Source organism: Pseudoalteromonas sp. AWH4_217 (assembly GCF_056161105.1).
On the sequence record NZ_JBSWYM010000002.1, the window covers coordinates 346,029 to 393,907 of the forward strand.

The following is a 47,879-nucleotide window of genomic DNA, read 5'->3' on the forward strand; positions in this document are numbered from 1 at the left end:
CTCGAAAATGAGGAAATAGATAACGCTGCTACTGTGATTAGTCTACAATGGTTGGCGTTACACAAACCCGAGATGTTGGCGCAGTGGCAATCTCAGTCCATCTAAAATGAGGTCGTTTGATCAGCGGTTATGCAAAAAGAGTACATCCAGTCATTACCCAAATACATTACCTTGTGCGAGCGCAATTATCTGCGGGCGCTGAAACTGCTGCCCGAAGAGAGCGTGGGAAGCAGTCGTGAAGTACACCTGGGCGCAGCCAGTTACCAGATCCGCGTTGACGGCATTGCCCGTTACACCACAGATATTGCGGTGGTGCAGAAGCAACAGATCAGCGCCCACCTGGATGATTTTGCTTTATCTGTGCGCTTATATCACGATGCCAAAGTGGCAGAGGTGATCCATCACGATTTCCATCAGCGCATTAAACCGTCCTATCGCTATCCTAATCCGGACATGCATCATAAAGACGAAAAATATCAGCTCAATGCGTTTTTAGCGGACTGGTTAATGGCTTGTCTGGAAAGCGGCAGGGTACCACTCAACTGGGATGTCAATAATGGCCTGGTTTGAGCAGTCGTATCAGTTCGGCGGTGCAGAGTTACGTCTTGCACATATCACAGACAGCCACCTGTTCGGGACTCGTGAGGGATGCTATTTTGAGGTTAACACGGCGGCGCATTTTAGCAGGGTGCTGGATGCCCTGGCTGGCGAGCAGCTCGATGGCGTGGTATTTGGTGGTGACCTGACTCAGGATCACAGTAGCGCCTCTTATGCTTTATTTGCTGAGTTACTGGCGCAATCGAAGCTCGATTGCCCACTCTTTTGGGTGCCCGGCAACCATGATGATCTTGCTTTGCTGGCACAAGTCAGTGAAGGACAGATCAGTGCCGCTAAGTACTTGCAGTGCGAGCAGGGTGATATTGTGTTACTTAACAGCAAGGGACCGACACCCGCAGGCTGGTGCGATAAATCGCATCTGGCAGAGCTGGAGGCCGTTCTGTGCGACGCATCACGGCCCGTACTGGCATTTTGTCACCATCATCCGCTCCCGATTGATGGCTATCTGGATAAACATATACTGGAAAATGGCCCACAGTTGCTCAATACACTGGTAAACAGTAAGCGTGTTGAGGCACTTATTCATGGTCATGTACATAATGCTTATACACAGCAGTACCGAGGCTTACCTGTCTATGCCACGCCTGCTACGTCTATTCAATTCACCAAGCATACGGCGCAGTGGCAACAGCAAAATCTCGGGCCTGCTTTTCGACTGATCCACTGGACAGCACAAGGTCTGCATACTGAGGTCAAATGGCTCGCAAATTAATCTATATTCATGGCTTCAACAGCTCGGAACAATCCTTTAAGGCACAACAATTAGGCCAGTGGCTTGCTCAGCAGCCGGTAGACTGCACGTATCTCACACCTCGCTTACATTACGACCCGGCGATAGCAATGCTCCAGCTGGAGCAATTGATAGACAAAGACACAGCGTTGATTGGCAGTTCACTGGGTGGCTTTTATGCGACTTATTTGTCGCAACGCCATGGTGTACGCGCTGTGGTCGTCAATCCGGCGGTCAGGCCATTTGAACTATTGCATGACTATCTTGGACCTCAGTATAATCCCTACCAGCAACAGCATTACACGTTGACGCATCAGCATGTTGAAACTCTGCGTCAGCTCTACGTTGAGTCACTGCACTCACCAGAAAATATTTTATTGCTACAACAAAGCGGCGATGAAGTGTTACCCTATCAACAGGCTGTAAATTACTTCAGCGCCAGCCCCAGTCATATTGAGTTTGGCGGGGACCATAGTTTTATTGGTTTTGAGCGGTACTTTGACACCCTTGTCAGGTTTCTCGAAATCACCAACACGAACAAAGAAAGTCAGATCCAATTATGAGTCAGCAGAATTATAATGCCGAAGCCATTGAGGTGTTGAATGGTCTGGAGCCGGTGAAACGCCGGCCTGGCATGTATACCGACACCACACGACCCAATCACCTGGGTCAGGAAGTAATAGACAACAGTGTCGATGAGGCCCTGGCTGGCCATGCCAGCAAGATCGATGTGATCCTGCATGAAGACAATTCGCTCCAGGTGATTGACGACGGGCGCGGCATGCCTGTTGATATTCATCCCGAAGAGGGGATCCCCGGCGTAGAGCTGATCCTGACCAAACTGCACGCTGGTGGTAAATTCTCAAATAAAAACTATCAATTTTCCGGCGGTCTGCACGGGGTGGGGATCTCTGTGGTCAACGCCTTATCAACCCGGGTTGAAATCACGGTTAAGCGGGATGCCCAGGTTTATCAGATGGCATTCGAACATGGCGACAAAGTCGAAGACTTAGAAGTGACTGGCACAGTTGGTAAACGCAATACCGGTACTTCAGTGCAATTCTGGCCAGATCCCAGTTATTTTGATTCCGCCAACTTCTCGCTCAGCAAGCTCAACTATCTGCTCAAAGCAAAAGCCGTGCTGTGCCCGGGTCTGCGTATTCGCTTTATCAACAAGCAAACCAAAGAAACGCAGGAATGGTGTTATGAATCAGGTCTGGAAGATTACTTAAAAGACAGTGCGAAAGGCTATGAAACACTGCCGCAAAGCCCGTTTGTGGGTAGTTTCAGTGGCTCTACAGAAGGCGTTGACTGGGCATTGCACTGGCTGCCTGAGGGTGGCGAGTCGATCACCGAAAGCTATGTAAACCTCATCCCTACCGCGCAGGGGGGTACACATGTCAATGGCCTGCGTCAGGGTCTGCTGGAAGCCATGCGTGAATTTTGTGAATTCCGTAACCTGTTGCCACGTGGCGTGAAGCTGACCCCCGATGATGTATGGGACAAGTGTAGTTATGTGTTGTCGGTCAAAATGCAGGATCCGCAATTTGCCGGTCAGACCAAAGAAAAACTGTCATCGCGTTCTTGCGCCACCTTTGTTTCTGGGATTGTCAAAGATGCTTTCAGCCTGTGGCTGAATGAGCACACCGACACCGCCGAAGCATTGGCTGAGCTGTGTATCAGCAATGCCCAGAAACGTATGCGAGCGGCCAAGAAAGTGGTGCGTAAAAAGGTCACCAGTGGCCCGGCATTACCCGGTAAGCTAACCGATTGCTCAGGTTCAGAAACCGAACGTTCCGAGCTGTTCCTGGTGGAAGGTGATTCCGCGGGGGGCTCTGCCAAACAGGCGCGTGACCGCGAGTTTCAGGCTATCATGCCGTTGCGTGGTAAGATTCTGAATACCTGGGAAGTGGATTCCGGGCAGATTTTGGCCTCGCAGGAAGTCCACGATATCTCTGTGGCGCTGGGGATCGATCCGGACTCTGAAGACTTGTCAGCGCTGCGCTACGGTAAAGTGTGTATTCTGGCCGATGCTGACTCCGACGGACTGCACATTGCTACTTTGTTGTGCGCTTTGTTCGTTAAACACTTTCCTGAGTTGGTGCGTCGTGGTCATGTGTATGTGGCAATGCCTCCTTTGTTCCGAATTGACGTGGGTAAAGAAGTGTTTTACGCGCTGGATGAAGATGAAAAGCGCGGCATATTAGACCGCATTGAAGCTGAGAAAAAGCGCGGCAAAGTAAACGTACAGCGCTTTAAAGGATTGGGTGAAATGAACCCGATGCAGCTGCGTGAAACCACCATGGATCCCAATACCCGCCGTCTGGTGCAACTGACCCTGGATGAACCAGAGGAAACGCTGGAAGTGATGGATATGCTATTGGCTAAGAAGCGTGCCGGCGACAGAAAGACCTGGCTGGAACAACATGGTGATAAGGCAGAAGTGTAAGCTGGCTGCCATGGTGCTACGCCGATGAAGCGTGCCACTAAGTATTAAATTCGGATGATTACGCCAACGCGATAACTCGTGTGCGGTACAACAAACAATAAGGTGTATCATGACAGATCCGCAAACCCTGTCGTTACAGGGGATTGAACAACTGGCGATGGGCCGCTTCACAGAAGACGCCTATCTCAATTACTCCATGTATGTGATCATGGACCGGGCCCTGCCACACATTGGCGACGGCCTCAAGCCAGTACAACGGCGTATTGTGTATGCCATGAGCGAGCTGGGCCTGTCGGCCGCAGCCAAATATAAAAAGTCTGCCCGTACTGTGGGTGACGTGCTGGGTAAATACCACCCGCACGGCGACAGTGCCTGTTACGAAGCCATGGTGCTGATGGCGCAGCCATTCTCCTATCGCTATCCGTTGATCGATGGTCAGGGTAACTGGGGGGCAGCTGACGACCCTAAGTCATTTGCAGCAATGCGTTATACCGAAGCGCGTTTGTCTAAGTTTTCAGAAGTGTTGCTAAAAGAGTTGGGCCAGGGCACGGTTGACTGGATCCCGAACTTTGACGGCACCATGAATGAGCCAATGGTACTGCCTGCACGACTGCCACATATTCTGCTTAATGGTGTGACCGGTATTGCCGTAGGTATGGCCACAGACATTCCACCGCATAACGTGCGCGAGCTGGCTGAAGCCTGCTGTACTTTGCTGGACAAGCCGAAAACCACACTTGAAGAAGTGCTGGAGATGGTGCAGGCGCCGGACTATCCAACTGAAGCCGAGATCATCACACCGAAAGCAGAGATCCAGAAGATTTACACCACCGGACGCGGCTCGATTAAAATGCGTGCGGTGTATGAAGAAGATCAGGGCGAGGTGGTGATCACTGCGCTGCCTCATCAGGTATCCGGTGCCAAGGTACTGGAGCAAATAGCGGCGCAGATGACGGCTAAAAAGCTGCCTATGGTCGCTGATTTACGCGATGAATCGGATCATGAAAATCCAACCCGCATCGTGGTGGTACCACGCTCCAATCGGGTGAAAGTTGAGCCACTGATGGCGCACTTGTTTGCCACCACAGATCTGGAAAAGAACTACCGGGTTAACCTCAACATGATTGGCCTGGACGGTCGTCCTCAGGTTAAAGATTTACGTTCTATTCTGGCCGAGTGGCTGATTTTCCGCCGCGAAACTGTGCGTCGTCGTTTGCAGTATCGCCTCGATAAGGTGCTGGCGCGTTTGCATATTCTCGAAGGTTTAATGATTGCCTTTTTGAATATCGACGAAGTCATTGAAATCATCCGCACCGAAGACAAGCCCAAAGAAGAGCTGATGAGCCGCTTTGGACTGTCGGACAAACAAGCCGAAGCTATCTTAGACTTAAAACTGCGCCACCTGGCGAAGCTTGAAGAAATGAAGATCCGTGGCGAGCAGGATGAACTGAGCGCTGAGCGTGACAAGCTGGAGCAAACGCTGGGCTCAGAGCGAAGAATGTCGACGCTGCTGAAAAAAGAAATTCGCGAAGCCGCCGAATTACACGGTGATGAGCGTCGCTCACCTGTAGTAGAGCGCCTTGAGGCCAAAGCCCTGAGCGAGAAAGACCTGATTCCATCGGAATCGGTTACTGTGGTGCTGTCTGAAAAGGGCTGGGCCCGGGTTGCCAAAGGCCATGACATTGACGCCGAAGGACTCAATTACCGCGCCGGAGACAGCTACAAGGCATCGGCCAAAGGCCGCAGTAATCAGCCTGCGGTGTTCCTCGACAGCTCTGGCCGGGCATTTGCCACCGATGCGCACAGTTTGCCATCGGCACGTAGTCAGGGCGAACCTATGACCGGACGCTTCAACTTGGCCGCGGGCACCAACTTTGAGCATGTGGTCATGGGCGAAGAGCAGTCGCTTTACCTGATGGCCACCGATGGCGGTTACGGCTTTATTGCTGAGTTTAACGACCTGGTCAGTAAAAATAAAAATGGTAAGGCACTCGTCAGCATCCCGAAAGGGGCTGAACTGATGGCACCCATAACAGTGGGAGATGTGGCGACCGACCGGTGTATGGCCATTTCTAACGAAGGCCGGATGCTGATCTTCCCCCTGCGCGATCTGCCAAAACTGGCCAAAGGCAAGGGTAACAAGATCATCTCTATCCCGAGTGCCAAAGTCCAGGCCCGGGAGGAGTTTGTAAAAGTGCTCGCCGCAATCCCCGATGGCTGCGCCGTGACCTTACATGCCGGTAAGCGCAAACTCACACTTAAACCCGGCGACCTGGAACACTATTATGGTGAACGCGGTCGTCGTGGTAACAAGCTGCCCAGAGGCCTGCAACGGGTCGATGGTTTTGAGATTGAGCACAATGGCAATGACGTCGCTGAAGCAGACGACAGCGAACAGCCTTTAGATTAAATTATTTATGAGCAAAGCATATACTCAACATATGGGGATATGCTTTGCTTTGAGTATGTCACCTTGTACTTAACCTGGTACCTCAAGCAACCCGATGAACTACTAAAAAATAATACCATTGTTGCTGAAACCCCCTTCATAGTAATTTCTATAATCTTATGCTTTGTTAACTGTGTTGGCGTAAAAAATAGCCAAGCTCAACCTTTACATTAGATTACAAATCGGATTGATTTTCATACCGAAATAAAATATGCTCCTGCACTTTTTCGCCCTGCTAGAAAATGGAGAGATAAGTGGTCAGGCTTTATACAATTTTGTTGATTGTGTTTTCAGTAAATGTACATGCAGCATTTGAGCAGGCTTACGCACCTGTGGGGGTGGGTAAAAATATCATCTTTATTCCAATCGAACTGAAGCCCGATCTTCCAACTCAGATGTGGTCCTCAAGCACAGATGGTGGATATAAGCTGACATGGTCGAAATCTCAACAGGCCACTTATTACGAAATTATTTATCAATATAAAGACGCGAATGGGCTGATTCAGAGTGAAACACTCAAAGTTACAGGGCTTTTCCACACACTCCACCCCAAAGGTAATTTACATGGAGCAATACAAGTTAGGGCATGTCATAAGTATGGCTGCTCAGCTATGAGCTATATGCGAGCCCAAACCGACAGTCGTCTCATTCTGCAAGCGGTGACCAGTCAGCAATTAAATACCACAACGGCAAAAATTTCATGGAATGCCATCGGGGCAACCAGCATTACAGTGCAAGAAAAAGAGAATAACCGCGTGATCAGAACAACTTATGGGCTTTCACCTGGCTCTGGTTCTGTTCCTGTTTCCATTCGGGAGGGTCAGCATAAGCTGATTACGGTATCAGCGCTTGGGTTTGATGGAACAAGTGTGTCTCGTTCAGTTAATTTAGCGGGTCAATTTGAAGATATTTCTCGTGAAAAAGGAACTAGACACACGCAATACCTTCAACCTTTTTATGAGAAAAACTACTCTATAGTAGAGCGCAGCGTACTAATTACAGGAAACACACTTTATTTTGCTACTCGGGATTTTAAGCTCTATCGATTTGATAAGCAGGATAAAGCCTCTTATCGAAAGGATCCAACCTGGGAGCTTAAAACAGACGGGTTGATAGCTAATAAACCCGTTCTGAATAACGATACACTCTATTACAGCGCCAGCTACACGCCTCGTTTATATGTTAATGGTGTCAAGCAAACACAGGAGTATTCCGGTCAGGCTTGCGCGGTCAATGTTGCGTCTGAACACACTCCTGTAGCTGAATGCAATCATTTGACCACTAATGTGGTTGCAAGCCCTGTTTTAGTTAAACAGCCAGAGCGCACATTCATGAATGCTTACGGTTTGTTCAGCAGCGCCCCAGCAGACAATGTCCAAAGTGGTTTATATGTCTTTGGTAAAGATGGTCAGGTAAAAGTACTCGATCCAGTTGATATCCACCGCGAAATTGATACCCGTACTATCCCTGTGGAAGGACTGAAGCATGGTATTCTGGCCACCCCAGAAGTTTTTCTGGCTCAGGAAGAAAGCGAATCAAATCAGTTCGTTATTAAAAGTGCTAATAAAATTCAAGGTGTTGCTGTTCCCAACAGCAATGAAGCTCCTAGCCAGATTATGCAGTCGGCCAGAGCCTTTATGCAGAGCCTGAGCTTAGATACCGAGCCGCAACCTACTCAAGAGAAAAAACCTATGTCTGTGCTATGGGAAAAGGAGCTTTAATATGAATAGGTTGATTAATAAACACACACTTTTTCTGATTATCATCAGCTTTTTTTCAAGTCATGCTTGGGCCGCAGCAAGTTGCAATAATGATCAAGCTACTGCTTATGTCAATGAATCCAAGTCAATTAGGTTACTGTCAGTCTTTCCTGAGCATGGCTACCCACACTTTGTTGTTTCCGTCTACTTAAATGATGTCCAGCTAAACCCGAGTTATGACGACAAAAAGGCTGGTATAGTCAATCATACTTTTAAATCTTCTGGGAATTATAATCTTAAAACTATTTTTAAAATTAGTTATCCAAGAGGGGCAAGTGAACCGATTCATTGCAGCAAAACAGTAAAAGTAATCGAGAGGCCAACTCCCAGTATTTTGACTAGCAATATTTTACCTCAAGAATCAGATGTAAAAAGTGGAACTGCTTTATCTGTAGACTTTATAGCTAGCAATGCTAACAAAGTGGTGCTGCAAAAAAAGACTGGAAGTGGCGTTTGGGTGGACTTATCCACCTGCAACAAGTCCGAATGTACAGCAACAGGGAAAGCGGAGGGATACACCACCCATTCTATTAAAGGAACGCCCTACTATAATAACCTAGCGGGCGTGCCGAGAACTGTTACTTGGTCCAGCGTAGGCGTAAACACATCTCCAAGTGTTTCTTTGTCTGTCAGCAATAACTTGGTTAATCGTAATGAGCCGACTCAGGTGACTATTACTGCATCAGACCAGGATGATAACCCTGCATTTCATATATCGGATGTTCAATTACAAGGAGTCAACGGCACTTGGGTATCTTATAAAGCACAGTGTTTGCCCAACGAGGGAAATAGCAAGTCAAAATCCGTAAGTTGTTCTTTTACAACTGGTAATTTAAGTAGCAATACGACCTTTAAAGCTCGGGTTAAAGACTCCGGCGGGTGGGTTGAGTCCGACCAGCATGACGTTTCTATCAATATTCCACCAAGTGTAACATCACTGATAGTGAAATCAGGTACAACGGAATCCATTTACTTCCGGGCGGGCAGTGAGATAAGTATTACGACATCTGCACAAGATGCCAATGGCAATTTGGATAATTTGCAAATATGCGTAGCAAAGGGAGTGACGGTTGACACCCAAGTCGCTTGTGGAAGTAGCGCACAATGGGCCAACTGTAATGCAGACAGCTGTACGGCCAAGCAAACATTGAGTGAGCCTGGTCCTTATATCATCTACAGTCGTGTCACAGATACAATGGGGCAGTCCAACGCCAGCTCGCCCCATGTAGTTTATGTGCTGTCCGATTTTGGTATTTATATAGAGCCTGACAGTGTTGCGCAAGAATACATTGTTGATGATCCAAACAATCCGCCAACCATCACCTGGCATGTGGTGGCCAACCAGGTTTATGCTACCGGTAATAAAGTCGCTGGTTTCAGAATTTTGCCGTACGGCAATACATCCCATGCGATTACACCCTCAGTACCCGAACTGGAAAATGGTCCACAAGAAGTGTCTGAAGCGTGTCATACCGGTCAGTGTAGATTTACATTGAAGTGGCAACCTACGTCAGCCTCTTATGGCAGTCCTATTGGCTTTTCATTGCTGGCCATTGATAGTAAAAATGGTACTGTCCAGGCAAGGGATGTGGTGCAAACTATTATTGCAACCCGATTACCGCACAAGCCGCCTGTACCGAATGTTACAGTAAAACTGAATGAGCAAACCAATCAGTACCAGGCCCAAATAGCCGGCCTGGGCAATGCCAGTAAAACAAGTATATTGGTACGGGTAGGTGATGCAGAAGCAACTTACTCCCATAATACAAACACGCTTTGGAATGTACCCGGTACTTCATATACAGACAATGGGAAAGCGCTTACTGTCTGTGTCACCGGTATAGCGGAAGGTGAGAACGGCAACTCATTCGGTGAGCCAGGATGCTCTAGCGTCCTTTATATCGATCACAATGATACGCCTGAATGGCCTGCTTTTGATATGGCCTTAAGCCAGTTTGGCGGGCCTTATACGTTAAATTGGTATCCAAGTACAGATGGTGGTTTAACCAGTTATTACCAATTGTATCGTTGGGCAGGGCATATTGCCGATGAGCCTGCACAACCTGAGCTTGTGCAGACCGGCATTAAAGGCACATCTGTTAGCATTAGCAACATTTTCAAGGGGACTTACACTTATCGCTTATCTGCCTGTAATCTGTTTGATGAATGTACAGATTCCTCCCCTTTTGTGGTTGAACATATAGCACCAATTGTTGCCAGCGCGAGCGTTAATGAGGTTGAACAAAGGCTTGTATTGGGGGGAGCAGGGTTTTCTCTTGATAAAGGCCGCTTGTTTACTCAAATTGAGAATACTTCAGAAACATACGAAATATCAGACAAAGACATCAGCGTCTCCGCTCAGGGGGGAGTGTTAACAGCAAAGCTTTCTGAACGTTTGGTTTCAGGGTACAAAAATAAAGGCTTGATTATCGAGTATCGTAATCAGGTTGAGTGTCCGTCTAACGATGAAAATGACAATTATGTTGGTAAGGTTTTGTGTGTTGACCACCGACTGACTTACAAAGCGCGGGTTGACGACCAGTCGCCAGATACCATCATAGATATGACTGAAAATAACTTCACAGTTAGTGACAGTGGGTATGTCTATGTTGGGGGAACTCAACCAGCAAGCGATCAAGGCAGCGCGCCTTTTTATCAAGTGAAGGGTGCCTCGGAAGATATAACCGGTTTGTATATTTACAAGCAAGGGTCAAATAATACCGGATGGGTATTTTCCACCGATGATACCAATGCTCAAACGGATGACCATGTCGTTGGAAAACCTTTGGTGCTCACAAAAAGTGGAATCGACCATGTTTATTTCGGAGCGCAAAACCACAAGGTTTACAAGTTTACACATAACCCAAAAACACTTGCAGATAATCGTTTTAATTATATCTGGCAGCAGGTTACGGGCGGGGCAAATACGGCCGGATTACAAACTGATGAGATAGGAAATATCTACGTTGGCTCGATGGATCAGCGTTTGTACTCATTATTGCCGGATACGGGCCAGGTTAACTGGCATTATTCATTTGCACCTTCCGGTGGAATTGTTGCTTTATCAGGTGTTGGTCAAGATGGGTTAGCCCTTGTTACTACCCAGGATGGCGAAATGAACTGGATTAATCGCCGCCTAATAGATAAAAATGCCGTAAGCTGGAGTCGCTTGGACGACTATCTGGAAATGGAAAATCCAGGTTGGGCCCCTCCACAGCATTATCTTGAAGCCAATATCATAGGGCACCTGCTGGCTGCTATTCATGACAGATTGCCTAGCCGAAGAGAGATAGCTGCTCTGTCATATGCACACATGCATGGACATTCCCTGGAAGAAGTTATCAATGCTATTTTGAATGCGAGAATTGAGGCGCAAAGTCATGAACCTGATGCACAAGCACTATATGGTGCAGACAATTATGCTTTTGCTAGGGTATTGATTAGCAGGCTGCTAAATCAGGATGTTGAACTCTCTACCGTAGTGCATGAGAAAACGGTCGAGCAATGGGCTGCATTGCTTGACAATGGCACACTGCGCAGAGCCGAACTTGTGTTGTTGCTACAGCAGCCAACTTATTTTAGCTACAGTGATAGTGTGCAGGAATTATTAAACCTGTATTTTGGGTATTGTTTTGGTAGTGCGTGTAACTACAACACCGATACAGATGGTGACGGTATTCCTAACCTTGTCGAGATTGCCAATAATACGAATGTAAATGACCCAAGAGATGGTTTTGAGGCTCCGACTATGCGCCGAGAGGAAATAGAAGGGCTGGAAGCGGGTACTTTGCTATTTTCTCTCCAGAGTCGAGATGAGATTGGTTACTATAAAGTATTTTATCGGGTAAATAATGGACCTTTCAGAACATTAGATGTACCTGTATCGGGGGGAGATTCATACCACTCTACGAGTTGGCAAAAAACCGTGAGTAATGGAGATTACGACTTTTACGCCAAAGCGTGTAAAAAGCAGCAGCTGCCGTTTGAAACTTATGAAGTGTGCAGCAACTCCGGCTCGGATATGATAACGGTCAATGTATCTGAGTATGAAGGTGAAGCAGTACCAAATATAGAGTTAGATACGATACCTGAGCTGGCAGATATTAGCCTTGTAGATTTAAGATCGAATGCTGAGCTAACCCCGACAGTCGGGAGCTTCCGAGTTAGTGAAGCTGGCAGTGCTACTTACTCGTTCCCTGTTGAACTACCACAAGGTATTGCTGGTGTTACACCTTCCGTATCCTTGTCTTATAACTCTCAGGCGGGAGATTCCAGTGTAGCTTTGGGCTGGTCGCTTAATGCAGGCTCATCTATTACACGTTGTCGTCCTACTATGGCTATTGATGGCTATTCTGCGCCGGTCCAGTTTGATGATACGGATAAATACTGCCTTGATGGTCAACGTTTGATTGAAGTGGATAGTATTGACTGGCCACTTAGTGTGACGGGAACTGTGCAAGCTACATATGTACTTGAAAAAGACGCTCAACTTCTAATTGAAAAGCGGATGGTCGATGGTCAGCCATATTTTATTGTATATGGCAAAGACGGCTCCAAAAAGTACTATGGAGGCAGTAGTAAAAACGAAGTCAGAGTGGGCCGGGATAATCAAAGTATGGCAACACTGACCTGGTTATTACACAGTGAATACGACAGCACGCACTCTGAAAAAAGTGTTGTGAAATATACCTACAACGATAGCGATATGAATGGTATTGCACTGGGAGATGGCGAAAAAGTTCTGACTAAAATCAGCTACAGCAATTACAGTGTTGAGTTTGATTATACCGCTCGGGAAGTGCGTGGTCGTTCCTATATGAACTACGGCAGTTTGTCACAACGAGCACGTCTGGACAAAATATCGGTCAATACTACAGGCTCAACGTTTGTAGAATTAAGCCACTACGATATTGCGGGGAACAGCACTCAGCCAAACAGCAGTGGACCACGCCGTCTGGATGCAATCCAACAATGCCGTGGAGATGTATGTAAGCAACCAATCACATTTGACTATAACGATCTTGCAAGCCCGCATTCGTTCGATAATCGCAAGGAACTTTTTGCTGTGGATCATAGTGGTGGTTACAGTGGAAACAAATTGGCCGGTTTTACCTTCCTTGATACTCAGGGTAATGGATATTTGGAGCTTGCGACGCTGGAGCGTAAATTTGACTCCGACCAAGAGTATCAACTCTGTATTTGGAAAGGGCAAACAGTCGATAATGAGTTGAAGCTAGGGTGTACTGACATTAAACGCAGTGACAATGCTGAACAAGTCTCCATGGTTGCTGTGGATGTTGAGGGGGATGGCAGCCAGTCGTTATGGATTAATATCAAGTCTGACTATGAGGAAAATTATCGCAGCTATTACTGGCAAAAGGTTGACTTTGATGGTGATACCTTCATAACCGAGTATCCAGATATCAAAAATCTGAGTGGCAAGTTTATACGTGAAATCAAAGTGGCAGACTTTGATGGTGACGGATATTCAGATATTGCGTACAAAAAGAACAGAGATGATCACAATCTCTATGTGAGTGTGTGGGATCGTCGAACTAAGCTATTCATTGATGAAGTTGCGATTACCACAGGGAATGATAAAGAAGCGAAGGTGACTGAAAAAGGCAGTGACTGGCAGGTGGCTGATATTAACTTTGACGGCTTAGCAGATATAGTTGCGTTAAAGTGTGCGAACGATAGTTGTGAAGATGGCAAGCCTAATAGACTGTACGCGCACTTAAATAATGGCGCAGGTAAATCGTTTACACAAAGCATCATTGCTCCCTGGAACCATTATTTTAAGCAGTTTATGCTTACGGATATTAACAGTGATGGTTTCCTTGATATTTTGCTGCAAAGAGCGGACGGTGAGGGAAGTTTTTTCTGGAATGCTTATCTCTCTATAGCTGCGATTAATGACAGTGGGTCATATACCAAATACAGAGCGGTTGCGTTCAGCTTAGACGGTGAGACAGACACCTCTTTGAGTACAGCATCAGCCGAGTTAAATGAGAACGTGAGTCCGTTTGTGATTGACTCTGATCGCAATGGCATTAATGAGCTTTATTTCAAAGAAGCAGGTCAGGCGAACTATCTCTGGCGCAAGTTTGATTGGGATCCCGAAGCGGAAGTTATAAAACGTTCATCAGTACGCTTTGAAACCTGGGGATTTGACGCTGAGCAAGGCAGTGTCGTTTTCCCAGCAGACTTCGATAACAATGGCGCCGTAGACCTCATTCAGAAGTTGCGTAATACACTTTACGTACACTATGACTATCAACAACCAACTCAGGCAGGCTTGTTGAGAACAATTACTCAGGGGTACGGTAGTAAAACTCAGATCCATTATACTCCCATGAACACTGAAGGGAGTGCTGCGGTTTACAGCAGAACACTGTCTACTTTGCCAGACGAAATGCAAGATATCCTTGAGGATACAAAAGCATTTGCTGATCCAGAGCATAAAGTCATGGATCTGATGAGCAGTATGCCATTGGTATCATCTGTAGAAACAGACAGTCCCATTACTGGCTCGTACGAGAGTGAAGTACTTACTGTAAATTACCACTATTATGACGCCAAAGTACAATTTGGTGGTCGTGGCATGCTGGGATTTGGTGCGATTACTACGACGACCGAGAAAGACCAAATCAAATTTAAAACTACTACGCGTTATCATCAGGCATTTCCATATACAGGTATGCCCAAGGTAACTGAGAAGCGTTTGGGGCCAAAGCTTATTTCACTGTCGGTTAATCAGTATGATTACTTGCAAGATAAGCATGCACGTAGTTACCAGGTATTTGTTCACAAGAGTCGCGAGTGTTCAACACGATTTGACAGTGTGAACATAAACAACCGCTCTCATGCCAGTGCGTATAATCCATCTGGTTACTCTTGTACAAAAACTGTCTCTGATGAGGACGTCTGGGGCAATGTATTCACTAATACTGTTACACAATATGACGTACTTCCAGTTAATGTAAACGCATTTACTTACTACGGTTGGCTCAGTGCCAACACCAAGCTTGCAGCCACAATTACCAGCAATTGCTACGGGCAGGCATGTGACTCCTCGTACAGTGATGCATCTGATTACATTAAACTGGGCCGGTTGACCCAAGTGACCGTTGAGCACTTAGGTTCTGACTCAGATCCTCTTTATATCGAAGACAAAGTAACCAAAAAATCTGAATTTGCCTACTACCAGTCAGGCCCTGAAAAGTTCCTGCTCAAAGAAGAAAAGCTGAACGTTGGTGCAGGCAGTGATCATGAGCTGACGAAATACTACACGTATGATGAGGTTGGTAATATCAAGACCATTACGTCATCAAATAGCGGAAATGAATGTGCAAGCGATGACGCCTTATGTCGGGTCATCACTTACCATTACGATGCAAATATGCACTTCGTTGAGTCAACCAGCAATGACTATTTCACGCCAAGTACAGTGGTAAGCCGTAATGCCTTCGGTCAGCCAACGAAAGTAATCAGTGTTGATGAGGTTATCAGTACTACACTATACGATATATTCGGAACCAAAGTAGGCACTCATTCATCAACGGGGGCCCAAAGTTATTCGTATTTAACTTCGTGCGATAGTGTAGAAGTGCACTGCGCTGTGCAACAAAATACAGTGGTTAATGGTGTATTGGTTGAAAAGCAATATATGGATATCAGTGGCCGGATCTATGCTGTACATAAACGAGGTAAGAAAGACGATCACTGGTTCGTTTCAGAAACTGGCTTTGATCAGCACGGCAGAGTGATTTATCAGAAAGCTCCAGGCCAAAAAGCAGTTGTAACTGAATACGACGTGTTTGATCGGGTTATTTCTGTCAACGATCCAAACTCTGGCACCTCTACTTCACATACTCAGGTTGGCCAGGAAAGTACAGTCACAGTTTCTTTAGATGGTGACTTCAGTTTGGTGGATGTCGATAAAGACAAGGGATTACCCGGTGGAGCGGCACATAGCCAGACAACAGTTAAAGATTTGCTGGGTCGTAACTACAAGGTCATAGATAATGCCGGGAATGAGCTAACCTATGATTATGATGTGTTGGGTAATAATACAACCGTACATTCTTCTGCTGACAATAAGGTTGTGGTAACCAATGGTTATGATGCTCAAGGGAGATTGGAATACAGAGAAACACTGGACAATGGAAAGTGGAGTTACAAGTACAACGCTTTTGGCGAAGTATATGAACAGACTGATGCGCGTGATGTAACTACATACACTGAGTATGACAAATTGGGTCGAAAGATCTCACAGTATCAGGCCTTTGCCAGCAATACGCTGGATGATGAAGAGGTAAAGCTTGAAGGGAGAAGTACCTGGAGTTACTCTGCCGAAGTCGAAGAAGGTAGTAAACCTTCTGAAGTGACACATCAGCTACACTATGTAACTCAGGGAGGGTGGAAGAAAAATTATTACTATGATAAGCAAGGCAGGCTGGCCAGTACACTGACCGATTTGGACAATAATATGTGTTCGGCTAAGGTGGCATTCAATAAAACGACGGCTGATCTGCGCTACACCGATGCCGAGCTGGCAGATGCGGTGCAAAGCTTATGTGTGATCCAGCAAAAGTTTTACGATTCTTATGGCCGAGATACCTATCAGTTTGATGATTATCGCCGTAGTCATAGTAACCATGACTATTCAGAAGCCCGCGGTATTAAGAAGATCTACAACGAATACGGTGTTGTTGTCGCCCTGCAAGAAGCCAGAGATACAGTAAACGGTATAAAGTACTATGAGGTAGACACAGGAGCCGTTAACGAGCGAGGTTTGGTTACCCGCTACCGTAAAGGGTTAGCTGAGATGTCACTGGCATATGATAGTCAGGGTATGATCACAGCAATCGACGCGCGTTATAATCAGGGCCACAGTGAAACCCCCTACCTGCAAGGCGACCGCTATCGTTTTGATAGCTTGGGTAACCTGACCTACCGTAGCGCACTGGGGCTAAGTCAGTCGCAAAAGTTTGGTTATGATAACTTGAACCGTATCACATCCATTAATGGGGTGGAGAAGTACCAATACTGCAATAACGGTAACCTCAAGTTAAAAGATGGCTGGGATCTCGTTTATGGCGACGGGGAGTGTAATGGGCACCGCCTGACGGAGCGAGTTCGGGAAACCACAAGCAGTGGTCCTGGTGGGGATTTTAAACCGTTTTCTGCCGATATGTTAATGACGACATCGACAGCGAATCCGGACTTCTCTCAGCATGAGAAAGAAACCTTTGGATACGATGCGAATGGTAACGAAATATGGATGAAGCAAAGTGGTACCATATACCGTTCTCAAGTTTACAGTGGCCGAAATAAAGTTGTTGAGTTAAAAGGCAATGGAAACAAGCAGGTCACTTTCGCGTATGACGCTAATAATCGTCGTTATATGCGTCAGGACGAAAAACAGACTGTTTACTATGTTGGTGCACTTGAACTGACAACGCGCACGGTCAATTCAGAAAAAGAGCAGTTTATTCGTCGTTACATTGGTAATGAAGCCGTTCAAATTTACTACTCAGGCTCTGGACGTAGCAAATTACAGTGGTTGTTTACCGACCATCAGGGATCTGTGACCGCAGTGACCGACAGCAACTATAAGTTATTGGCACGTTATAGCTACGACGTGTTTGGCAAGCGCATAGAGCATAGCGTCACGGGCACACATCAGGCAGAATTTAAAAACCTGACCTTGTTTAGTACTATTGCTCCCAACATGCGGGCCTATACCGGGCATGAGCCTATCGCATTAGGCCAGGATGACCGTGTTATTCATATGAATGGTCGAGTGTACGACTCAGCTACCGGGCGCTTTATGCAGGCCGATCCCGTGGTGCAGGCGCCGGGCAATCTGCAGAACTACAATGCATATTCTTATGTGCTGAATAATCCGCTGTCATATACCGACCCAAGTGGTTACTTCTTTAAGAAATTACTCAAAGGGGTGATGAAAGCAACGGGCACGTGGCAGTTGTTAAGGGCAATTGCTGACAATCAGTTTATGAGTATGTTTGTGCAAATAGGGTTGGCTTTGATCCCGGGTTGTCAAAGTGGCGTTTGCCATGCAGTATTCAATGCCGCAACAACATTTGCCGTTACCGGAAGCCTCAATGCAGGCCTAAAAGCTGGTGCGATTTCTTACGCGCAATCCACTGCACTGCAAAAAATTGGTGGCAGCAAGACCTGGGGTAAGGCCGGTTCAATAGAAAATATTGCTGCGAATGCACTGGTTGGTGGTGTTGCTTCTGAGCTACAGGGTGGAAAGTTTGGCCATGGATTTTTATCTGCGGGGGTTGCCTCAGCGTTTAAGCCTATGCTGAACGACATTGGTGGCGCACAAAGTGCAAACTCGGCGATAAAAACCGGCAATGTAGCCATGCTTGCTAAGTTCCAGATGCATCGTATTGTTGGAGCAGCAGTGATCGGCGGGACAACATCAGTGATATCTGGCGGTAAATTTGCTAATGGTGCCATCAGCGGTGCGTTTAATCAGGCGTTTAATGGTGAGGTTTCGCTGCAGCATGTTGCGATGGATAGTGCCCAAGCGCAAGTGGATTACATCAGGGAATTGTGGGAAAAAGGCGGTGAAAATAACAAGTTTGAGGCTAAGTTACGCTATGCAACAATGCATGAATTAGTATATGGGGAAGGGAAGCAATATAGTACCAATAAGCTCCAAGGGGTGATGGGTCATATGAATGAAAATCATGCCAATACAAGGCTATTGGAGTTATCCCAAGGTATCAGTAGGCTAAGTATTGACAAGTTAAGCTCCGATGTACATGGGTTTGCTAATATGTATAGCGGTGGTAAACCCTCAACTATTTTAAAAGGAGCTGGTGGTGGTGTTGGCTTTTTTGTTTCTAACTACTTAGCTTTAAATTCTTTAGTAGATCACAATTCAGGTGCTAATGCATTTATGAGTCAATATAATAAGGGTATGCATGATAATTTCACACAATTATTTAATGATGGTAAATTATAATGAAATTTAATTTTTTTCTTGCTTTTTTGCTGCTTTTCACTTGCTGTTTGAATGCATTTGAATCCTCGGTATGTGAAGATGCTTATGTTGATTTAGAATATAATTCAAAAGGGTATAGGGGAGATTTTTTTGCTGGTAAATGTAAATTGGGAGGGGATTATATATATGGGTATGAGTCATTTATATTGAGCTCCCTTTTTTCTCCTGTTTATTTGGAAAGTTTGTATGTTGATACTCTTCTTTTTAAAACGAGAGGAGATAGCTATAAGTTGGTAAATGAAACACTGCAGAGAAAGTATGAAATAAGTGAGAGTGTAGGTTTTAAATATGACCTCTTGGTAAGTTCCATATATGAGCAGGCGAGTGACTCTTTTATAGAAAAAAGCAAAGGCTACCTTTATGAAGGGTGCCTTTTAGTAGAGTCACTCTCTGACGGTGTTGAGTATAGTTTTAATTACTATATGGTTGATTTTATAATCGAATCAAAACCTAAATTCATACCTCGTGATAAAAATTTGGAGTTTAAAGGCCTTGTTAATCACTACAGGATAACAAATTTTAAAAGTAAAAAGACGATAAATAGGGAGGTTTTAGGTGCAGTTTGTAATCAAGATGAAAGTGGCTGGAAAGAACATTTATCAAAATTTGTTGTTAATAAGTGAAAATAAGAGTGTATTAGTAAGTATAGTATTGTAATGACAAACATGGACGCGCCAGTGATGTCAAGCCGAGTAGTCCTGCGGGGTAGCGAGTGTTCGTTATCCCGTTCGTTATTTTACCCGTGTTGCCATGCCTGATGTTTGGTCCAGTCCGCTATGAATGTGTTGCTCTGACATATATCCGGGCTTGACTGGTTATCCTGCGTCCCTAATGAGTTCCGAGTTTGCACACCCTATAATTGATTCACCCATACAGGTTCAATGGCCCTTGTCTGTGCTGAGCTCATCTGACAACCTAAGCCTTGATTCTGAAATGGACACTGCTACACCGGCGTTTGTACGTCACCTAATGAACCATGACTACGAAGGTATGATTGGTCGCTAAAAAGCACAAAATATGTTTAGCGAGATGTGTCAAATTTTAGAAGCTAGATGGGTAGCTTTAAACAGACTGCATAATAGTTAAGGGCTGGCAGAGCGGCCTGCTTTTAGTCAGAGGCCGCCTGTATGCCATGGCGTGAGTTTTAGTTAACCAATGACCGATAACTCTCAATCGCACTGGCTTTTTCTTCACGAATCAGGGCGAGCAGATCCAGTCCGTCCTCCTGCCAGCGAGCAGGGATCGCCATGTCATCAATGCAGAACTGACCTGAATCTTCGTTCACAATGCACAGTTCGTCGTGTATCGCAAAGACCCCATGGTCAAACGGCTTGCCAGGAGCAGCTTGTTTGACATAGAACCTTTCTCTTTGATTCTTAGCTGCTTTTTTCAGTGCTCTGTGATGACAATAGGGGTTATTACCGCGCTTGCCAAAAAACACGTGAGCGGTCCAGTGACAACCCGCTCGACATACAGAGGCAAATTCACAACTGCTGCATTCGCCCCACAGGTGGCGGGTGGCATCTTCGGGTGTGGTGATGTCGTTGATGCGCAGCTCCGGGCTGTTCTGATAGATATCCTGTAGCTTTCGGTCGCGAATATTACCGCCGGTATATTCCGCGCTGGGTAATGATGGGCAGCCCTTGATGCTGCCATCGGCTTCAATGCCTATTGCATTTTGACCTGCGCTACAGCCGCGGGTGAAGGCCCACTTTGCTTCTGATGCGATGGGCTCTTTCAGCAATCGCTCATACGGCCCAAAATAGCCAATGTTATTGCCCATGTGTACTCGTATCCCCTCGCTGTTACCCCGTTTGGACAGGTAGGCGAGCAACGGGAACACATCCAGAAGTTCATAAGGCTGTAGTAAGATATGCGAGTTTTCGACGGCATTACCCATAGGGACCGTGAGCGCCAATTGCCACGCGGAAATACCTGCTTTGAGTAACTCTTCGTACAGGGAAGGGAGTTCGGCAATGGACTCACGATTTACCTGTGAGTTACAGCCGACCGGGATCCCTGCTTCACGCAGGTGGGCAATGGTTTCAAAACACTTCTGCCAGGCGCCTTGTTTGCCTCTGAGTAAGTCATGACTGCGTTCCATCCCGTCAATTGATAAAGAGACCGCCGCAATCCCTGCTTCCTTCATCCGTTTAGCCGTACCGAGAGAAATCCCGTAGCCACCCGTTGTCATGGTTGCCTTCATGCCTTTTTTGGTGATCTCTGCCGCAATTTGTAGCCAGTCGGGGCGCATAAAAGCCTCGCCCCCGATTAGGGTGACTTCTTTAATACCCAGATCTGCCATCTGCGCGACTAAATCCAGTGCTTCACTGGTGGATAATTCATCAACTCTTGCATCGCCCGCTCTCGAACCACAGTGGTTGCAGGCAAGATTGCATTTCAATGTAATTTCCCAGACTGCATAAGTTTGTCTGTATGCAGCATTTATTCGAATATCAGATCTGTTTGTTAAATCAGTCATACTGGCCCCTAATCGTTTGATATTGTGCGTATTACTAAGCAGGCTATTAGTCAGCCAGGCTACATCCGTAGATTTGTACACCCGGACCAACTGCATCTGCACACAACATGTCATGTGCCATGCCTTTGCTCATATAGCTGTTGCTCAGCTTTGAGCCACCTTCAATCTTTGCTAGTAGCTCTTCTGCTTCGATGACTGCCTTTACGTTTTGTTTAGTTGTTTTCATGGTATTTCCTTGTAATGAGTTATTTATCAATCATATGGTCTGTTGACCTGTCAGTAGCGATAACAGAGCTACTGGTGCACCGAATTAGATATGCAAGCCTGTTCTAATCGGTACGCCATCAATCATGCGAGTTCTCCTGAAGGCTGTCAAAACCAGTGGATAATAAAAATAAATTTTAAAAACAGATATTTAGGTCGTTGTGTTATAAGTGGGATTGAACTCAATAAGGTTTGATAAGTGGATATTGTGGAGGAGCGGAGCTGAAGGTGTGGCTGGTTAACCGCATTGATGGTCAGGCAAGTGATGTGATTGTACTCAAAGAAAATAGAGTAAATATTTTATTGTGCAGGGCGTCATAGCTGGCGGTGATCAAACAAGGAACTATTATGAAACATCTACCGCATATATTAGGACTTGCTGCTCTGGCAGCCACATCATCAGTGAACGCCGCGGCGTTGCCTGACCCCCAGGCGTTGTTGCAACAATATCTTTCAGGCGATTATAACGATGGAGATGCGCCTTTAAAGGCTGCAATGGGCTATTTTCAGCACCATGACCAGGAGTTGAGAGAAGTACTTTTAAATCAATCTCCGGAGTTGGTCGATATACTGGAGAGCGCGAGCTATTGTTATGCCGCAATTGCGACAAAACCCGGCCCAGATTTATTACCTGAGCTTTTTCACTACCAAGATGGACGCTGCCTTCTGGTTCAGGATGAAGTGACGGAGCAGGGGCACTACTACAGTGACAGCCAATGTCGAATCGATATCGACTATAAAACTGAAACGGATATAGATTTTTGTGTGCGTGAATTTGACCACAAAGCGGAAAAATATGGCAGTACCGCTGATTTAAACTCTACCAGTGATGCCTGGATGCCTGGCTACAGTGCCACACTACCTGTTACAACTCGTCCTCAGTCTTTTAGTGAGATCCCACTGCTGCAACGCAGCACCTATAAAAGAGTGCACAATGAACAAGGCATGTGTCATCTTGAAATGCGTGTTTATAAAAACATGGATCAACATAGCGCAACTCCCGTCATGCTCATCCACGGTGGAGGGTGGTTAGCAAGGCTGAAAACGGCACGCTTAATGGAGGCGCAAATTGCCCAGCTGACCGAGGCTGGCTTCGTTGTGTATATGCCTTTTTATCGTCTGGCTCAGGAGCAAGAGGCTGGGCCTGCGTGTAATAATGTGTCGATTGAGGATAGCAAAAACGACATAAGAGATGCTTATTTGTGGGTATTGTTTAACAATTACAAATACACACACAGCTTCAAATCTATTCGTTTATTGGGGCAATCTGCCGGCGGGCATATGGCGGTATGGCTGTCGCAGCAGTTTCCATTTTTAATCAACAAAATTGCGCCTATGTTCCCGGTAGCAGATTTTGCTCATCAGCTGAAGGAATTACAAGATGGCAGCTATCCACACAGCTATATCAAAAATATGCTTGCAATTTTGTCCGGCAAATCGGATTGGCAAGAGCTCAGCGGCAATGAGCCACTGATCGTGAATAACAGCCTGTTGGAATACATAGAGCAATATCCTGGCATCGCCCCTGATATGTTTATCAGTCACGGGATGGCGGATATCATCGTCTCTCCCAGTCAATCGCTGAGGCTTTGTAACGCACTTTCAGGTGATATTTCCGATGGACCCGCTCAGGTTAACACGCTTAATTTTAATCAGCAGTATGCGCAAATCCAGTGTCGCAGCGGCAGCGAGCTACACCTGCTGGAAAATGCGGGGCATCACTTTGATGGCTGCGGGTTAGGTTTATGTGATGTTGGCGGTGAGAAAGGGAGTATTGCCACCAAGGCACTGATGGAAAATATGGTGAACTGGCTGAAATAACCAGGCGCCACTTGTCATTCATTGAGTGTTGTGGGCCTGTCTGGTAACCAGCACAGGCACGCAACGCTTTTTCAGCCGAGTACTACATAGTCAGGCCCTGCTTTATATGTGATAGCAGTGCGGTTACTTTTTTCTGCGGGTACTTTCTGCCCGAATAAAATGCATAGAGAATAAGATCTTCAGGCTCATGGTCTAACGGGATTTTGACCAGTGTGCCCGCTGCGATTTCTGCCTCGCAGGCATGCTCGGGCAAGATGGCAAATCCCAGCCCTTTAAGAGCAGCCGCTTTAGCCATATGGCCACTGTTTACCTTGTAACGTGATGGCAGGTGCAGGGTCTTATTGCCCTTAAAGCGCCAAGGTGCCCCCTGAAGTACAGTGAAACTGGAGATGCAGGGCATTTTGCTGAGCATATCAAGAGAGTCAGGCATGCCCCGGGAAGTAATTAATTCCGGGGAGGCGACAACGCAACTTGGAAAGTGGAGCAGCGTTTTAGCCACCCAGCCCGAGTCTTCCAGTGTGCCGCGGTCAAAGCGCACTATCATGTCAAAGCCTTCGAGCACCCCTTCCGTTGGATTGAGTTGCGTGTCACAGCTGAGTTGTATATCTGGGTGCAGCTGGCAAAAGTGCGTAATGAGCTCTGCCAGAATGGGCAGATCCGGGATAACAATTTTAAGGTGTCCCGACAGCTGACTGCTTTGCTGTGACACTTCGACCAGTGCATCATTCATCGCCAGAGTCAGTGGCTTAAGTGTCTGATAAAGCCGGGTACCAGCAGCAGTGGGACGCATTTTACGGGTTGTGCGCTCCAGTAAGCGGATATTCAGGTGTTGCTCCAGCAAAGCGACATGCCGGCTTACATTAGAAGTGGGTAACTGGCGTTGTTGTGCTGCGCGTTTAAAACTCAGTTGCTCATATACAGCCAGAAAGCTTAGCAGCCACTGAAGATCGCTTCGCTCTATCATGATTCTCTCATTAAATGGGATTAATAAAGTCATACTAGCATGTTTATCCTATCTGATTGCTTTGTAACACTTCATGAAGACATCAATGAATGGAGAAAAGCATGCAAGAAAAACGTCGAATCGCGATTATCGGCGCAGGTATCGCTGGCATGGCATTGGCACTGCTGGTCAAAAAACAAGGGCATCAGGTTATTTTATACGAGCGTACGCAGGCACCAGCTGCGATGGGGGCTGGCGTCACCTTGTGGCCAAATGCATTATTTGTATTGGAGCAAATGGGCCTGACTCAGCAAATCGTTCAGGCTGGCGGCTTACCTGATTCACTATGTCAGTATGACCATCAGGGCTCTGAGATCAGCGCGCTGAGTGTTAAGCAGTTAAACAAATTAAGTGGCTATCTAACGGTGACCATACTGCGTCGTGATTTGATCCGCTTATTGGCTCACGCGTTAACAGCCTTGGGGGGCGTGATCCGGTTTAATACGACCATTTCTTACGAGGAAATAGACGGCCTTAGGAAAGAGTATGACCTGGTAGTTGGAGCGGATGGCAGGATGAATTCGGCGGTACGTCAGTACTTGTATCCTCAACATGTTCAGCCAGTGTATCAGGGCGTGGTAAATGTTATTGGCATAAGTAAGGCTGAGCCAGGGGCGCTGAACAATAGCATTTGTGATTTTCGTCGCCCGGGCGAACGTTTTGGCATTGTACCGGTAAAAAAGAACTTATGTTTCTGGGCTGGTGCCTGGCGTTCAGTAATTGAGAAAAACCGACCTGGAAAATCCTTGTATCATGAGTTAAATCAGCGTTTTAGTTCTTGGGCTGAGCCTGTTCGGTCAGTGCTCAAAGCGGCTGATACTGACGCGATACAGCGTATTTTTGTGCATGATTTGGATACACTGCCATATTGGCACAGAGATAATGTTGTACTCATTGGTGATGCGGCTCATGCATCATTGCCGACCTCGGGGCAGGGGGCCTGTCAGGCACTGGAAGATGCCTGGCACCTGGCTGGACTGATATCAAAATATGATGACCCATCAGTTTTGCTGAGTACATTTTATGAGCGGCGTATTGCCAAGGCAACGGCTGCACAGCACAGTGGCCGGCAACTGGCCAGGCAGATTTTCTTTGCACATCACGAAAGCCCAACAGAGCGCTCGCCACTTTCCGTGGCAAAGCTGAATCAACTGTGGATGCAGGGGTTAGAATCCTAAAAAAGCCGTGGGTATTGCTGTTGATGAAATAGCGTGTTGGTCTCGGTTTTATTGTTGCAGTAACCGCTAGCAGTCGGGTGGATCTCCCTGATCTTCTTTGCGCTTACGTTGTTCCTGCTTTGCTTTGGCGACATTTTTGAACACGGGTGGTGGGATGGGAAACAAAGAGAGTAATGGAAAAATCGCCATCACCAGGTAGGCGGCTTTGGGCATGCCTTTGGCCCACCTAACGATCCTAATCAGGCACCAGAGGCAGGTTACAATCAGTGTGAAGAGCAGCGCCACTCGCATGAGCAGGTCAAATAGGGTGAAACCGTCGGTGTCCATAGTCTTTGTTCCTTCAAGTCAGATAGGATACGAGATAGGGACGTGGCGGCGAAAAATCAAGCAGCTTGTATTACATTGAGATTATTTAAAAAATTTTAATTTTGCATGTTTTTAAGTAGGAATTAATCCATTCTTCGTATTTTATTGTTGATTTTTTGTGTTGTTCAGCGCATGATGTCGTCAGATTGCAAAGATAATAATGGAAGCACTCATCCTAATGGAATAGGAAATCGCATCGTACAATGGACGTGGATGTGTCATTACTTTGTGTTGTATTAGCCTGAATTTGGATGAACCGAACGAGTTTATTACCATGCTAAAAACATCACTTTCTTTGATTGCCCTGGTGGCGTCTTCCGTTTCTTCCGTGAGCTTCGCAAATACCTGTACCGGTCAGCTATATGGCATTAATGCAGGGCGTGGCGATGTGGGGATCTTATTTGGTCTGAATGAGCAAAATAACAGTGCGTTTGCTCAGACCCTGGCAGAATTTAGTGCATCTGCTCTGGCCTACGATGACACCAGCAAGCGAATGTACTATCTCTCCGCCCCGAGGCCTTTTGAATATCAGGTTGACGTGAGTCATCTGAACCTCAGTGCTGAGCAATTAACACACTTACCGATTGAAGGTAAACGCTTTAAATATCTGCGCCTGGCCTACTATGACTTTGCAACTGACACCCATACTGTGGTTGGCAGGAGTGCTCAGGTATTGAGTATGGTCTATGATCCTGAGCGCGATGCGCTGCTTGGTACCGATTTTAAAAAACTCTACGAGATTAACAAAAATACGGGTGAGGCGACGGAGCTGGGTGCACTGGGCTCGCTCAAAGGTAAGTTTCGCGGCGATCTGGTGATCCAAAATGGTAACTGGTACCTGATCACCAGTCGCAGTGTTTATCAGATTGATAAAACCACCTTCCAGGCAACCAAGCTGGCAAATCACAGCCTGACTGCGGCAACCGGGGCTGCGTTGAATCAGGCTGGTGACATAGTGGTCAGCCGCACGCTGATCAATGACTATGGCCACGTTAACCGTTCTAAGCTCTATAAGCTGAATCCACAATCAGGTAATACGTGCTTGCTTGCTACCGTGCCGGTCAGGCTTAACGATTTAGCGGTGAATACGGATCAGCCTGTTGCCTGTTATGCTACGCCAAGCTGTGAGACAGATCCTGAACCGACCTTTACACTGGCGCCGCTCACAGATACTGTGTCTGAAGGTGGGCTGCTGCAGTATCAGGTTACCCTGAGTAACCCTTACTATCAGGATGTGGTACTTGATGTCAGCGTCCTGGATGGCACGACGTCCGCGGATGACTATACGGCGCCGGTTTCCAGTATCACCCTTGGCGCCGGACAAACGAGCGCGACCATAGAAATCCCGACCCTTGATGATGCAACGCACGAAGCCAGTGAGACACTCACTTTACAGCTTGATGGCGCGACAAATACCAGTGGTACAGCCACATTGAGCGGCACAATTGAAGACAATGATCCAGCCTGTGTACCAGATGACTATACGCGCATTCATTATCAGTTTGTCAGCGAAAGTGCGGGTTACAACAACGACTGGGGGATCAGGGTTAATGGCAGTTACGTTAAGTTGCTGGATGAGTACGGTGGTGCAGGTAGCTATGATGTGATTGATGGCGCCAGTTACGACTATGTGTTGTCAATCAATGGCAACCCAAATCAGTTGACTTCCAACTACCGTGTATATGGTGATAAGCAATTCTGGGAAGATCAAAATGACCGCGATTACAACGACTTTGTGTTGAAGGTCTGGACGTCCAGTATTCAAAAAGGCTGTGACTAATAAGTCCGGGACTGCCTCAGGCAGTCCTGGCTAGTTTGTGAGGGACGGTTATTCGCCTTGTATAAAAGCGTGATATTCCGGGCCCAAATGTCTTAGCAATTGCTCACGTCGCTCCTCTGTGTCATTGCCTTGCAAATAGCCTTTGATGGCATACCTTAGCGTCATAGGCTCCTTATCTTGCGGCCCGAGTAAGTAGTTTGCCAATGTTTCATCACTTTGCGAATAGCCCAGTGTTGCCAGGTTTGCAATGCCATCCATCGCTGCTGCGCGAATGCTCAGCTCACGAGATTCATAAGAAGGGCCATGTGTGTGGTCAGAGGAAATTTTTGGCGCGTACGTATAGTCCGGTTTGGAGACGGCAATCTCGTATAGTTTGTTGTTTGCCAACGGGCTGTTTAGTTCACTCAATATGTGAACCGCAGACCAGCGTCGCATCTGGCCCGCAACCGAGAGCTCAGTATTGTCATATATTTTGAACAGCTCAGGGACAACGATATGAGCGTTTGCACGCAGGGCTTCCAGAGAATCCGCATACTGTTGATTGGCATTCTCTCCCATACCAAACAAATTGTTGAGGTGGGCCTCAATCATTTGCTCCAGCCGGGCATTACTGTAATTTATTGCACTGAGCTCAGGTTGTGGGTTCAAATCTTCTGCTTCAGTGATCCGTTCTGCAGGGATAAGGCTGAACAGGTCAAATGGGTAATGTTGAATGTGTGCCCCATCTTCTACGCGGATACTTTTCGCTCTGAACTGACCAATTTGTGGTGTGTTGTTGGGTAATGCTGCCAGGGTTAGCCGCGCAGCTGGTGAAAACCACGCGCCGTCGAAGCGCTTTGAGAGCCTGACTTCGTTTGTGCCCAGATATATCACTGCCAGTGCGCCACTGGCACGGTTCTCAATAACGGGCAGAGTTTCCAGGTCGCCATACACGTAAAGTGTAGTGGGGGTGCGCGTTTTCAGTTCTTGTTGTATGACGATTTTACTGTTTTCACCTGCCGTTAATGCCATCAGGTGAAACACTCCGGGAGTAATATACCAGCTTGAGTTGGGCTCAAGAGTGACACTTTGGTAACTGCCCGGCTGACTAACAAGGGCTTTCTTTTGCGGTGTTTGCGAAGCTGTGACACTGAGCTGGCTTGTGGCTGCACTGATCTGCCAGTTCAACGCTTCAATGTTCATATCCAGTGCTGCCAGAGGTTGCAAGTTGGTACCTGGCTTGGGTGGCTGAGTGTTATATTGCCTGGCATAGAGCTGTGTATTGCCGGGCGGTGCCAGCTCAAAGTTCAGTTCTGTAAACGCCAGTGCATGGCGCACAACATGACCTTCCCCTGATATATCGAACGTTTTATAACTGACTGCGGACCCCGGGACTTTCTTAACATCGCCCGATGGCTGGTGTTCAATTGCACTCAACTGCACTGAGCTGGACAGCTCTAGCGACTCTGAAGCTGTCAGAGGTATGTGTTTAAGCGCGGTGGTATTTAGCCTGAACAGCGCTACAGAGCAGGTAACATCCGTCTGTGTTGTTTCACAGGTTACGGGCTTAAGCGGGTCTGAAGCATCGGCTTTATTGGCGGCGAGTGCAGATACTGGCAGGCCGAGTGCGATGACCACAGACAGAAAATGGGAGTACTTCATACAATAACCTTTCAAAAGCCCCTTTGCAGGGGCTGAGTGTTAAATCGAGCGTTATCTGGGGCCTGTCGCGACACAGATCCACGGAGGAGGACCCATACTGTGTGGATTATGGCGGCATTCAACTTTGGTGGGTTGTTTACCATATTTATTTACAAAGCCAGAGGTTGCTTGCGAACGAACGGTTGACTCAACTCCACCAGCAGCAGTGTAGGTTACTGTTTTTGAAGGCTCCATTGGACGTGTTAAACCAGATGCAGTTGATTTGTTGATGATCTCAGCATCTTTATCTGCATGATATGGCGGCGGCGTGACAAAGCGATGATTGATAGTGTAGTTTGCCTGTTGTTCCGCACTGGCACGCATGGCAGGAGTTGCATCCTTGCCATTTACTGCGAACCACCATAGCCATAAGGCTTCATAGGTGTTCGAGCCATTATAACTCCAGTTGGAATCACAGCTTGAACCACTACAGGCGCCACCAGCGCTACCATGTGCTTTGTCCATGTGTCTGGCTTCGTGCACCAAGGTTGCGGCTCGTCCAATGACATCCTGATCATATAAACCCGGACGGCTGATGCTCATTTCTGACCGTTTTACCCACTCCCAGCTGTAGAATTTTTTCTTCCATTTGAATCTGGCATACACACCTTCATCGCAAATAGAATGGGTGTTGTGAACGTCTTTTTGTGTTTCGTGATAGACCCAGCCTAAAATTGAGTTATCACCTGATTTATCCGCATTATCCAGCAACCAGATGCTGTTGAATAAACGCCCCTTGGGAGACGTGTAATCACATGCGTTACCGGCAAAGCTGCTTTCATTAACCGCGAAATTTGAGCGATAGGTCGAGTACTTGTTGCTGTCACAGGACTTTCGACCAATGGCGGCTTCGAATCGTGCGGTCGCATCATGCTTACTGTGTGAGCGTCCACACATTTCATAGCTGTCACTGCCGTAAGAGAGTGTTGCGACCTGAGCGGTTGCTGTACAGTACCATGGTAGTGGATAACTTTCCGAACGACAGCTGGCACGTACGTTGGAAAGTGGATTACCATTTGCACGTTGCTCAAGCGACGAGATTGCCGCGGCTTTCCCTTGCTCCTGAGTATGACCATAGGCGCTGGCGGAAATTGTTCTGGCAGCGTTTGCGGCAAAGGAGGATGTCGCAATTGCTACCACCAGTAGGGTATATTTCATTCATTTTCCTTATTGATTTTGTAGTGTCACAGAGAACCTGATTAGGGTACATTGTGCGGAATTTAAACACAATGCATTAATCTTTAAATTACATTAATTTTATTCATGTATATAAATGTAATAATTCAACATCAATGTGATAAGGAACTTGTGGCCTGGCTGCGCAGAGCTGGTTAGCTCTGCTCTGGCAAGTGGGCACCTGCAATAGCGAATAAAGCAGGGTAAAGTGGTTTGAGGCTTCTGTTATACGAGCTGCTATACCTAGATGTCGACATTGTTAATGAGCAGCAATAGATCTGTATCACCTATATCTTCACCCAGTTGAGAAAAGAGAGTAGAAACTTGCCCCCTGTGATGAGTCTGATGATTAAAAAAGTGCACAAGCACGCTACTCAGAGGCTTGCTGAAAACAATGCCTTTGGTATTTCGATAGGTCAGGGTGGTGTCTAAATCAGATTCTTGTAGTTCACGAATAAAACATAAAATGTGTTTGTCGAGCCACTGGCGATGTGTAGCCAGGCAAGTCAGGTCTTGAAAAAGGCACTGGTCCAGACTGGTGGGGTCTGGTTGTTCCAACATGGGTTGCAGAGCTCTGGAGCAGGCAGCGTTCAGAGCAAAGCGCTTTAGCCAGATAGTGTCAGCCACCACAAGATGGTTTAAGGTGCCCAGTACCGAGCCAAAAAAGGCCCCCAGGTCCTGTTTTAATGCCTCTTCGCTCAGACGCGCCGCTGCCTGATAGACTTTTTGATTCATCCACCGGTTGTAGTCGGCGAGTAATCCGAACTGAGTAAGTTGGTTCATGGTCGTGTCCTTTCGAGCGTGTTTAGTGGTTGGTTAAAGGCAGTGTAATACTAATACAAGTGGCTGATAAGTATTTATAAATATAAATAAAAAAGACAGGGAAGTGATGAATATATTCATAGATATATCTGAGCATATGCATTTAAGTTGTTGCTTTAATTAACCTGTGGTAATTGTTTTTTTACAATTATAACCCATGGAAAAGACAATGAAGCATAGCCCAAGGAAGCGAAAGCAGGAAATTGTTAGATTCAACCAGCTGGTTCAGCGCTCCATCCGCCAGATGCGCAATGAGCTCGGTTTAAGCCAAAGAGAATTGGCTGCCAAAATGTCGTCATCGGTTGACCAGTCAACGGTCAGCAACTGGGAAAGTGGCAAAACAGATATGACCAGTGCCCAGTTACTGGATATCTTTATGATTTTTGGCAAAGACCTGGTTGCCATGTATTTTAACTTTTTAAGCGATAAGCCACCCGCCAGCCCGGAAAAACAAAACGAAGAAGAGGAGTCGTGAGATGGATTTTTATACAATAGTCAGCTATTCAGGCATCCCGTTTTTACTCTTTGCACTGGTTTTCACTTGGAAATATGAAAGCTCGCGATATTTTTTGCTCTTGATGTTGATCTTGGAAGTAGTCGATGTAGCCCTATACAAGATTAGCTATACCTGGACGACCCACATGTATTTGTACAACATGGTGATATGTATGTTGATTGTTGTGCCTGTTATCTACCGTAGTCGAATTGCACTTTTTATATATCAGGTGACAGGTATTCCTTTCTTCTCGCGCGTTTATAAAAATCATCACTTCTCGATACAAGAGATAGGATTAATATTGTTGCATCTTGTTGACTTTATCCTTTCTGCATTTAATTACCTTGAGGTATGGTTATACAAGTTCTATATGATTGATGGCTGGATAATGAGTAATGACGTGCGCAATTTTATATTGGTTTCCTTGAACTTATTGATGTACTTATGCTTGTTAACTTATGCAGCCAAAACACCAGCCCGTGAGCTTTTCTATAAGGAGCGTGGGGAAAGCTTTGCTATCAAAGCATCTGATTAGTAGTACAAATTGCTTGGCACTACGGTGCCAATGCTTATTAGTAGCGGCCATGTTTAGAAGTCGGGGTTTACTAATGAAAGTAAAGTGTGTATTTGTATTAACAAATTCATCATACTGAGTGCAGCCCCATAGGGGAGCCGGTAAATAGCGAGGAAACATAGAAATGAAAAACATCAGTAAAGAAGGTTTGTTAAAAGTTCAGGGTGGGGTTAATAAGCCCGGTGATCGAGAGCTGCCACTCAGAATACAGCCAATTGAAAAGCCCCCCAAGTCATAACCGTAGCTCCTGCAAAAGAGCTCCAGTGGGCATGGGATTGTACTGCTGAATATTGACAGGTCAGGTCAACTTCAAGGCTGGATGCAGGGTCAATAGCAGCACTTTCCCGGGTTATTCTTTTTGTCTACTACTCATACCTAAAACGCCTGTCACTATACGTCAGGCGTCATTTCAAGTAAGCCAATATATTTGGTTAGCTCGCACGCGTATGCGCTTTTTGTGGTTTGTAAGCGTATAGGGTGCATTTGCTGCAACCACCTGAGCAGGCTAAGCCAGTTTAATGGCCAGACCTACATAGCCTGGCGCCCTCCAGCGGGCCCTAAAGCTTGTTTCAAATTGATGAATTTAATAATTATGGGTTGTGATATTTTTATGTCTTCTTTGTTGTGGTAACTTTAAATAAAAGGAGATTTAATGTTTAAGCCATTGATAAAAAAATGCAACGTCTGTCACTGCGGCCCTGATGCTTTACGGCATCGCAAATGCAAATGAAGCAATGCTATCGGATGCGCCTGCGTGGACAGATCCGGAGCCTTGTCCGGTTGCACCGCTGGAAGCTGCTCAGGGAGAAACGAGTGGGCAAGCATTAAGGCGCAGCCCCGATGCGCTCATGCCTATGCAGCGTAATTGCGACGATTTTAACCCTCCTCCAACCCGAACTCGATTCGACAGTGGCTATACGGTTTATCCAAACCGCAGTTTTGATACAGAGGTGACTCGCTATCGGTATGTCTGTATTCGCTGGCGCTGGGATGACGAGCAACCCGTAGGAGTGGATAAACCGGTACATTACAGCGACGGGCTGGAACTGAGCACCAATAGCATTGTTCCACAAGAGGGCGGATTCAGGATCTGTGAAGAGTATGCCTCACGCCCGTTTACTGAAACCGGTGGCCATATCAGCATTCGCTATGGTAATGACAACCGGCTGAATAAACCCATTGTACTGGTACAGGGCTATAATTTTGATATGAGGGGCTTTACACCCAACCGGGTGCCCAGTGAGCGAGAGGTGTTGGATAATTTTGCTTACAACACCAGGATGTATGAGTCATATTATCGTTCTGTATACGATAATGGCTATGATCTGGTGGTGTTCCGCTATGCCAAGCAGGATGACGGAGTTCGCCACAACGCCAACGCACTGGCTTCAGCACTTAAATCACTGGCGGCGCAGAGCAGTGAAATTCGTCTGGTAGGACATTCTATGGGTGGTGTAGCCGGGCGGCTGGCACTGGGGTATCTGGAAAAAGAAGGCTTTAACCATAAGGTGAAAAACTTTGTGGCTGTAGATGCCCCCTTCAGGGGCGTGCATATGCCGGCAGATGTGATCAGTTTTGCTTATGAGATTGAAAATCAGGCCAATAAAATGAGATGCGGTGTTCGTTATCCTTTCTGTGGTTCCAAGCGCAGTGAGTGCCGCCGCGAGCGGGATCGCCTGCGCTCAATTAAAGACATTTTTACCAGCACAACCTTTAAAGACCTGCATGAGGGCAGCGCGGCAAACAACACCTTACAAAACCATATCCGTAGTCTGGATAACTACTTTGCCAATATGAGCGGCACCCATACTATAGCTGTTAGTTATGGCGCCAGCCATGGTCGTGCAATTCCAGGGGTCTATACCGGCAATCGCTCGCTGGATCTCAAGGTGGATATCCAATGGCACCTGTCAGGTGGCCGACACTCTCGGCTATATAGCAGCGCCCGCTCCGATGATAACGGCAGTTATATTCAGTTCTACTACGATATTTCTCGGGAGATGGATAATGCCGCTTCCTGGGCCATTGGTTATGACAGAGGTATCAGAGATACAGACACAATATCTGGCCGGATGAGTTTTGTGAGTACATCTTCAGCATTTGATGGTTATGCATTTGATCAACGCAAGCACTATGACTCAAACCAAAATATTCATCACGACCACAGGTGGATATTATTTTACCGTTCCGATCTGGGATTAGAACTCAATTAGCCCTTTGGGAGTAACTAATGTTACTCCCCTTCTTTTAAGGAAAAACAATGAAAAAAACACTGGTGATTGCTGCATTTGTGCTTACAGGCTGCGAAAGCAAAGATTCATCGACGATAGAACACGATGAATTTAGTTTTAGTCAAGTTAAACTTACCTTAGAGCGTAATTTTGAAGGTGAAGTCTCTGATTATATCCGTGGAGAAGTGCTTTTGACTCAAAATGGAGAAGAGGTAGCGAAGCTAAGTGGGCAAGATAAGGTGACACTATCCGGCCCTGAATCCATTGTTATCGAGGGTAAAAACACCCTGGAAAGTTCAGGTCGAGTATACTGTTGTCATTTCAGTTGGCTTTCAGAGCCGCAGTCAATCTCCGATACTGAAAGCTGGCAGTTAAATATAAATCGTGGCAGCAAACCGATTGACAGTTATCCTGTTTCATTTCCCCAGTTTGCGACCATAACTTATCCCGCGACTCAGGCTGACTATGATGCTTTTGCATACTCAGGCAGCGATGTTGTAATAAGCTGGGATCCGAATTCGGTCAATCTGCCCGATAGCTTCACTTACAGAATCAAATCACTCAAAGAAGGTGAAAAATGTGACGCAAAACAGGATTCGGTTGTAGATTGGGAAGTTGAAATTGCACCTGATGACTTCCAACCAAATAAGCAACTGACTATACCCGCAAAGTACCTTAGCTTATGTCCATCACCTATCCAGATAGAAGTAGACCTTAGCTATAACGAGACAAAAACGGTGACTAGCACTATCTACAACAAATCAACGCAAATTAACACGTCTTCGCATGTGAGAGTTAGATTAACGGAGCAAGAGTAATCGGCTGAGCCAAAAACGGCCTCACATTTTTCAGAATTTACACCGGCAATCGCTCACTGGATCTCAAGGTGGATATTCAATGGCACCTGTCCAGTGGCCGACACTCCCGGCTATATAGCAGCGCCCGATCCGATGATAACGGCAGCTATATTCAGCTTTATCATCAGATCTCACGGGAAATGGATAAAGCCTCTTCCTGGGCCATTGGCTATGACAGGGGGATCCAGCAAGGTGACTGGACAACAGGACGAATGAGCTTTGTGAGTACGGCATCTGCATTTGATAACTATGTATTCGATACTGAAAGATTTTTTAGGGATAGTGCCCTAGAACATCACGATCACGAACAAATTCTTTTTTCCTTGCGGGATTTAAAACTTGGTGAATAAATAACGGAGAAGCGACCTTTGGTCGCTTTCGTATACGGAGTAATTATGAAAAAAAGCATGGTAGTTTTGGCATTCTTCCTGACAGGCTGTGAAAGTAAAAACTCAGACACTATAGAAAAAGAGTCCATTTCTTTTGACCGAGGGTTTGGCACAGTATCTCAAACAAACCCCTTTGCAGGAAAAGGCAACGAAGATGTACATTCCAACATTTCAATGTTTGGGCAAATTCACCTAACTGCTGAGAACGCATCCTATATCAAACTGGCTGGGCAGGACAAGGTGGTGCTGACAGACCCAACCGGCACACAACATCTACTAGAGAATCTCCAAAAGGCAGTTTAGGCACACCAGAGCAGTGTTGTAGCTTAGGTAGTGATGTAAACGATTGGGAGCTTAATCAAAAAAGTCAATGGCGGGTTGCCATGTATCGTAATGATAACTTAATTGACAAAATATCATTTACCACCCCCGAGACAGTGTCCTTTACTTATCCCGCCAGTTTAGAAGATTATACCAGTTTTGCCTTCACAGGTAGTGATGTGGTGCTGAGCTGGGAGCCTGATTCCGCAACCAATCTGGTTGAAGTCACATACCGCTTTTTTTCAAGGCTGGATGGAGAAGCTGGGTTTTGTGAAGGTGGTAAAGTGTTAGATGTGATACTCCAAGGTGAAGCGATTGAGAAACTTAATGGCGCTCTGGTTATTCCCGCAGAGCAATTAGGCAGATGCCCGAGCCCCGTCGGTATTCAAGCGACTTTCGGATACGCTTACCAAGCTACTCAGGCTGTTATCTCTGACAGATCGGGGGAAGCCCTAGACTTTTCTGTTGATGTCGAACAAATCATTTACTTGAATGAAGCAAAGTAAATAAGAAGTATCAATTAGATCTGACTGTCTGTTGGTAAAACCTTTAGAAATTGGCAGCCATTGTGGCTGCCTCAACAAGGAAACGTAACATCATGACAAAGCCGATACTCTTAAGTATGTTAATACTGACTCTGGCAGGTTGTAGTGGTAAATCTTCTGATGAGATATCAGAGGCCAATTTTACCCTAAGTAATATCGACATAAGTATTTCCGAATGGCGAGGCACTCATCTGAAATCGGAAATAATTGGCGAAGTATGGCTTGCCGATGAAAACACAAAGCGCGCAACTTTGACTGGGAATGACTCTGTGATCTTAGCCGGTCCTGGCGAGATTGAAATCACGGCCCATAACCGGTCAAAAACAACAGGCACAGATTATTGTTGTAACGTGTACTGGGCGTCAGAAAATATATCGGCTTCCGTTGATGGCCAATGGCAACTTAGTATTAACAGGCAATCAAAGCAAATAGATAGTTATCCACTTGAGTTTCCTCAACTTGTAGAGCTAACTTACCCAGCCAGCGAGCAAGACTATGATACGTTCGTCTATTCAGGTAGTGATGTCATCATTACATGGGATCCCAATTCAGCCAGCAATTTAAAAAGTTACTATTTTCAGATCCGTACATTGAAAGAAGGTGAAAAGTGTAACGCTAAACAAACTATGCTACTAAGCAGTGATGTGACCGTTGACCCGGATAATTTTAGAGTCGAAGAACAGCTTATCATCCCAGCTGAGCTGATTGATTTATGCCCATCACCTATCAGTATTGAAGTCGGGTTGAGTAGTGAGAGTGTGAGTGTTCCCGTAAAAAGCACAATATACGGTAAGTCTTTAACCGCTAAGCTCGCTTCTAGCTTGGTTATAACCCTCAGTGAGGTAGGACAGAACCCATGAGTTCACAAATGAGCAGTGTATAACAAAGCATGATGGTTTTGACTCGCTCCTATACTGGTTGCGATATTTAAGCCTCTAAGATCTTAAGGCTAGTTATCATCCTGTAAAAAAACTGCGCTAGCGCAAGCAATTTTTTTTCGACTCAGCTAAAATACTCGGTTATACGTTATTCTCAGCCGTGCTGATTGCTGTGGTGTCTGTAGTGGCACGTTAAAACACAGGTTTGCGCGGTGTTCTTTGCTCAATGACACGGGGTTTGTATGTCTGACAAGTGCTATATCACGGCGCAACAATTACTTGAAGATTCATTTCGACTGGCGGCTCAGGTTTATGAAGACGGCTTTCGTCCCGACTTTATTATCGGTATTTGGCGTGGCGGCGCGCCTATCGGTATTGCGGTTCAGGAGTACTACGATTACAAAGGCATAGAAACAGACCACATTGCGGTGCGCACCTCGTCTTACTATGGTATTGGCAAGCAGTCGAAAGAGATCAAAGTGCATGGTTTGCACTACATTATCGAAAACGCAAATGCAGGTGACTCATTGCTTATTGTGGACGATGTATTTGATTCTGGGCGCAGTATTTATGCGTTACGTGAAAAGCTCGAAGAGCTGATGCGTCTGAACCTGCCAAAAGACATTCGTGTTGCCTGTCCATACTACAAGCCAACCAATAAAAAAGTGCCGATGACGCCGGATTACTTTATCCATGAGTCGGATGAATGGCTGGTCTTCCCCCATGAGCTGTCAGGGTTAACACCAGACGAGCTGATCGCCGGAAAATCAGACTTGGCCAATATCAAAGATTTGTTTACTAAGTAAATCAGGCCGACTAGTTCGCTAAAAAGCCGCGCTGAGTGATATCAGGGCGGCTTTTTTGTGGGCGCAGATCTGTTACACTCGCGCTATTGTGCTTTTTGATATGAATTTAGCTCTCTATGACTACTGCTGCGCCCGATTATCAGGCCATTTTGCAACAGGTTGCACAGCAAGTGCAGCCCTTGTCCCATCAGGGAAAAGTGGCCGATTATATTCCTGCTTTGGCAGAGCAATCTCTGGGACAATTTGCCATCGCCTTGCACACTGCCGACGGGCAGACTTATCGTGCTGGTCACAGCGATAGCCGCTTTACCATTCAGTCTGTCTCCAAGGTGATGACTCTGACGCTCGCCTTACAGCGTTATGGTGATGAGCTTTGGCAGCGGGTAGGTAAAGAACCGTCTGGCACGGCATTTAATTCATTGACTCAGCTTGAGTTTGAAAATGGTATTCCCCGTAACCCTTTTATCAATGCCGGTGCCATTGTTACCTGTGATGCTTTATTCAGCCGCCTGAGTGCGCCAATCCACACTATGCTGGAGAGTTACCGAAGCCACACCGCCAATCCTAAAGTGGGGATCAACAAGGTGGTGGCACAATCAGAGTATGATCACCGCTATCGCAATGCAGCCATGGCGTATTTGATGAAGTCATTTGGCAACTTTGACAACCAGGTTGAAGAGGTGCTGTGGTCGTATTTTAACTTTTGCGCCATTGAGCTGAATGTATGTGAGTTAGCCAGGGCGTTCTCTTACCTTTCAACCGGTGGTGTGTGTCAGCAAAGTGGTCAGCGGGTGTTGAGCACACGTCAGACTCAACAGCTCAATTCTCTGTTGTTTACCAGTGGGTTATATGATGCCGCCGGAGACTTTGCCTATCGGGTAGGCATGCCGGGTAAATCCGGGGTATCGGGCACCATCATTGCGGTCGCTCCCGAGCGCTTTACAGTAGCCGTGTGGTCGCCAGGGTTAGATAAAGTGGGGAATTCTGTGGCCGGGATTGCAGCGCTTGAGAAGCTGGCTGAAAAACTGGGTACCGCGCTGTTTTAACTGTGATGCACAAATAAAAACGGGCACCGCGGCGCCCGTTTTTATTGCTTACTGATCCCAGTAGGTTTGTTCCAGCGAATCTTCTCGCTCTGGCAAACCACGCGACAGGCGCGGCGAATGCTGTACTAATACTTCGTAGCTGGCTCGGTTAGCATATTTGCTGATCTGCGCCAGAGAAGAGTAGGTGATGGCATGCTGCTCATGCTTGGCCGAATTGGGTACGTTGATCTTGTGGTACACATTGGCAGACAGGTCATGCAATACCGCAGCCAGTGCACAATCCCCGGCACCATTGGTATTTTTGATGGTGTCTGGACCACCCATGTAAGGGGCGGTGTGACTGTATGCTTTGATTGGCTTTTCGCAAGCACTGCGACGCATTGCCCGTGAGAATTCATATTGATTGAATTCAGGAATGGCGCCAGGCAGGAGCGGGTATTCGGTTTCGCGTTTCTTCTCATCATCGACGTAACCGGCCATAAACAGGCCTTTTGGCCCGGCTGTACAGATCACTAAATCTACCCAGTCCAGTGCTTTATCGGCGGCCAGCAGTGGATCGTCAAAGCCGGTGATGGCTTCGCCTTCTTCCTCGTTCATGGCAAGAATATCAACGTGTTTTTCAACAAACTCAGCCCACCAGGCGGGATCTTGTTCGATCAAGAACTTAGTGCCGAGCGTGAGTACGACAGGCACCCCTGCATCGTTCGCGTACTTGACAGCTTGCATGGTCGCCTGAGTCATGGTTTCTTCGCCTGAGGTGCGCATCAGATAGGCGCTGATCACTAAGGCTGAGGCGTTCTCAATCAACGACTTGTCAATGGACTCTGGCTTGAGGTGATTCATCATACCTGCGCTGATCGCGAAGGTACGTTCGCCACTGTCGTCAATCAGGGTAAAGCAGCGGCCGATAGGACCGGGCACTGGTTGCAGATAATCAAGATCGACGCGACTGGAAGTGTTACACAAAAACTTGTAGGCATAGCTGCCTATTTGAATGTTTTCGCTCATAACGCCTAATAACACCGAGCGGCTATCTGCCAGCACGGAGTAGTTGTGCATCGTGTTCCCTATGGTGCCGCCAGCAAATTCATAGTCAATCATGTCATCACGTTTCAGGCGGTCATAGAGCGCGTTGGTGACATCATTGTCTATCACTTGAGACATACCGCGTTGCAGCCCAAACTCATCAAGGAAGGCCTGATCGACCTTAGCTTCGATGTCTACTACTATCTGGTCTATACCACAAATGTAGTTGCGTTTAAGTCGGTCGACGACGTGTAACTGGTTAATTATAGGGTCTTTATCTTCGACTGGAAAATAATGTTTATGTCTTCTGCGGCCCGGAAATTTCATGTTTTACCCGTGTGTGTTGAGCTCGTCAAATAAAAAAAGCGGCGAATTATAGCTTAATTTGATGTCAATGAGCCATGGCAATTTGCTAATTTTAGCAATATAACTGTCACAGTGCGCAGTTCGCGACAATACGCTAGAATATCTCTCATTTTGTACCCAGGAGCACACAGGTGGACGAACAACAGCAAGATCTTTATTGGATGCAGCGGGCACTGGAGTATGCCGACAAGGCAGAGCAGGAAAATGAGATCCCGGTTGGTGCCGTAGTGGTGAAAGATGGTGCGCTGGTTGGGGTGGGCTGGAATCGTTCGATCTGTTGTCACGATCCTTCCGCTCATGCCGAGATGTTGGCTATCAGAGATGCCGGTCAGCGCGTCGAAAATTATCGGCTGGTGGATTGCACCCTTTATGTGACATTAGAGCCTTGCCCTATGTGTGCCGGCCTGCTGGTGCATAGTCGTATTAAGCGGGTAGTGTTTGGCGCATCGGATGCGAAAACGGGTGCCGCGGGATCGATTATGAACTTATTGCAGGAACCCAAACTCAATCATCAGGTTGAGGTTACCTCAGGGGTATTAGCAGAGCAATGCGGTGATAAGTTATCGGCGTTCTTTCGACGCCGTCGTAAAGAGATAAAAGCACAGAAAAAGGCCAGACAGGCCGACTTAAACGACAAAGCGGCTCAGGGGTGAGCCGCTCTTTCGTCTGCCGCTATCTGGATTAATGCATAGATACGGCGACGCAGTAAAATTTTACGATGAATGTTGCGGAGCATAATACGGCGACGATTTGGATTCGTGTTGCGCGTGTTACGCTTAAATTGATGAGTACGACGTCTTCTTAGCATCGTAACCTCCATTTTGAGTGAGAGAACAACTACGCGCGACAGCTATATCGTAATAGTGTGTCAGCCTGATGACAGGCGCTGAAATTCACACCGGATACCTAACTGGACGCCTTGCAGATCAGTGAGTGGGTTGCTCTGAGTCTTTATTGACTTGAAGGGCCCCATTGTCATCTAACCAGATCAGGGCGTCGTAGTACCGGCGAATATTATCCACATAAGTTACTGCCACATCGCCGCGCGCATATCCATATTTTGTCTTTCGATAGTAGCGCTTTTTGGTGAGCAGTGGTAGTCGTTTTTTCACCTCGGCCCAGCTCATCGGGTCTGCGCCCTGGCGTTCGGTCAGCTTACGTGCATCATTCACATGACCCCACCCGACGTTATACGCAGCCAGTGCGAACCAGGTTCTGTCTGGTGTACTGATCTGTTTGGGAATACGGTTGATGAGCTTACGCAGATAGCGGGCCCCGCCGCGTATGTTTTGTTCGGGTTTCAGCCTATGAGTTACACCCACCTGTTTGGCGGTACGTTGGGTCAGCATCATGATCCCACGCACGCCTGTGGGAGACTTAGCTCTGGGGTTCCACATGGATTCCTGATAACTCAATGCGGCCAGTAAGCGCCAGTCGAGCTGGTGTTGCTCCGCATATTGGATAAACCAGTCCTGATATTTGGGCAGCGTGTTTTTACTCGCTTCGACAAAAGCCAGGGTGTTGACATAATTAAAGCGTTTGACATGACCAAAGTACTTTTCCTCGAGTGCCGCCAGCTGTGCAGAGTGTTGCATCTTGGCAAAAAACGGCGGCAGTAACGCGAATAATGAATCGTCTTTATCGCGACGCAGCACCCAGGCAACCGGATCGGCCTGAGTGACTGAAAAGGCAATACTGACATTGGGGTGGTAGCGTCGAAACAGTGCCAGAGAGTGCGAATCGACAACGGTATACTGAACGTCACCATCAATGATCCCTTGCAGTAATTCTTCCTGGTCCCGGTCATCGACGCTCTGCCAGCTCAGCTCGGGATATTGCTGCTGTGCAGTTTGTAAAGAGATAACATGGTGGCTGTCGGCCAAAACGGTGACGGGGCCGCTCAACTGAGCAAAGTTACGTGGTCGGGTATTCCCTTGTTTAAAGACTAATTTTTGGCTGATCTCCCGATAGCTGGGGCCAAAACGAAAATGGGCAGCACGCTGCGGATGATAACTGAGTCCGGCCGCTGCAATATCCAGATCGCCGCTTTGCAGGCGTTCAAACAGCTTTTTCAGACTGAAAAAAGGCACCATCTGTAGCTCAACGCCCAGTTCATCGGCAAACTGCTCTGCCAGTTCGTATTCAAATCCCTGTTCACCGCCAATGCCCTGATAAAAGGTGGCGGGCCCAACCAAAGTGCCAATGCGGATCACTTCCTGCGCTTTGATCCGTTGTAACTGAGTGGCAGGCATTTTTTCGCAGCTGCTCAATAACAACAAACAGCACAGTATCAGCACAGAGGAAAGCAAACGCATAAGTGACTTTTGGCTCCTTGGTTAAAAGAGGGTGGCAGAGGGTCCATGCTCGCAATTAACGGCGCTTTTGTGAAGGGGCTTTTTTTCGATAATTGCTAAATTTGAGTTAAATAAGGAGGCCAAATCGACTATAATAGCGGCCCAAAATATCGTTCAATCCTTAACCCCGGATGAAAATACCTATGTTGATCCTACGTGGTGCACCTGCACTTTCTGATTTCAAAGTTCAAAAAATCCTTAAAAGCTGTAACGATGCGCAATTGCCAGTCACTGGCGTGTATGCTGAGTTCATGCATTTTGCTGACCTGACAGCGGAACTTTCTGAGTCTGAACTGGACAAGCTGAGCAAGCTTTTAAAGTACGGCCCGACCATTGCCGAACATGCGCCTGAAGGAACCCTGATTTTAGTTACGCCGCGAATTGGTACTATTTCGCCCTGGGCATCTAAAGCCACAGACATTGCTAACAACTGCGGCCTGGATAAAGTACACCGCGTAGAGCGTGGTATTGCTTACTATGTTGAGGGCGCACTGAGCGCAGCGCAGACAGCTGAGGTCGCTAAGCTATTGCACGACCGCATGACTGAGTCAGTGCACAACACACTGGAAGACGCGGGCCAGTTATTCCGCGTTGAAGAGCCGCGCCCAATGTCATCGGTTGATATTTTAGGTGGTGGCCGTGAAGCGCTTGTTACCGCAAACGTAGAGCAAGGTTTTGCATTAGCGGATGACGAAATTGATTACCTGGTTGAGAACTTCACTAAACTAGGCCGTAACCCGAACGACATCGAATTATTCATGTTCGCACAGGCGAACTCTGAGCACTGTCGTCATAAAATCTTTAACGCTGATTGGACAATCGACGGCGTAGAACAGCCTAAGTCGCTGTTCAAAATGATCAAGAATACTTACGAAACACACCCGGAAAACGTACTGTCTGCTTATAAAGATAACGCAGCAGTCATGAAGGGGTCTAAAGCGGGTCGCTTCTTCCCGAATAAAGACGGTGAGTACAGCTACAATCAAGAGAATATTGAAATCTTGATGAAGGTAGAAACCCACAACCACCCAACGGCGATTGCGCCATTCTCAGGTGCATCAACCGGTTCTGGTGGTGAAATTCGTGACGAAGGCGCAACCGGTCGTGGTTCTAAACCAAAAGCGGGTCTGGTTGGTTTTACTGTATCTAACCTGCGCATTCCGGGCTTTGAGCAGCCGTGGGAAAGCAACTTCGGCAAGCCTGGCCGTATCGTTGATGCACTCGACATCATGATTGACGGTCCTCTGGGTGGCGCGGCGTTTAACAACGAATTTGGTCGTCCAAACCTGCTGGGTTACTTCCGTACTTACGAAGAAAAAGTTAACAGCCACAATGGCGAAGAGGTACGTGGTTACCACAAGCCAATCATGCTTGCAGGTGGTCTGGGTAACATCCGTACTGAACACGTTCAAAAAGGCGAAATCCCAGTTGGTGCCAAGCTAATCGCACTAGGTGGCCCGGCAATGAACATTGGTCTTGGTGGTGGTGCTGCATCATCAATGGCATCGGGCCAGTCTAACGAAGACTTAGACTTTGCGTCTGTACAGCGTGAAAACCCAGAGATGGAGCGTCGTTGTCAGGAAGTTATCGACAAGTGTTGGCAGCTGGGCGACGAAAACCCCATCGCATTTATCCACGATGTGGGCGCGGGCGGTCTTTCAAACGCATTCCCTGAGCTTGTAGACGACGGTGGCCGTGGTGGTAAATTCCAACTACGTAATATCCCGAACGATGAGCCGGGCATGGCACCACACGAGATCTGGTGTAACGAATCACAAGAGCGTTACGTACTTGCAGTAGCGGCAGAAGACTTCGCACGTTTTGAAGAGATCTGTAAGCGTGAGCGCGCACAATACGCAGTAATTGGTGAAGCAACTGAAGAGCGTCACCTAACCGTTGCGGATAGCCACTTTGATAACAACCCTGTAGACCTTCCGCTTGAGGTGCTACTAGGTAAAGCACCTAAGATGCACCGTGACGTTGAGTCGAAGAAAGTTGAAGGCCAAGCACTTAACACTGACAGCATCGATGTTGAAGAAGCGGCTAAGCGTTTACTTCGTCTACCAACGATTGCTGAGAAAACGTTCCTTATCACCATTGGTGACCGTACGGTAACAGGCCTGGTGGCACGTGACCAAATGGTTGGCCCTTGGCAGGTACCAGTAGCAAACTGTGCTGTAACAGCAGCTGCGTTTGACACTTACCACGGTGAAGCAATGTCAATGGGTGAGCGCACACCAGCGGCACTGCTGAACTACGGTGCATCGGCACGTTTAGCAGTAGCAGAAGCGTTAACGAACATTGCTGGCGCAAACATTGGTGGTCTTGAGAACATCAAGCTATCTGCAAACTGGATGGCCGCAGCGGGTCACCCGGGTGAAGATGCAGGTCTTTACGAAGCAGTTAAAGCAGTAGGTGAAGAGTTGTGTCCGGCACTTGGTCTAACGATCCCAGTTGGTAAAGACTCAATGTCAATGAAGACAACATGGCAAGACAACGGTGAAGACAAAGCGGTTACTGCGCCTCTTTCTCTAGTAATCACTGCATTTGGCCGTGTAGAAGACATTCGTAAAACCGTAACCCCTCAGCTTCGCACTGATAAAGGCGATTCAAGCCTGATTTTAGTTGATTTGGGTGCAGGTCAAAACCGTATGGGTGCATCAAGCCTGGCACAGGTTTACAAGCAACTGGGTGACAAGACCCCTGACGTTGATAGCCCTGAGCTGTTAAAAGGCTTCTACAACGCGATGCAGGCACTGGTTGCTGATGAGAAGCTACTGGCTTACCACGACCGTTCAGACGGTGGTTTATTCACAACGGTCGCGGAAATGGCCTTCGCAGGTCGCACAGGTGTGACAGTAAACCTGGATAGCCTGACAGGCTCTGACATCGAAGCGCTTTATAACGAAGAGCTGGGTGCTGTGATCCAGGTTCGAAATTCCGACCTTGCAGCAGTTGAAGCCGTGTTAGCTGATAACGGCCTTGCGGCAATCAGCCACACTATCGGTAGCTTAAACACTGAAGATAAAGTGATCTTCAGCCGTGGCGGCGAAGCAGTACTTGCTAATACCCGTACTGAACTACGTACTATCTGGGCAGAAACGACGTACAAGATGCAGGCACTTCGTGATAACCCTGAGTGTGCTAAGCAAGAATTTGATGCCAAGTTTGACGAAAAAGACCCTGGTCTGAACGTAAAACTGAGCTTCGATTTAAACGAAGACGTAGCAGCACCTTACATTGCAACTGGTGCTAAACCTAAGATGGCAATCTTGCGTGAGCAAGGCGTTAACTCGCACGTTGAAATGGCAGCCGCCTTTAACCGTGCAGGCTTCGCCGCAGTCGACGTACACATGAGCGACATCCTGGAAGGTCGCTTGACGCTAGAGCAGTTCAAAGGCCTTGTAGCCTGTGGTGGCTTCTCGTACGGTGACGTACTGGGCGCGGGTGAAGGTTGGGCTAAGTCAATCCTGTTCAATGATATGGCACGCGACCAGTTCCAAACCTTCTTTGAGCGCCAGGATACGTTCAGCTTAGGTGTGTGTAACGGTTGTCAGATGCTATCAACACTGAAAGAGCTGATCCCGGGCACTGAGCACTGGCCACGTTTTGTAACCAACAAATCAGAGCGTTTTGAAGCACGCTTCAGCCTGGTTGAAGTACAAGAAAGCCCGTCGGTATTCTTCCAGGGCATGGCTGGCTCTCGTATGCCAATCGCAGTCTCACACGGTGAAGGTCATGCTGAGTTTGCCAACGACGCAGCGGTGAAAGCCGCCCTTGAGTCTGGCACAGTAGCCGTTCAGTACGTGGATAACTTTGGTAAGCCAACCACGCAATACCCGAACAACCCGAATGGTTCACCAGAAGGTATTACAGGTATTACGTCAACGGATGGTCGTGCAACAGTCATGATGCCACACCCAGAGCGTGTATTCCGTGCCGTCGCTAACTCTTGGCACCCGGACGAGTGGAAAGAGGACAGCCCGTGGATGCGCATGTTCCGCAACGCACGTAAGAATGTGAGTTAATTGAGAACTCTATAGTAGAAAAAGGTCGCTTCGGTGGCCTTTTTTATTGCTTGAAAAGAGCTAACTCTTGGCAGCGATACCCACGACAAGAGTGGAACGATGACAGCCCGTGGATGCGCATGTTCCGCAACGCACGTAAGAATGTGAGTTAATTGAGAACTCTATAGTAGAAAAAGGTCGCTTCGGTGGCCTTTTTTATTGCTTGAAAAGAGCTAACTCTTGGCAGCGATACCCACGACAAGAGTGGAACGATGACAGCCCGTGGATGCGCATGTTCCGCAACGCACGTAAGAATGTGAGTTAATTGAGAACTCTATAGTAGAAAAAGGTCGCTTCGGTG

The 47,879-nt window shown here is 47.0% G+C and carries 34 protein-coding genes (1 of these 34 only partly in view); 24 read left to right on the top strand and 10 right to left on the bottom strand.

The genetic code is table 11. The features are described 5' to 3' along the window. From ACXAH1_RS03280 to ACXAH1_RS03320, 9 genes are all read left to right on the top strand, one after another. A protein-coding gene (locus ACXAH1_RS03280) for an NUDIX domain-containing protein (RefSeq protein WP_475193749.1) crosses the window boundary here: on the top strand, positions 1-105 show its end. 525 nt of this gene lie to the left of the window's left edge; 105 of the gene's 630 nt are visible here — the last part of the coding sequence; its start codon lies beyond the left edge, outside the window; the stop codon is at positions 103-105. 24 nt (positions 106-129) lie between these two features. After that, positions 130-570, top strand: a complete 441-nt coding sequence (locus tag ACXAH1_RS03285; RefSeq protein WP_138550472.1) for a DUF1249 domain-containing protein — start codon at positions 130-132, stop codon at positions 568-570. Continuing rightward, positions 557-1,330, top strand: a complete 774-nt coding sequence (locus ACXAH1_RS03290; RefSeq protein ID WP_475193752.1) for a metallophosphoesterase family protein — start codon at positions 557-559, stop codon at positions 1,328-1,330. Before ACXAH1_RS03285 ends, ACXAH1_RS03290 begins: the two co-directional genes overlap by 14 nt. After that, positions 1,315-1,911, top strand: a complete 597-nt coding sequence (locus ACXAH1_RS03295) for a YqiA/YcfP family alpha/beta fold hydrolase (protein ID WP_475193753.1) — start codon at positions 1,315-1,317, stop codon at positions 1,909-1,911. Before ACXAH1_RS03290 ends, ACXAH1_RS03295 begins: the two co-directional genes overlap by 16 nt. Then, complete coding sequence (gene parE / locus ACXAH1_RS03300; protein WP_475193757.1) at positions 1,908-3,797, top strand: DNA topoisomerase IV subunit B; 1,890 nt, start codon at positions 1,908-1,910, stop codon at positions 3,795-3,797. Before ACXAH1_RS03295 ends, parE begins: the two co-directional genes overlap by 4 nt. A gap of 109 nt (positions 3,798-3,906) precedes the next feature. After that, positions 3,907-6,207 (top strand): DNA topoisomerase IV subunit A, encoded by a 2,301-nt coding sequence (parC, locus tag ACXAH1_RS03305; protein WP_475193758.1) that lies wholly within the window; start codon positions 3,907-3,909, stop codon positions 6,205-6,207. Positions 6,208-6,500: 293 nt separating this feature from the next. Next, positions 6,501-7,967: a hypothetical protein gene (locus ACXAH1_RS03310; protein WP_475193761.1), complete on the top strand. Its 1,467-nt coding sequence runs from the start codon at positions 6,501-6,503 to the stop codon at positions 7,965-7,967. 661 nt (positions 7,968-8,628) lie between these two features. Continuing rightward, a complete protein-coding gene (locus tag ACXAH1_RS03315) occupies positions 8,629-19,011 on the top strand; it encodes an RHS repeat-associated core domain-containing protein (RefSeq protein WP_475193763.1) in 10,383 nt (3,460 codons plus the stop codon). After that, positions 19,011-19,673: a hypothetical protein gene (locus ACXAH1_RS03320; RefSeq protein ID WP_475193764.1), complete on the top strand. Its 663-nt coding sequence runs from the start codon at positions 19,011-19,013 to the stop codon at positions 19,671-19,673. The genes ACXAH1_RS03315 and ACXAH1_RS03320 overlap by 1 nt, the downstream gene beginning before the upstream one ends. A gap of 521 nt (positions 19,674-20,194) precedes the next feature. Here ACXAH1_RS03320 and ACXAH1_RS03325 read toward each other — a convergent pair. Both ACXAH1_RS03325 and ACXAH1_RS03330 read right to left on the bottom strand, forming a co-directional pair. After that, the gene (locus ACXAH1_RS03325) at positions 20,195-21,454 is read right to left on the bottom strand and encodes a radical SAM protein (protein ID WP_475193766.1); all 1,260 of its coding nucleotides are present in this window, start codon (positions 21,452-21,454) and stop codon (positions 20,195-20,197) included. A gap of 124 nt (positions 21,455-21,578) precedes the next feature. Then, positions 21,579-21,758, bottom strand: coding sequence for a hypothetical protein (locus tag ACXAH1_RS03330; protein WP_475193768.1), 180 nt, complete (start codon positions 21,756-21,758; stop codon positions 21,579-21,581). A gap of 386 nt (positions 21,759-22,144) precedes the next feature. Here ACXAH1_RS03330 and ACXAH1_RS03335 point away from each other — a divergent pair, with 386 nt between their 5' ends. Then, positions 22,145-23,617 carry an alpha/beta hydrolase gene (locus ACXAH1_RS03335; protein ID WP_475193770.1) on the top strand — a complete coding sequence of 491 codons (1,473 nt, stop codon included), beginning with the start codon at positions 22,145-22,147 and terminating at the stop codon, positions 23,615-23,617. A gap of 82 nt (positions 23,618-23,699) precedes the next feature. Here ACXAH1_RS03335 and ACXAH1_RS03340 read toward each other — a convergent pair whose 3' ends face one another. Next, positions 23,700-24,581 carry a LysR family transcriptional regulator gene (locus ACXAH1_RS03340; RefSeq protein WP_475193773.1) on the bottom strand — a complete coding sequence of 294 codons (882 nt, stop codon included), beginning with the start codon at positions 24,579-24,581 and terminating at the stop codon, positions 23,700-23,702. A gap of 101 nt (positions 24,582-24,682) precedes the next feature. On the opposite strand from ACXAH1_RS03340, the gene ACXAH1_RS03345 reads away from it, so the two are divergent. Continuing rightward, positions 24,683-25,798 carry an FAD-dependent monooxygenase gene (locus tag ACXAH1_RS03345; RefSeq protein WP_475193775.1) on the top strand — a complete coding sequence of 372 codons (1,116 nt, stop codon included), beginning with the start codon at positions 24,683-24,685 and terminating at the stop codon, positions 25,796-25,798. 66 nt (positions 25,799-25,864) lie between these two features. On the opposite strand, the gene ACXAH1_RS03350 is transcribed toward ACXAH1_RS03345, so the two are convergent. Then, on the bottom strand, positions 25,865-26,125 hold the full coding sequence (locus tag ACXAH1_RS03350; protein WP_475193777.1) for a hypothetical protein: 261 nt from the start codon (positions 26,123-26,125) through the stop codon (positions 25,865-25,867). 313 nt (positions 26,126-26,438) lie between these two features. Between ACXAH1_RS03350 and ACXAH1_RS03355 the strand changes: the two genes are divergently transcribed. Then, the gene (locus tag ACXAH1_RS03355) at positions 26,439-27,944 is read left to right on the top strand and encodes a hemolysin (RefSeq protein WP_475193779.1); all 1,506 of its coding nucleotides are present in this window, start codon (positions 26,439-26,441) and stop codon (positions 27,942-27,944) included. A gap of 48 nt (positions 27,945-27,992) precedes the next feature. Here ACXAH1_RS03355 and ACXAH1_RS03360 read toward each other — a convergent pair whose 3' ends face one another. The 3 genes from ACXAH1_RS03360 to ACXAH1_RS03370 form a co-directional block, all read right to left on the bottom strand. Next, entirely contained in the window at positions 27,993-29,585 is a 1,593-nt protein-coding gene (locus ACXAH1_RS03360; protein ID WP_475193780.1) for a hypothetical protein, read from the bottom strand. A 51-nt stretch (positions 29,586-29,636) separates the two neighbouring features. Beyond that, positions 29,637-30,782: a hypothetical protein gene (locus tag ACXAH1_RS03365; RefSeq protein ID WP_054014540.1), complete on the bottom strand. Its 1,146-nt coding sequence runs from the start codon at positions 30,780-30,782 to the stop codon at positions 29,637-29,639. A gap of 261 nt (positions 30,783-31,043) precedes the next feature. Continuing rightward, positions 31,044-31,583, bottom strand: a complete 540-nt coding sequence (locus ACXAH1_RS03370) for a DinB family protein (protein ID WP_475193783.1) — start codon at positions 31,581-31,583, stop codon at positions 31,044-31,046. 208 nt (positions 31,584-31,791) lie between these two features. On the opposite strand from ACXAH1_RS03370, the gene ACXAH1_RS03375 reads away from it, so the two are divergent. The 10 genes from ACXAH1_RS03375 to glsB all read left to right on the top strand — a co-directional run bounded on the left by ACXAH1_RS03375 (position 31,792) and on the right by glsB (position 39,765). Then, positions 31,792-32,097, top strand: a complete 306-nt coding sequence (locus ACXAH1_RS03375; RefSeq protein WP_475193784.1) for a helix-turn-helix domain-containing protein — start codon at positions 31,792-31,794, stop codon at positions 32,095-32,097. A 1-nt stretch (position 32,098) separates the two neighbouring features. After that, positions 32,099-32,653, top strand: coding sequence for a hypothetical protein (locus ACXAH1_RS03380; RefSeq protein ID WP_475193787.1), 555 nt, complete (start codon positions 32,099-32,101; stop codon positions 32,651-32,653). A gap of 740 nt (positions 32,654-33,393) precedes the next feature. Further along, the gene (locus ACXAH1_RS03385; protein WP_475193788.1) at positions 33,394-34,905 is read left to right on the top strand and encodes an esterase/lipase family protein; all 1,512 of its coding nucleotides are present in this window, start codon (positions 33,394-33,396) and stop codon (positions 34,903-34,905) included. A 47-nt stretch (positions 34,906-34,952) separates the two neighbouring features. After that, positions 34,953-35,741: a hypothetical protein gene (locus tag ACXAH1_RS03390; RefSeq protein WP_475193791.1), complete on the top strand. Its 789-nt coding sequence runs from the start codon at positions 34,953-34,955 to the stop codon at positions 35,739-35,741. A 68-nt stretch (positions 35,742-35,809) separates the two neighbouring features. Next, on the top strand, positions 35,810-36,130 hold the full coding sequence (locus tag ACXAH1_RS03395; protein WP_475193793.1) for a hypothetical protein: 321 nt from the start codon (positions 35,810-35,812) through the stop codon (positions 36,128-36,130). Between the two features lie 45 nt (positions 36,131-36,175). Then, entirely contained in the window at positions 36,176-36,472 is a 297-nt protein-coding gene (locus tag ACXAH1_RS03400) for a hypothetical protein (protein WP_475193797.1), read from the top strand. Positions 36,473-36,552: 80 nt separating this feature from the next. Further along, on the top strand, positions 36,553-36,996 hold the full coding sequence (locus ACXAH1_RS03405) for a hypothetical protein (protein ID WP_475193800.1): 444 nt from the start codon (positions 36,553-36,555) through the stop codon (positions 36,994-36,996). A gap of 92 nt (positions 36,997-37,088) precedes the next feature. Further along, positions 37,089-37,895 (top strand): hypothetical protein, encoded by an 807-nt coding sequence (locus ACXAH1_RS03410; RefSeq protein ID WP_475193802.1) that lies wholly within the window; start codon positions 37,089-37,091, stop codon positions 37,893-37,895. Positions 37,896-38,155: 260 nt separating this feature from the next. After that, positions 38,156-38,719: a phosphoribosyltransferase gene (locus ACXAH1_RS03415; RefSeq protein ID WP_054014546.1), complete on the top strand. Its 564-nt coding sequence runs from the start codon at positions 38,156-38,158 to the stop codon at positions 38,717-38,719. A gap of 116 nt (positions 38,720-38,835) precedes the next feature. Further along, positions 38,836-39,765, top strand: coding sequence for a glutaminase B (gene glsB / locus ACXAH1_RS03420; RefSeq protein WP_475193806.1), 930 nt, complete (start codon positions 38,836-38,838; stop codon positions 39,763-39,765). A gap of 48 nt (positions 39,766-39,813) precedes the next feature. On the opposite strand, the gene ACXAH1_RS03425 is transcribed toward glsB, so the two are convergent. Next, the gene (locus ACXAH1_RS03425; protein WP_253046055.1) at positions 39,814-41,118 is read right to left on the bottom strand and encodes an inosine/guanosine kinase; all 1,305 of its coding nucleotides are present in this window, start codon (positions 41,116-41,118) and stop codon (positions 39,814-39,816) included. A gap of 170 nt (positions 41,119-41,288) precedes the next feature. On the opposite strand from ACXAH1_RS03425, the gene tadA reads away from it, so the two are divergent. Continuing rightward, positions 41,289-41,810 carry a tRNA adenosine(34) deaminase TadA gene (gene tadA / locus ACXAH1_RS03430; RefSeq protein ID WP_475193808.1) on the top strand — a complete coding sequence of 174 codons (522 nt, stop codon included), beginning with the start codon at positions 41,289-41,291 and terminating at the stop codon, positions 41,808-41,810. Here tadA and ACXAH1_RS03435 read toward each other — a convergent pair. Together ACXAH1_RS03435 and mltF are read right to left on the bottom strand one after the other, a co-directional pair. Beyond that, positions 41,801-41,965: a hypothetical protein gene (locus ACXAH1_RS03435; RefSeq protein WP_475193809.1), complete on the bottom strand. Its 165-nt coding sequence runs from the start codon at positions 41,963-41,965 to the stop codon at positions 41,801-41,803. The genes tadA and ACXAH1_RS03435 overlap by 10 nt on opposite strands. A gap of 118 nt (positions 41,966-42,083) precedes the next feature. Continuing rightward, positions 42,084-43,472 (bottom strand): membrane-bound lytic murein transglycosylase MltF, encoded by a 1,389-nt coding sequence (mltF, locus tag ACXAH1_RS03440; RefSeq protein ID WP_475193812.1) that lies wholly within the window; start codon positions 43,470-43,472, stop codon positions 42,084-42,086. 182 nt (positions 43,473-43,654) lie between these two features. Between mltF and purL the strand changes: the two genes are divergently transcribed. Further along, the gene (gene purL, locus ACXAH1_RS03445) at positions 43,655-47,539 is read left to right on the top strand and encodes a phosphoribosylformylglycinamidine synthase (protein ID WP_475193814.1); all 3,885 of its coding nucleotides are present in this window, start codon (positions 43,655-43,657) and stop codon (positions 47,537-47,539) included. Positions 47,540-47,879 lie beyond the last annotated feature (340 nt).

Bases quoted from the DNA above. Each gene is read 5' to 3' on its own strand.
- glsB (WP_475193806.1), top strand. From the start codon at position 38,836: ATGACTACTGCTGCGCCCGATTATCAGGCCATTTTGCAACAGGTTGCA.
- ACXAH1_RS03345 (WP_475193775.1), top strand. From the start codon at position 24,683: ATGCAAGAAAAACGTCGAATCGCGATTATCGGCGCAGGTATCGCTGGC.
- ACXAH1_RS03360 (WP_475193780.1), bottom strand. From the start codon at position 29,585: ATGAAGTACTCCCATTTTCTGTCTGTGGTCATCGCACTCGGCCTGCCA.
- ACXAH1_RS03370 (WP_475193783.1), bottom strand. From the start codon at position 31,583: ATGAACCAACTTACTCAGTTCGGATTACTCGCCGACTACAACCGGTGG.
- ACXAH1_RS03365 (WP_054014540.1), bottom strand. From the start codon at position 30,782: ATGAAATATACCCTACTGGTGGTAGCAATTGCGACATCCTCCTTTGCC.
- ACXAH1_RS03290 (WP_475193752.1), top strand. From the start codon at position 557: ATGGCCTGGTTTGAGCAGTCGTATCAGTTCGGCGGTGCAGAGTTACGT.
- ACXAH1_RS03415 (WP_054014546.1), top strand. From the start codon at position 38,156: ATGTCTGACAAGTGCTATATCACGGCGCAACAATTACTTGAAGATTCA.
- ACXAH1_RS03330 (WP_475193768.1), bottom strand. From the start codon at position 21,758: ATGAAAACAACTAAACAAAACGTAAAGGCAGTCATCGAAGCAGAAGAG.
- ACXAH1_RS03335 (WP_475193770.1), top strand. From the start codon at position 22,145: ATGAAACATCTACCGCATATATTAGGACTTGCTGCTCTGGCAGCCACA.
- ACXAH1_RS03355 (WP_475193779.1), top strand. From the start codon at position 26,439: ATGCTAAAAACATCACTTTCTTTGATTGCCCTGGTGGCGTCTTCCGTT.
- ACXAH1_RS03425 (WP_253046055.1), bottom strand. From the start codon at position 41,118: ATGAAATTTCCGGGCCGCAGAAGACATAAACATTATTTTCCAGTCGAA.
- ACXAH1_RS03400 (WP_475193797.1), top strand. From the start codon at position 36,176: ATGAAAAAAAGCATGGTAGTTTTGGCATTCTTCCTGACAGGCTGTGAA.
- ACXAH1_RS03435 (WP_475193809.1), bottom strand. From the start codon at position 41,965: ATGCTAAGAAGACGTCGTACTCATCAATTTAAGCGTAACACGCGCAAC.
- ACXAH1_RS03320 (WP_475193764.1), top strand. From the start codon at position 19,011: ATGAAATTTAATTTTTTTCTTGCTTTTTTGCTGCTTTTCACTTGCTGT.
- ACXAH1_RS03350 (WP_475193777.1), bottom strand. From the start codon at position 26,125: ATGGACACCGACGGTTTCACCCTATTTGACCTGCTCATGCGAGTGGCG.
- ACXAH1_RS03375 (WP_475193784.1), top strand. From the start codon at position 31,792: ATGAAGCATAGCCCAAGGAAGCGAAAGCAGGAAATTGTTAGATTCAAC.
- ACXAH1_RS03405 (WP_475193800.1), top strand. From the start codon at position 36,553: ATGTATCGTAATGATAACTTAATTGACAAAATATCATTTACCACCCCC.
- ACXAH1_RS03385 (WP_475193788.1), top strand. From the start codon at position 33,394: ATGCTTTACGGCATCGCAAATGCAAATGAAGCAATGCTATCGGATGCG.
- mltF (WP_475193812.1), bottom strand. From the start codon at position 43,472: ATGCGTTTGCTTTCCTCTGTGCTGATACTGTGCTGTTTGTTGTTATTG.
- parE (WP_475193757.1), top strand. From the start codon at position 1,908: ATGAGTCAGCAGAATTATAATGCCGAAGCCATTGAGGTGTTGAATGGT.
- ACXAH1_RS03380 (WP_475193787.1), top strand. From the start codon at position 32,099: ATGGATTTTTATACAATAGTCAGCTATTCAGGCATCCCGTTTTTACTC.
- ACXAH1_RS03295 (WP_475193753.1), top strand. From the start codon at position 1,315: ATGGCTCGCAAATTAATCTATATTCATGGCTTCAACAGCTCGGAACAA.
- ACXAH1_RS03340 (WP_475193773.1), bottom strand. From the start codon at position 24,581: ATGATAGAGCGAAGCGATCTTCAGTGGCTGCTAAGCTTTCTGGCTGTA.
- ACXAH1_RS03285 (WP_138550472.1), top strand. From the start codon at position 130: ATGCAAAAAGAGTACATCCAGTCATTACCCAAATACATTACCTTGTGC.
- ACXAH1_RS03410 (WP_475193802.1), top strand. From the start codon at position 37,089: ATGACAAAGCCGATACTCTTAAGTATGTTAATACTGACTCTGGCAGGT.
- ACXAH1_RS03390 (WP_475193791.1), top strand. From the start codon at position 34,953: ATGAAAAAAACACTGGTGATTGCTGCATTTGTGCTTACAGGCTGCGAA.
- parC (WP_475193758.1), top strand. From the start codon at position 3,907: ATGACAGATCCGCAAACCCTGTCGTTACAGGGGATTGAACAACTGGCG.
- purL (WP_475193814.1), top strand. From the start codon at position 43,655: ATGTTGATCCTACGTGGTGCACCTGCACTTTCTGATTTCAAAGTTCAA.